Annotated in this window: 45 protein-coding genes; 32 read left to right on the top strand and 13 right to left on the bottom strand. The window is 55.3% G+C overall.

All coding sequences use genetic code 11. From position 1 onward, the window contains the following. Positions 1–658: 658 nt before the first annotated feature. The 4 genes from hemY to hemC are packed head-to-tail and all read right to left on the bottom strand — an operon-like array spanning position 659 to position 4,740. On the bottom strand, positions 659–1,855 hold the full coding sequence (hemY, locus tag HYQ67_RS20535) for a protoheme IX biogenesis protein HemY (protein WP_202307057.1): 1,197 nt from the start codon (positions 1,853–1,855) through the stop codon (positions 659–661). A gap of 2 nt (positions 1,856–1,857) precedes the next feature. Then, positions 1,858–3,039, bottom strand: coding sequence for a uroporphyrinogen-III C-methyltransferase (hemX, locus tag HYQ67_RS20530; RefSeq protein WP_202307055.1), 1,182 nt, complete (start codon positions 3,037–3,039; stop codon positions 1,858–1,860). A 22-nt stretch (positions 3,040–3,061) separates the two neighbouring features. Then, complete coding sequence (gene hemD, locus HYQ67_RS20525) at positions 3,062–3,802, bottom strand: uroporphyrinogen-III synthase (RefSeq protein ID WP_202307053.1); 741 nt, start codon at positions 3,800–3,802, stop codon at positions 3,062–3,064. Continuing rightward, positions 3,799–4,740, bottom strand: a complete 942-nt coding sequence (gene hemC / locus HYQ67_RS20520) for a hydroxymethylbilane synthase (protein ID WP_202307051.1) — start codon at positions 4,738–4,740, stop codon at positions 3,799–3,801. Before hemC ends, hemD begins: the two co-directional genes overlap by 4 nt. Before the next feature lie 285 nt (positions 4,741–5,025). On the opposite strand from hemC, the gene cyaA reads away from it, so the two are divergent. Beyond that, complete coding sequence (gene cyaA / locus HYQ67_RS20515) at positions 5,026–7,569, top strand: class I adenylate cyclase (RefSeq protein ID WP_202307043.1); 2,544 nt, start codon at positions 5,026–5,028, stop codon at positions 7,567–7,569. Here cyaA and cyaY read toward each other — a convergent pair. After that, entirely contained in the window at positions 7,566–7,892 is a 327-nt protein-coding gene (gene cyaY, locus HYQ67_RS20510) for an iron donor protein CyaY (RefSeq protein WP_202307041.1), read from the bottom strand. The genes cyaA and cyaY overlap by 4 nt on opposite strands. Positions 7,893–8,020: 128 nt before the next feature. On the opposite strand from cyaY, the gene lptM reads away from it, so the two are divergent. From lptM to corA, 8 genes are all read left to right on the top strand, one after another. Then, positions 8,021–8,230 (top strand): LPS translocon maturation chaperone LptM, encoded by a 210-nt coding sequence (gene lptM / locus HYQ67_RS20505; RefSeq protein ID WP_202307033.1) that lies wholly within the window; start codon positions 8,021–8,023, stop codon positions 8,228–8,230. A 38-nt stretch (positions 8,231–8,268) separates the two neighbouring features. Continuing rightward, complete coding sequence (gene dapF, locus HYQ67_RS20500; protein ID WP_202307031.1) at positions 8,269–9,093, top strand: diaminopimelate epimerase; 825 nt, start codon at positions 8,269–8,271, stop codon at positions 9,091–9,093. After that, positions 9,090–9,794 (top strand): DUF484 domain-containing protein, encoded by a 705-nt coding sequence (locus HYQ67_RS20495; protein WP_202307029.1) that lies wholly within the window; start codon positions 9,090–9,092, stop codon positions 9,792–9,794. Before dapF ends, HYQ67_RS20495 begins: the two co-directional genes overlap by 4 nt. After that, positions 9,791–10,696 carry a tyrosine recombinase XerC gene (gene xerC, locus HYQ67_RS20490; RefSeq protein ID WP_202307027.1) on the top strand — a complete coding sequence of 302 codons (906 nt, stop codon included), beginning with the start codon at positions 9,791–9,793 and terminating at the stop codon, positions 10,694–10,696. The genes HYQ67_RS20495 and xerC overlap by 4 nt, the downstream gene beginning before the upstream one ends. After that, positions 10,696–11,412 (top strand): 5-amino-6-(5-phospho-D-ribitylamino)uracil phosphatase YigB, encoded by a 717-nt coding sequence (gene yigB / locus HYQ67_RS20485; RefSeq protein WP_202307025.1) that lies wholly within the window; start codon positions 10,696–10,698, stop codon positions 11,410–11,412. Before xerC ends, yigB begins: the two co-directional genes overlap by 1 nt. A 64-nt stretch (positions 11,413–11,476) precedes the next feature. Continuing rightward, positions 11,477–13,639, top strand: a complete 2,163-nt coding sequence (uvrD, locus tag HYQ67_RS20480) for a DNA helicase II (protein WP_202307021.1) — start codon at positions 11,477–11,479, stop codon at positions 13,637–13,639. Positions 13,640–13,753: 114 nt separating this feature from the next. Continuing rightward, complete coding sequence (gene ysgD / locus HYQ67_RS24425) at positions 13,754–13,846, top strand: YsgD/CorL family protein (RefSeq protein ID WP_408626186.1); 93 nt, start codon at positions 13,754–13,756, stop codon at positions 13,844–13,846. Positions 13,847–14,008: 162 nt separating this feature from the next. Next, positions 14,009–14,959 (top strand): magnesium/cobalt transporter CorA, encoded by a 951-nt coding sequence (gene corA, locus HYQ67_RS20475; protein WP_202307020.1) that lies wholly within the window; start codon positions 14,009–14,011, stop codon positions 14,957–14,959. A 51-nt stretch (positions 14,960–15,010) separates the two neighbouring features. Here corA and rarD read toward each other — a convergent pair whose 3' ends face one another. Together rarD and yigI are read right to left on the bottom strand one after the other, a co-directional pair. Then, the gene (gene rarD, locus HYQ67_RS20470; protein WP_202307019.1) at positions 15,011–15,907 is read right to left on the bottom strand and encodes an EamA family transporter RarD; all 897 of its coding nucleotides are present in this window, start codon (positions 15,905–15,907) and stop codon (positions 15,011–15,013) included. 199 nt (positions 15,908–16,106) lie between these two features. After that, positions 16,107–16,577: an acyl-CoA thioesterase YigI gene (gene yigI / locus HYQ67_RS20465; RefSeq protein ID WP_202307017.1), complete on the bottom strand. Its 471-nt coding sequence runs from the start codon at positions 16,575–16,577 to the stop codon at positions 16,107–16,109. 174 nt (positions 16,578–16,751) lie between these two features. Here yigI and pldA point away from each other — a divergent pair, with 174 nt between their 5' ends. From pldA to rhtC, 3 genes are all read left to right on the top strand, one after another. Continuing rightward, positions 16,752–17,621: a phospholipase A gene (gene pldA / locus HYQ67_RS20460; protein WP_202307015.1), complete on the top strand. Its 870-nt coding sequence runs from the start codon at positions 16,752–16,754 to the stop codon at positions 17,619–17,621. Positions 17,622–17,684: 63 nt separating this feature from the next. Beyond that, a complete protein-coding gene (recQ, locus tag HYQ67_RS20455) occupies positions 17,685–19,511 on the top strand; it encodes an ATP-dependent DNA helicase RecQ (protein ID WP_202307013.1) in 1,827 nt (608 codons plus the stop codon). A 67-nt stretch (positions 19,512–19,578) separates the two neighbouring features. Beyond that, positions 19,579–20,199, top strand: coding sequence for a threonine export protein RhtC (gene rhtC / locus HYQ67_RS20450; RefSeq protein ID WP_202307012.1), 621 nt, complete (start codon positions 19,579–19,581; stop codon positions 20,197–20,199). A 4-nt stretch (positions 20,200–20,203) separates the two neighbouring features. Here rhtC and rhtB read toward each other — a convergent pair whose 3' ends face one another. Next, a complete protein-coding gene (rhtB, locus tag HYQ67_RS20445; RefSeq protein ID WP_202307010.1) occupies positions 20,204–20,824 on the bottom strand; it encodes a homoserine/homoserine lactone efflux protein in 621 nt (206 codons plus the stop codon). Positions 20,825–20,923: 99 nt separating this feature from the next. Here rhtB and pldB point away from each other — a divergent pair, with 99 nt between their 5' ends. The 3 genes from pldB (at position 20,924) to HYQ67_RS20430 (ending at position 23,759) form a co-directional block, all read left to right on the top strand. Further along, the gene (gene pldB / locus HYQ67_RS20440) at positions 20,924–21,916 is read left to right on the top strand and encodes a lysophospholipase L2 (RefSeq protein WP_202307008.1); all 993 of its coding nucleotides are present in this window, start codon (positions 20,924–20,926) and stop codon (positions 21,914–21,916) included. A 28-nt stretch (positions 21,917–21,944) separates the two neighbouring features. After that, positions 21,945–22,751: a sugar/pyridoxal phosphate phosphatase YigL gene (gene yigL / locus HYQ67_RS20435; protein WP_202307006.1), complete on the top strand. Its 807-nt coding sequence runs from the start codon at positions 21,945–21,947 to the stop codon at positions 22,749–22,751. 108 nt (positions 22,752–22,859) lie between these two features. Beyond that, positions 22,860–23,759 carry a carboxylate/amino acid/amine transporter gene (locus HYQ67_RS20430; RefSeq protein WP_202307004.1) on the top strand — a complete coding sequence of 300 codons (900 nt, stop codon included), beginning with the start codon at positions 22,860–22,862 and terminating at the stop codon, positions 23,757–23,759. On the opposite strand, the gene metR is transcribed toward HYQ67_RS20430, so the two are convergent. After that, the gene (gene metR, locus HYQ67_RS20425) at positions 23,647–24,600 is read right to left on the bottom strand and encodes an HTH-type transcriptional regulator MetR (protein ID WP_202307002.1); all 954 of its coding nucleotides are present in this window, start codon (positions 24,598–24,600) and stop codon (positions 23,647–23,649) included. The genes HYQ67_RS20430 and metR overlap by 113 nt on opposite strands. A gap of 124 nt (positions 24,601–24,724) precedes the next feature. On the opposite strand from metR, the gene metE reads away from it, so the two are divergent. After that, complete coding sequence (gene metE, locus HYQ67_RS20420) at positions 24,725–26,986, top strand: 5-methyltetrahydropteroyltriglutamate--homocysteine S-methyltransferase (RefSeq protein ID WP_202307000.1); 2,262 nt, start codon at positions 24,725–24,727, stop codon at positions 26,984–26,986. Positions 26,987–27,067: 81 nt separating this feature from the next. Here the strand turns inward: metE and HYQ67_RS20415 are convergent, their stop codons facing one another. Next, complete coding sequence (locus HYQ67_RS20415; protein ID WP_202307059.1) at positions 27,068–27,895, bottom strand: dienelactone hydrolase family protein; 828 nt, start codon at positions 27,893–27,895, stop codon at positions 27,068–27,070. A 251-nt stretch (positions 27,896–28,146) separates the two neighbouring features. On the opposite strand from HYQ67_RS20415, the gene udp reads away from it, so the two are divergent. The 10 genes from udp (at position 28,147) to hemB (ending at position 37,215) form a co-directional block, all read left to right on the top strand. After that, positions 28,147–28,908, top strand: a complete 762-nt coding sequence (udp, locus tag HYQ67_RS20410) for a uridine phosphorylase (RefSeq protein WP_202306998.1) — start codon at positions 28,147–28,149, stop codon at positions 28,906–28,908. A gap of 207 nt (positions 28,909–29,115) precedes the next feature. Then, positions 29,116–30,543, top strand: a complete 1,428-nt coding sequence (rmuC, locus tag HYQ67_RS20405; RefSeq protein ID WP_202306996.1) for a DNA recombination protein RmuC — start codon at positions 29,116–29,118, stop codon at positions 30,541–30,543. 97 nt (positions 30,544–30,640) lie between these two features. Beyond that, positions 30,641–31,396 (top strand): bifunctional demethylmenaquinone methyltransferase/2-methoxy-6-polyprenyl-1,4-benzoquinol methylase UbiE, encoded by a 756-nt coding sequence (ubiE, locus tag HYQ67_RS20400; protein WP_202306986.1) that lies wholly within the window; start codon positions 30,641–30,643, stop codon positions 31,394–31,396. Positions 31,397–31,409: 13 nt separating this feature from the next. Further along, positions 31,410–32,015 carry a ubiquinone biosynthesis protein UbiJ gene (gene ubiJ / locus HYQ67_RS20395; RefSeq protein WP_202306984.1) on the top strand — a complete coding sequence of 202 codons (606 nt, stop codon included), beginning with the start codon at positions 31,410–31,412 and terminating at the stop codon, positions 32,013–32,015. Next, the gene (gene ubiB, locus HYQ67_RS20390) at positions 32,012–33,652 is read left to right on the top strand and encodes a ubiquinone biosynthesis regulatory protein kinase UbiB (RefSeq protein ID WP_202306982.1); all 1,641 of its coding nucleotides are present in this window, start codon (positions 32,012–32,014) and stop codon (positions 33,650–33,652) included. The genes ubiJ and ubiB overlap by 4 nt, the downstream gene beginning before the upstream one ends. A gap of 79 nt (positions 33,653–33,731) precedes the next feature. Continuing rightward, complete coding sequence (gene tatA, locus HYQ67_RS20385; protein WP_202306974.1) at positions 33,732–33,992, top strand: Sec-independent protein translocase subunit TatA; 261 nt, start codon at positions 33,732–33,734, stop codon at positions 33,990–33,992. Between the two features lie 3 nt (positions 33,993–33,995). Beyond that, a complete protein-coding gene (tatB, locus tag HYQ67_RS20380; RefSeq protein ID WP_202306973.1) occupies positions 33,996–34,550 on the top strand; it encodes a Sec-independent protein translocase protein TatB in 555 nt (184 codons plus the stop codon). 2 nt (positions 34,551–34,552) lie between these two features. Further along, the gene (gene tatC / locus HYQ67_RS20375) at positions 34,553–35,350 is read left to right on the top strand and encodes a Sec-independent protein translocase subunit TatC (protein WP_202306971.1); all 798 of its coding nucleotides are present in this window, start codon (positions 34,553–34,555) and stop codon (positions 35,348–35,350) included. A 47-nt stretch (positions 35,351–35,397) separates the two neighbouring features. Continuing rightward, on the top strand, positions 35,398–36,177 hold the full coding sequence (tatD, locus tag HYQ67_RS20370) for a 3'-5' ssDNA/RNA exonuclease TatD (protein ID WP_202306969.1): 780 nt from the start codon (positions 35,398–35,400) through the stop codon (positions 36,175–36,177). A gap of 15 nt (positions 36,178–36,192) precedes the next feature. Continuing rightward, positions 36,193–37,215, top strand: a complete 1,023-nt coding sequence (hemB, locus tag HYQ67_RS20365) for a porphobilinogen synthase (RefSeq protein WP_202306967.1) — start codon at positions 36,193–36,195, stop codon at positions 37,213–37,215. Positions 37,216–37,275: 60 nt separating this feature from the next. On the opposite strand, the gene rfaH is transcribed toward hemB, so the two are convergent. Next, positions 37,276–37,764: a transcription/translation regulatory transformer protein RfaH gene (gene rfaH, locus HYQ67_RS20360; protein ID WP_202306966.1), complete on the bottom strand. Its 489-nt coding sequence runs from the start codon at positions 37,762–37,764 to the stop codon at positions 37,276–37,278. A 178-nt stretch (positions 37,765–37,942) separates the two neighbouring features. Here rfaH and ubiD point away from each other — a divergent pair, with 178 nt between their 5' ends. Together ubiD and fre are read left to right on the top strand one after the other, a co-directional pair. Further along, positions 37,943–39,436, top strand: a complete 1,494-nt coding sequence (gene ubiD, locus HYQ67_RS20355) for a 4-hydroxy-3-polyprenylbenzoate decarboxylase (protein ID WP_202306958.1) — start codon at positions 37,943–37,945, stop codon at positions 39,434–39,436. A gap of 44 nt (positions 39,437–39,480) precedes the next feature. Further along, positions 39,481–40,182: an NAD(P)H-flavin reductase gene (gene fre / locus HYQ67_RS20350; RefSeq protein WP_202306956.1), complete on the top strand. Its 702-nt coding sequence runs from the start codon at positions 39,481–39,483 to the stop codon at positions 40,180–40,182. A gap of 107 nt (positions 40,183–40,289) precedes the next feature. Here the strand turns inward: fre and fadA are convergent, their stop codons facing one another. Continuing rightward, entirely contained in the window at positions 40,290–41,453 is a 1,164-nt protein-coding gene (gene fadA, locus HYQ67_RS20345; RefSeq protein WP_202306954.1) for an acetyl-CoA C-acyltransferase FadA, read from the bottom strand. A gap of 9 nt (positions 41,454–41,462) precedes the next feature. Further along, complete coding sequence (gene fadB, locus HYQ67_RS20340; RefSeq protein ID WP_202306952.1) at positions 41,463–43,652, bottom strand: fatty acid oxidation complex subunit alpha FadB; 2,190 nt, start codon at positions 43,650–43,652, stop codon at positions 41,463–41,465. Positions 43,653–43,842: 190 nt separating this feature from the next. On the opposite strand from fadB, the gene pepQ reads away from it, so the two are divergent. Genes pepQ through hemG form a run of 4 tightly spaced genes read left to right on the top strand, consistent with a single transcriptional unit; the run spans position 43,843 to position 47,828 of the window. Next, the gene (pepQ, locus tag HYQ67_RS20335) at positions 43,843–45,174 is read left to right on the top strand and encodes a Xaa-Pro dipeptidase (RefSeq protein ID WP_202306950.1); all 1,332 of its coding nucleotides are present in this window, start codon (positions 43,843–43,845) and stop codon (positions 45,172–45,174) included. Then, the gene (locus HYQ67_RS20330) at positions 45,174–45,788 is read left to right on the top strand and encodes an IMPACT family protein (protein WP_202306948.1); all 615 of its coding nucleotides are present in this window, start codon (positions 45,174–45,176) and stop codon (positions 45,786–45,788) included. The genes pepQ and HYQ67_RS20330 overlap by 1 nt, the downstream gene beginning before the upstream one ends. A 42-nt stretch (positions 45,789–45,830) precedes the next feature. Then, positions 45,831–47,282: a Trk system potassium transporter TrkH gene (gene trkH, locus HYQ67_RS20325; RefSeq protein WP_202306946.1), complete on the top strand. Its 1,452-nt coding sequence runs from the start codon at positions 45,831–45,833 to the stop codon at positions 47,280–47,282. A gap of 12 nt (positions 47,283–47,294) precedes the next feature. Then, a complete protein-coding gene (hemG, locus tag HYQ67_RS20320; RefSeq protein WP_202306944.1) occupies positions 47,295–47,828 on the top strand; it encodes a menaquinone-dependent protoporphyrinogen IX dehydrogenase in 534 nt (177 codons plus the stop codon). The last annotated feature ends 335 nt before the right edge of the window (positions 47,829–48,163 follow it).

Below are 48,163 nucleotides of genomic sequence, written 5' to 3'. Positions count from 1 at the left end.
GGCGGCGCTGGGTGCAGTAATGCGCAAGCTGGTGCACATGTGCTTCGGGGTGCTTAAAACACGCCTGCCATGGGATGAAAATTATGCAGCTACCGCTTGACGTTCAAGACGGTAGCTACGCTAATCGTGAAATAGCCTTCAACTCTGTCTTACGCATCTCTGCGTCGCTTATCAACAACAACCCTGTAAACCCTGTCTCTGTTTGGCGACGCATAATGTACTGATAATTATGAATAAATAATTTAACGGCATTTACTGTCTCCAGCTGGAGACAGATGAGGCGGGGCGGAAAGCGTGCAGGAAATGCAGAAGTGCGGGTATAAAAAGCCTGATAACTATCTGAATTAGCAGGTAACGCACGAATAAGCCAATTCTTGTTTAAAACCTGGCATGCATCGTGCAATAATAATTGTGTAGATGCTCATTCCACTTCTTATGTTCGCTAAGGCTTCATAAACCCAGGAATGACGCAGAGCCAATTACGGTGCTTATCGTCCACCGACAGATGTCGCCTCTGGCCTCATCCGACACCATGGACATAACGTTGAGTGAAGCACCACTTAGTTGTCAAAAGACCTGTTTTAACACCTGCCATTCGGCAGGTGTTTTTTTTGTGTCAGCAGAGGGAGAAGGGCGAAAGAACTTCGCCCTGGGTAGTTTAAGCGTTGGGATTATTTTGCAGGGTCAACAGCAGGCCGTCACGGCGCATCAGAGCGGCCTCCTCCGGCTGATGGAGTCTGTCCAGCGAGTCGGCAAGCCACGCGTAATCAAAGGCATCCGGACGCTGTTTAATCGCCTCACGGAAGGCTTCACTTGCCTGCTGCCACTCACCGTGCTTCATCAAAAGCTGACCAAGCGTGCTGTGCAATAACGGACGGTCACCCTGAGTCTTGATATGCTGGCGCAGTGCTTTTTCAAGCTGCTCCGGATTGCCCGACTTCAGGCGCGGCATTAACAGAACCAGACGTTCATCGTATTGACGTTTCAGACCGTCCAGCACAATTTCCTGCGCCGCGTCGTGATCGTCACATTCAATCAGATGCTCCGCCATCGCCACCTGTAGCGTGGTTTCCTGACGTGTTTTACGGCTCTGGTTACGCCACCAGGCTTTCAGACCATCGTTGCCCTGATCTGCCATTGCCCCATCCATCAGACCAATCCACGCTTGTTCCTGAAGCGCTGCACGGTGGGCCGGATCAGCCACCTGCACTTTTTCCATGGCGGGCAGGATATCAATGACAGAACCCCAGGCACCGGTACGGACGTAGGCTTGCTCTGCCAGACGGAGTACTTCCGGGTGACGAGGGGCGATCTCCAGCAGTTTATCCACACCATGACGCGCGGCGTGATTTTCATTACGGGCAAGCTGTAAACGAACGCGTGTGATTTCAACCGGCAGCTGATCCCTGTCCGCAAGTTCAGCGGCGCGTTCCAGGTGCTGGTTGGCACGGATCTCATCACCACGCTGCTGCGCTGCTTCCGCTGCAAGGAGATAGTTTACCACCGGCTGTTCTGCGTGATCGGCATTCTTTGCCATCAGCTTCTCAACCTGCTGGTAATCCCCTTCCGCCAGTTTCAACAGTGCGGCTTTAGTTTGCTTACGGGCGCGGCTACTTTTGCGTCCTACGAACCAGCCGCGGGTGCGAGCTCCGGTGTGGAAGACACGACGCAGGATCCATTCGATGGCGAATAACACGACCATCGTCAGGATCAAAATGATCACAAGGCCTGTGACGCTTGTTTCCACGTTATAGTTATCGGTCTGGATCAGGACGTAGCCCTGATGACCTGCAAGCATCGGACCAAGAACGATCCCGGCGATCAGCAGCAGGAAAAGCAATAAGACTTTAATCATGCCTATTCTCCCTGGCTTTCAGCTGGAGCCGCAGCCGGTGCAGGCGCAGTTGCAGCAGGTGCCGAATTATTGTCGGCTGGCTGGCTAAGTAGATTGCGTACTCGGGTCTGCATCAGTTTTTCCAGCAGCGGCTGGCTTTGCAGATTTTCCGGAATATCCATATTGATACTTTGCTGGCTCAGGGAATCCAGCTGATCCAAAAACGCTTTCGTGTTTGCGTCTTCCGTATCGTAATAGGCGCGAACCCACGTGGATACGCTTTCCAGGGACTGTTTATAAGTCTCTTCCTGGTGACGAGGTACCGCCTGTGCGGCAATCAACAGGCGTGAGCGAATGTTCTCACGCAGATAGATGTCCTGATTCGGCGCCAGCAGTGGGACCGCTGTTTCATCACGGCGACGGATAGTAATAAAGCTATCCATAAAGCTGTGCCAGCTCTTCACCAGATTCTGACGCCATTCGGTCACGGTGCTCGACAGTTCGCTACCGTCGGAATCCATAGGGGTGTCATCATTGTCGTTATCCGCCAGTCGCAGGTTATCCACCTGGTTTGCCAGCTGATTCACCTTCAGGATAATACCGTCGTAATCGACCTGTGAAACACCGGACAGCGTGCTGATATCATCGGTAATGGCGCGGCGAGCGGTGATAAGACTCGAGTCGTTCATATCAGCAAGGCTTGCGTCCGCGCTTTTAAGCAGCGCAGCGGCGGTCGTCACGTCCTGATCGCTCCACAGTTTACGTGCGGCAAGCTTGACCAGAAAATCAGCTTGGGCCAGCAGCCACGTTTTGGCATCGCTGCCGGAAATCGTCGCGACTTTCTGCTGCACTTCATCCAGCTGGCGAGCCAGGCTCGCCTGCTGGCGATTAGCCTCATCGAGCGCCGTCGCCTGTTGTTTGATGGTGTTTTCCAGCTCGGTTTTCTGCTGATCCTGCTGCTTTTGTAACGCGGTGAGCTGCGTGACCAACGCGTCGTTAGTCGCGTTTTGTGTCGAAGCCTGATGCTTGCCATAGCTGTAAAGTCCGCCACCCAGAGCCAGAGCAATGGCGATGGCGATAGCGCCCAGCGCAATACCTGCCACGCCACTACGGTTCTTCTGTGGCGGCTGCTCTGGAAGCGGCGTGTTTTCTACCGCGGGTTTGGTCTCTTCAACCATGGCGGAGGAAGTATTTTGTTCCGTCATTGTGGCGTCCCATTTTGTAGGTTTATTGTAACGCGCGGAGCAGCGCGTCATTGTCTGCGTTGTCGGCGATCCGAATATCCTGCCAGCCCAATTCCCGGGCAACGATCGCCAAACGCTCACTGACAACCACCAGTCGACAGTGGAGTAACCAGTCAGTGCGATACCACTCTGGTATCAATGTGTATAGTTGCTTGAGCATTTCGCCGCTGGTGACAACCAGTGTGTTGACGCCACGTTCACGCCAGCGAAATGCTTCTTCCGTACCATCATAAATTTTGGCGCAGCGTTGATAGCATTCGCAAAAATCTACTTTAGCACCACGAGATGCAAGATTGTTCCCTAACAGTTCACGGCCACCGTTACCCCGTAGAATCAAGACACGCTTACCGGCAACATTTTGTAATTCAGGTAATTGTAGCAAGACTTCACTGGTTTCCCGATCCAGCGGATAGCGAACCGGGAGATGGCTGACGGTGTGTAACGCCAGCGCCGTTGTGCGTCCAATGGCAAACCATGAAAGATTTTCAGGCCATTTCAATTGATTACGACGTAACAGTGGCTGAGCGTAATGCACTACATGCTGGGAGAGCACAAAGACGAGATCGCCCGGTGAAAGTGCTGCAAGGCGCTCAGGCAGCTGCGCTAGCTCCCGGCCTGGGGAGAATTCGATGAGCGGAAAACTGTACGCCACCTGCCCAAGTGTGCGCAGACGGCTCACTAACTCTTCCCCGGCGGGAGAGGGGCGGGTGACAAGAATTGTCATGCGGGTGCATCCCCATCATAAATAGCGGCCAGCACCTCACGGGCACCCTTATCAAGAAGCTCCTCGGCAAGATCGATGCCCATGGGAACCGAGTCCTCTGGTTTGCCGCGACGTTCACCGCGCACCATAAAGGAACCGTCCGGTGCGCCGACCAGCGCACGCAGCCACAGCTCACCGTCTTTTAACTCAGCGTAGCTACCGATTGGCACCTGGCAACCCCCTTCCAGACGCATATTCATTGCGCGTTCAGCACTGACGCGAATCGCTGTCTCTATGTGATTGAGCGGAGCAAGCAACGCGCGGGTTTGTTCGTCATCCAGACGGCATTCAATGCCGACGGCACCCTGGCCAACGGCCGGCAATGAGACTTCGGCAGGCAGCGCTGAACGTATACGAGATTGCAGCCCCAGGCGATTCAACCCGGCTACGGCAAGGATAATCGCATCGTATTCACCGGCATCAAGCTTGCCCAGGCGCGTGCCAACGTTGCCACGTAAAGACCGGATAATCAGGTCCGGGCGACGTTCGGCGAGCTGGCACTGACGACGCAGGCTGGATGTCCCTACAATACTGCCCTGAGGCAGCTCGTCGAGGCTGGCATACTGGTTCGAAACGAAGGCATCACGGGGATCGTCACGCTCGCAAATCGTCACCAGCCCCAGCCCGTCCGGGAACTCCACCGGTACGTCTTTCATTGAGTGCACGGCAATATCCGCACGGCCTTCCAGCAGCGCAAGCTCCAGCTCTTTGACGAACAGGCCTTTACCACCAACTTTGGCAAGCGGTGTATCGAGTATCACATCGCCTCGGGTTACCATCGGTACCAGCTCAACGGTGAGCTGAGGATGATTCGCCTCCAGGCGCTGTTTAACATATTGTGCTTGCCAAAGGGCTAATGGACTTTGGCGAGTGGCAATTCTTAATACATTGTCTAACATGCTTGTTACCGTAATTGTCGTCCTGCTGCCATCCTACCACTCTTCACGGAAGGCTGTCAGTTTCAACGGTTTTTGCGGAAAAGAGGGACGTGACTCGTATTATGGAATATAAAACGGCTTCCTGGCGTGGAACGTTGCGCGTAGTGCAACTTTCTTTACGGTCAACCAGCAAGGTGTTAAATTGATCACGTTTCCAGCAATTGTCTGCCCGTTCGTTTATAATCATCAGGGCAACAATCAGGAAACGGGTTTTTTCAAAATACTGAAACCATCAGGCGATATGTCTTGTACCTCTATATTGAGACGCTTAAACAGAGACTGGATGCCATCAACCAACTGCGTGTAGATCGCGCGCTTGCTGCCATGGGCCCTGCTTTCCAGCAGGTCTACAGTCTTCTGCCAACATTGTTACATTATCATCACCCGCTGATGCCGGGTTACCTTGACGGTAACGTTCCACATGGCATATGCATTTACACGCCTGATGAAACCCAACGCCACTACCTGAACGAGCTGGAATTGATGCGCGGCATGCCACCGCAGGCAACCGCCAAAGGCGAGCTGCCGATCACCGGCCTCTACACCATGGGCAGTACCTCCTCCGTCGGCCAGAGCTGTTCTTCAGACCTGGATATCTGGGTGTGTCACCAGGCATGGCTCGATAACGACGAACGCCAACTGTTACAACGAAAATGCAGCCTGCTGGAAAGCTGGGCGGCGTCGCTGGGCGTGGAGGTCAGTTTCTTCCTGATCGATGAAAACCGTTTCCGTCATAACGAAAGCGGCAGCCTCGGCGGCGAAGACTGCGGCTCAACGCAACACATCCTGCTGTTAGACGAGTTCTATCGCACCGCCGTGCGCCTCGCGGGTAAACGTATTCTTTGGAATATGGTGCCGGGCGATGAAGAAGAGCACTACGATGATTACGTCATGTCGCTCTATGCGCAGGGCGTACTGACGCCAAACGAATGGCTGGATCTCGGTGGATTGAGCTCGCTCTCCGCCGAAGAGTACTTCGGTGCCAGCCTGTGGCAGCTCTATAAAAGTATCGACTCCCCTTATAAGGCCGTGTTGAAAACGCTGCTGCTGGAAGCCTATTCCTGGGAGTATCCGAACGCCCGCCTGCTGGCGAAAGATATTAAACAGCGCCTGCACGACGGCGAGATCGTTTCGTTTGGTCTCGATCCTTACTGCATGATGCTGGAACGCGTCACCCATTACCTGACGCAAATCGAAGACACCGCACGTCTGGACCTGGTGCGCCGTTGTTTCTATTTGAAAGTGTGCGAAAAGCTCTCACGCGAACGCGCCTGTGTAGGCTGGCGTCGTGAAGTCCTCAGCCAGCTGGTGAAAGAGTGGGGTTGGGGCGAAGAGCGTCTGGCGATGCTGGACAATCGTGCGAACTGGAAAATTGATCAGGTTCGTGATGCCCACAACGAACTGCTGGATGCGATGATGCAGAGCTATCGCAACCTGATTCGCTTTGCGCGCCGCAACAATCTCAGCGTCTCGGCAAGCCCGCAGGATATCGGTGTTCTGACCCGTAAACTCTACGCGGCGTTTGAAGCGTTGCCTGGTAAAGTCACGCTGGTTAACCCGCAGATTTCACCTGATTTATCTGAATCACACCTGACCTTTATTCATGTGCCGCCAGGCCGCGCTAACCGCTCAGGCTGGTATCTCTACAATCGCGCGCCAAACATGAATTCCATCATCAGTCATCAACCGCTGGAATATAACCGTTATCTTAATAAGCTGGTGGCATGGGCCTACTTCAACGGCCTGCTGACCTCACGCACCCGCCTGTTTATTAAGGGCAACGGCATTTGCGATCTGCCTAAGCTGCAGGAAATGGTTGCCGATGTTTCGCACCACTTCCCGCTGCGCCTGCCTGCGCCAACGCCGAAGGCGCTTTACAGCCCGTGCGAAATCCGCCATCTGGCGATTATCGTCAATCTGGAATATGACCCGACGGCGGCCTTCCGCAATCAGGTCGTGCATTTCGATTTCCGTAAGCTGGATGTCTTCAGCTTCGGCGAGCAGCAGCAGTGCCTGGTGGGGAGTGTCGATCTGCTGTATCGCAACTCGTGGAACGAAGTGCGTACCCTCCATTTCAACGGCGAACAGGCCATGATCGAGGCGCTGAAAACCATTCTGGGCAAAATGCACCAGGATGCCGCGCCGCCGGACAGCGTTGAGGTTTTCTGCTACAGCCAGCACCTGCGTGGTCTTATTCGCACCCGCGTGCAGCAGCTGGTTTCCGAATGTATAGATTTCCGCTTATCCAGCACGCGCCAGGAGCCTGGCCGCTTTAAAGCGCTGCGCGTCTCCGGTCAGACCTGGGGATTGTTCTTCGAGCGTCTGAGCGTGTCAGTACAAAAACTGGAAAATGCGGTGGAGTTCTATGGGGCGATTTCCCATAACAAACTGCATGGCCTGTCGGTGCAGGTCGAAACCAACCACGTCCAGCTGCCGCCAGTGGTAGATGGCTTTGCCAGTGAAGGGATTATCCAGTTCTTCTTTGAGGAAACAAAAGAGGAGCAGGGCTTTAACATCTATATCCTGGATGAGAGCAACCGGGCAGAGGTGTATCACCACTGTGAAGGCAGCAAAGAAGATCTGGTTCGTGACGTCAGCCGGTTCTACTCGTCATCGCACGACCGCTTTACCTACGGCTCAAGCTTCATCAACTTCAACCTGCCGCAGTTCTACCAGATTGTGAAGGTCGACGGGCGCACGCAGGTCATTCCGTTCCGTACCCAGGTTATCGTCCCAGCGGCGCCTGCGAACCAGGACGATGGCTCCACGCCGCTGTTACAGCAGTATTAGGCCTGGCGGAAGCTGACCGGCTCGCCAGCCTGCGCCGTGCAGGCCTCTTCCAGCAGCTGCCAGAACTCCGCGCCGCTACGGTCGCAGATCCACTTTTCGCCTTTCAAATTAAAGTGATAGCCACCGCTTTTGGTTGCCAGCCACACCTGATGTAATGGCTCCTGGCGGTTGATAATGATTTTGCTGCCGTTCTCAAAACTCAGCGTCAGCACGCCACCGTTTATCTCACAGTCAATGTCACTGTCGCCGTCCCAGTCATCCAGGCTCTCTTCAATCGTCATCCACAGGCCGTCGGCCAGTTGATGAAATTCGCTGTCGTTCATCTCTTCTTCTCGGTTGTTCGGGTTCAGGGCAGTATAAAAGCAACCCTCATGAATAGAAAAGAGTATTGCTTTTCGGGGTTCACCTGCGATGATAGACAACAGCATAATGAATCACAGGCAACTCAATAATGAAGAAAATTTTCTGCCCGCTGGCCGTCGCCCTTGCGCTGTTTAGCCTGACAGGCTGTGGCCTGAAAGGGCCTCTCTATTTTCCACCGGCTGATGGTAAAACCAAACCGGCGACACAGAACACTGCGCCTGCTCCGCAAACGCAATCCACTACCCCGGTTCGTAACGATCGCGGTACGGATGATATGCCGACCCAGACTGTCTACTAGTCACCAAGAGATAAGCAACCGCGGAAATGGAGCAGAAGATGCAGTTCTCAAAAATGCATGGCCTCGGTAATGACTTTATGGTCGTCGACGCGGTGACACAAAACGTTTATTTCTCGCCTGAGCTGATCCGCCGCTTGTCGGATCGTCATCTCGGCGTCGGCTTCGACCAGCTGCTGGTGGTTGAACCGCCATACGATCCCGATCTCGATTTCCATTATCGAATCTTCAACGCCGACGGCAGCGAAGTCTCGCAGTGTGGCAATGGCGCACGCTGTTTTGCTCGCTTTGTGCGCCTGAAAGGGCTGACCAACAAGCGCGATATCCGCGTCAGTACCGCGAATGGCCGTATGGTGCTTAGCGTGACGGATGACGAACTGGTACGCGTTAATATGGGTGAGCCGAACTTCGAACCTTCCGAAGTGCCGTTTCGCGCAAACAAAGCGGAAAAGACCTATATTATGCGTGCCGCGGAACAGACCATCATGTGTGGCGTAGTGTCGATGGGTAACCCGCATTGCGTGATTCAGGTCGATGATGTCGTGGCTGCCGCCGTGGAAACCTTAGGCCCAGTAATGGAGAGCCACGAACGCTTCCCGGAGCGGGCAAACATCGGTTTCATGCAGGTCGTCACTCGTGAACACATCCGCCTGCGCGTTTTTGAGCGCGGAGCCGGGGAAACACAAGCTTGTGGCAGCGGTGCCTGTGGTGCCGTCGCCGTGGGTATTCAGCAAGGTTTGCTGGCCGAACAGGTACGCGTTGAGCTGCCCGGCGGTCGCCTTGATATCGCCTGGAAAGGGCCGGGTTCTCCGCTGTATATGACCGGTCCGGCGGCCCATGTCTATGATGGATTCATACATCTATGAAGAACGTCGAGGAACAGCAAGAAGCCGTACTGGAGCTCGATGATAACGCAGTGGCGGAGTACCTGCTGCGCAATCCCGACTTCTTTATCCGCAACGCCCTACAGGTAGAACAGATGCAGGTGCCGCACCCCATTCGCGGCACCGTGTCGCTGGTGGAATGGCATATGGCTCGCAGCCGTAACCACATTAACCGCCTCGAGGAGAACATGAACCTGCTGATGGAGCAGGCGAATGCTAACGAAGGGTTGTTCTACCGTTTACTCAAGCTCCAGGGCCGCCTTGCCGCGGCAACAAGTTTGCAGGATATGCTCAACCGCCTGCACCGCTGGGCGCGTGAGATGGGGCTGGCGGGGGCGAACGTCCGCCTTTTTGCTGACCGCTGGCGCATCGGTGCGCCTTCTGATTTTGTGCAGCTATCCCTGAGCCGCCAGGCTTTTGAACCGCTGCGTATTCAGCGGCTGGGCGATAACCAACATTATCTTGGCCCGTTGAACGGACCGGAGCTGCTGGTGATCCTCCCGCAGGCGAAAGCGATTGGTTCGGTGGCGATGTCGCTGATGGGCAGCGATGCCGATCTCGGCGTGCTGCTGTTCAGCAGCCGTGACGCCCAGCACTATCACGAAGGCCAGGGAACACAGCTGCTGCATGAATTAGCATTAATGCTACCTGACCTGCTGGAGCGCTGGATTGAGCGCGTATGACCGCCTCGCCGCTTCAGCCAGCCGTTGACGGCTTCCTGCGTTATCTGAAGGTTGAGCGCCAGCTCAGCCCGCTTACCCTGTTAAACTATGGCCGCCAGCTTGAGACCATCATCCACCTGCTGGGTGAGATGGGGATGAAAACCTGGCAGCAGTGTGATGCCGCAGGTGTGCGATCCCTCGCTGTCCGCAGCCGCAGAGCAGGCCTCGGGCCTTCCAGCCTCGCGCTGCGCCTCTCCGCGCTGCGCAGCTTCTTCGACTGGCAGGTTAGCCAGGGAGAGCTTAAAGCCAATCCCGCAAAAGGGATCTCCGCGCCGAAGTCAGGCCGCCATCTGCCGAAAAATATTGAAGTGGATGATATCGATCGGCTGCTGAATATCGATCTTAACGATCCGCTCGCCGTGCGCGATCGCGCCATGCTGGAAGTGATGTACGGCGCGGGCCTGCGTCTTTCCGAACTGGTCAACATGGATTGCGGCCATATCGATCTGGACACCGGCGAAGTCTGGGTGATGGGGAAAGGCAGCAAGGAGCGTCGCGTACCGGTGGGAAAATCTGCTGTGAACTGGGTTGAGCACTGGCTCGATCTGCGCGAGCTGTTTGGCCCGGACGACGACGCGCTGTTTCTCTCGAAGCAGGGGAAACGTATTTCCGCCCGCAACGTCCAGAAACGCTTTAGCGAGTGGGGCATCAAGCAGGGGCTGAACAGCCATGTCCATCCCCACAAGCTGCGTCACTCCTTTGCCACGCATATGCTGGAGTCGAGCGGCGATTTACGCGGTGTGCAGGAACTGTTGGGCCACGCGAACCTGTCCACCACGCAAATCTATACCCACTTAGATTTTCAACATTTAGCCACGGTGTATGATGCCGCGCATCCACGCGCCAAAAGGGGGAAATCATAATGCATTTTTACCGCCCGCTTGGGCCTGTAGCCGCGCTCACCTTCGATCTGGACGATACCCTGTATGACAACCGTCCGGTGATTGAACGCACTGAGCTTGAGTCGTTAAGCTTTGTGCAGAACTACCATCCGAGCCTGAGCGCGCTAAAAAAGCCTGATTTCATGCGGCTGCGTCAGGCAATTCGCCTCGCTGAGCCGGATATCTATCACGACGTGAGCGAATGGCGTCGCCGTGCCGTTGAGCAGGCGATGCTGGATGCGGGTTTGAGCGCTGAAGAAGCTGCGGCGGGCGCGACGGCTGCTATGGCAAATTTTGCCGAGTGGCGCAGCCGTATTGACGTGCCGGAAGAAACCCACGACACGCTCGCGAAGCTCGCTGAAAAATGGCCGCTGGTGGCGATCACCAACGGTAACGCGGAGCCTCATCTGTTCGGGCTGGATAAATACTTTAAGTTTGTTCTGCGGGCTGGCCCGCACGGTCGTTCAAAACCGTTCAACGACATGTACCATCTTGCGGCGCAGAAGCTCGACGTGCCGCTGGCGCATATCCTTCACGTGGGTGATGACCTCACCACGGACGTTGCCGGAGCCGTGCGCTGCGGCATGCAGGCCTGCTGGGTAAACCTGCGCGACGGCGATCTGATGCAGATCGACGACAGCCGCCTGTTACCTCATCTCGAAATTTCGCGGTTGGCATCCCTGACTGCGCTGATATAATCATCAGAACTCTGTATAAAATTCCAGGGGTGGCACGCTGCCCCTGCCTCACGCGGCGGTGCCAATGGACGTTTCTTACCTGCTAGACAGCCTGAATGATAAACAACGTGAAGCCGTAGCGGCCTCGCGCAGCAATATGCTGGTGCTGGCTGGGGCGGGCAGTGGTAAGACACGTGTGCTGGTTCACCGCATCGCCTGGCTGATAACCGTCGAGCACTGCTCGCCGTACTCCATCATGGCGGTGACCTTTACCAACAAAGCAGCGGCGGAGATGCGTCACCGTATCGGCCAGCTGATGGGCACCAGCCAAGGCGGCATGTGGGTTGGTACTTTCCACGGTCTGGCCCACCGCCTGCTGCGGGCACATCATATGGACGCTAACCTGCCGCAGGATTTCCAGATTCTGGACAGCGAAGATCAGCTGCGCCTGCTAAAGCGCCTGGTGAAAGCGCTGAATCTTGATGACAAGCAGTGGCCGGCACGTCAGGCCATGTGGTACATCAACGGCAAAAAAGATGAAGGTCTGCGCCCGCATCACATAGAAAGCTACGGCAACCCGGTTGAGCAGACCTGGCAGAAGGTTTATCAGGCCTATCAGGAAGCCTGTGACCGTGCAGGCCTGGTGGATTTCGCCGAACTGCTGCTGCGCGCGCACGAACTCTGGCTGAACAAGCCGCACATTCTTAACCACTACCGCGAACGCTTCACCAATATTCTGGTGGATGAGTTCCAGGATACCAACAGCATCCAGTACGCGTGGATCCGCATGCTCGCAGGCGACACCGGCAAAGTGATGATTGTCGGCGATGACGATCAGTCAATTTACGGCTGGCGCGGCGCGCAGGTGGAAAACATCCAGCGCTTCCTGAAGGATTTCCCCGGTGCCGAAACCATTCGTCTGGAGCAGAACTACCGCTCGACGAATAACATTCTGAACGCCGCCAACGCCCTGATCGCCAATAACTCTGGTCGTCTGGGCAAAGAGCTGTGGACAGACGGCAGCGACGGCGAGCCTATTTCTCTCTATTGCGCCTTCAACGAGCTGGATGAAGCCCGCTTCGTGGTTAACCGCATCAAAACCTGGCAGGAGAGCGGCGGAGCGCTTGAGCAGTGCGCCATTCTTTATCGCAGCAACGCCCAGTCGCGCGTGCTGGAAGAGGCTTTATTGCAGGTCAGCATGCCGTACCGTATCTACGGCGGCATGCGCTTCTTCGAACGTCAGGAAATCAAAGATGCGCTGTCATATCTGCGCCTGATCGCCAACCGTAACGATGACGCCGCCTTTGAGCGAGTGGTCAACACCCCAACGCGTGGGATTGGCGATCGTACGCTGGACGTGGTGCGCCAGACTTCTCGTGATAAACAGCTTACGCTCTGGCAGTCCTGCCGCCTGTTATTACAGGAAAAGGCGCTTGCTGGCCGTGCCGCCTCTGCCCTGCAACGCTTTATGGAGCTTATCGACGCGCTGGCTCATGAAACCATCGACATGCCCCTGCACGTCCAGACCGACCGCGTGATTAAAGACTCCGGCCTGATGATGATGTACGAGCAGGAGAAGGGCGAGAAAGGCCAGACACGCATCGAAAACTTAGAGGAGCTGGTGACAGCAACGCGCCAGTTCAGCTATCAGGATGAAGACGAAGATCTGATGCCGCTTCAGGCCTTCCTGTCCCACGCCGCACTGGAAGCGGGGGAAGGTCAGGCGGACACGTGGCAGGATGCGGTTCAGCTGATGACGCTGCACTCCGCCAAAGGCCTGGAGTTCCCGCAGGTCTTTATCGTCGGCATGGAAGAGGGCATGTTCCCAAGCCAGATGTCGCTGGATGAAGGCGGGCGTCTGGAAGAGGAGCGCCGCCTGGCCTACGTCGGCGTGACGCGAGCGATGCAGAAGCTAACGCTGACCTATGCGGAAACTCGCCGTTTGTATGGCAAAGAGGTTTATCATCGCCCGTCGCGTTTCGTGGGTGAGCTGCCGGAAAATACGGTGGAAGAGGTTCGTTTACGCGCCAGTATCAGCCGTCCGGTCAGCCATCAACGTATGGGCACACCGATATCCGAGAATGATACGGGCTACAAGCTGGGGCAACGCGTACGCCACACCAAGTTTGGGGAAGGCACCATCGTCAATCTGGAAGGCAGCGGCGAACATAGCCGCGTGCAGGTCGCTTTCCCGGGTCAGGGAATTAAGTGGCTGGTGGCTGCGTATGCCCGGCTGGAAACGGTGTAACCTACAGAAATATCTGGCAATTTATGGGAATGCCGCTACCCTTTAAATATCGCGGGTATTTATTCGCCAGCGGTATCCCGTTGCGTGTTGACGCCATATTTTTGGTGGCGTAACATGCGCGCACGAATACGACTTAAGAGGACACTCGCCTTGGACACACCCAGTAGATACTGGCTCAATTACCTGTTTTGCAGGTACAACTTCTAAGGCTATCCTCGAATGCTGATAGCCTTAGTGGTTGTCGGCGACTGCTCGTCTACCGTTCCCGTCGCAATGAGTCAGACTGTTTAATGGTCTGAAACCTCAAGAGTTTCTGTCTGTGTGCCAACCGAACTGTCCCTGATATTTTTTGCATTGGGAGTCCCGGTCATGCTGAGCGCATTTCAACTGGAAAACAATCGTCTGTCCCGCCTTGAAGGGGATGAAACCGACGACCTGACAAACTCCGTCTGGGTCGATCTGGTGGAACCTGAAGAGAGTGAGCGGCAGCGTGTGCAAACGGAACTTGGTCAGAGCCTGGCAACCCGCCCTGAGCTTGAAGACATCGAAGCATCCGCACGTTTTTTTGAAGACGAAGATGGTTTGCACATCCACTCATTTTTCTTTTTCGAAGATGCGGACGATCACGCGGGCAACAGCACCGTGGCATTCACCATTCGTGAAGGTCGCCTGTATACCCTGCGCGAACGTGAACTGCCTGCGTTTCGCCTGTACCGTATGCGCGCCCGTAGCCAGGCCATGGTGGACGGTAACGCCTACGAACTGCTGCTGGATCTGTTCGAAACCAAAATTGAACAGCTGGCGGATGAGATCGAAAACATTTACAGCGATCTGGAAAAGCTCAGCCGTGTGATCATGGAAGGGCATCAGGGCGATGAGTATGACGCCGCGCTGTCAACGCTCGCAGAGCTGGAAGATATCGGCTGGAAGGTTCGCCTGTGTCTGATGGATACCCAGCGAGCGCTGAACTTCCTGGTGCGCAAGGCGCGCTTGCCGGGCGGTCAGCTGGAGCAGGCCCGTGAGATCCTGCGAGATATCGAATCCCTGCTGCCGCACAACGAATCCCTGTTCCAGAAGGTCAACTTCCTGATGCAGGCGGCGATGGGCTTTATTAACATCGAGCAGAACCGCATCATCAAGATCTTCTCGGTGGTATCGGTCGTGTTCCTGCCGCCAACGCTTGTGGCATCCAGCTACGGGATGAACTTCGAGTTTATGCCCGAGCTGAAGCTAAGCTTCGGCTATCCGGCGGCGATTATCGTGATGATCCTCGCCGGGCTTGCACCTTATCTCTACTTCAAACGTAAGAACTGGCTGTAACGTTTTTCTCCCCCCGCCCCTTTGGGGTGAGGGAGATAATAGCGGCTGTCGTTAAGCGATCTTACGCAGCCGGCGCTGCGTATACACCGCATCCAGAATAAACAGCGCCAGTGCAGCCCAGATAAAGCCAAAGGTTACCATCTTGTCCTTACCCACCACTTCTCCGTAGAAGGTGACCGCCAGCAGGAACATCAGCGTCGGGCCAAGATACTGGAAGAACCCCAACGTTGAGAGGCGCAGGCGCGTTGCGGCGGCGGTAAAGCACAGTAGCGGAATGGTGGTCACTACGCCTGCGGCAATCAGCAGAAGATTCAGCGACCACGGGTTCTGCCCCATATGGCTGGTTGCGCTGTCAGCAATACCAAACAGGTAAATAGCCGCAATCGGCAGCAGCCAGAGCGTCTCGACTAACATCCCGGTTTGCGCATCGACGGCGATTTTCTTGCGCACCAGCCCGTAGAAAGCGAAGCTGAAGGCCAGACCGAGCGCAATGACCGGCAGCGAGCCAAACGTCCACAGCTGCACCAGCACCCCACAGCAGGCCAGCGCCACGGCCAGCCATTGCATGCGACGGAAGCGTTCGCCCAGGAAAACCATCCCCAGCACGACGTTAACCAGCGGATTAATAAAGTATCCCAGGCTGGCTTCGAGCATATGGTTATTATTCACCGCCCAGATAAACAGCAGCCAGTTCCCGCCAATAAGCACCGCGGAGCCCGCCATCGCCAGCACCTTCTTACGGTTACGGCAGGCTTTTTTCACCTGTGGCCACTGACGGCTCAGGCTAATCAGTGCGATCATAAAGAAGAATGACCAGATAACCCGGTGGGTCAGGATCTCATCTGCCGGAACGTAGTTGATCAGTTTGAAATAAGCAGGCGCGATGCCCCACATTAAATACGCCGCGAGGGCAAACAATACGCCCTGGCGGGTCTGTTTCGCATCCATGAATAAAGCTCGTCGAAGAATAGTGCGCAAATAGTAACAGGATTTACAGATTGGTGACAAAATTCACACGCCTGAGCGGTGGAAAAATTAAGCAGAAAATATTAAGGAAAATCAATTTATTGATTTTCGCCAAAGCAACCAAAGATAAGGAAAAACCACGCTTTTTCCTTATCTTTTAGTCGTCTCAGGATTTATCTTCTTACCCCACCATATAGGTAGCCGTGGCGCTGGCAATATGCACCTGCTCTTCGTTATGTAATTCAACGCGTGCAACCGCGACCTTATTACCTGCTCGCAACAAGCTGCTGCTGGCCGTAAAGCGCTGACCTCGCCCCGGACGCAGATAATCGACGCGCAGATCGATAGTCCCCATTTTCGATAATCGCTGGCGCAGCTCCTCTTCGCTGATGGTCTCGTGACGCGTCAGCGTGCTGCCGACGCAAACCAGACCCGCGGCCACATCCAGCGCGGAAGCAATCACTCCGCCGTGCAAAATGCTCTGCGCCCAGTTACCTACCATCATCGGCTGATTGTTAAATCCGAGCTGGGCGAAGGCTTTTTCATAGCGCTCAAGCTCAAGACCCAGCGCACGATTAAAAGGCATGTGATAGACAAAAATTTCGCCAACCAGCTGCAGCGCCGCTTCGGTAGTTAATACATTGCCGGACATGGATCGTTCCTCGATCGGAAAGTCTGAATAAGTTACTTGAATGTGTATTTTATGCTTCTCATTTGTTGCTTTCCACTTTCGGATAGAGGGACGAGCGGTATGAATAAGAACTCTGTAGAATGTCGACCGGCTAACAATTCGAAACTAAATATTACATTCAGGAGAACGTCGTCGATGCGCAAGTTTTTGGGGTGCTTAATGGCAGCAAGCTTGCTGCCTCTTACCGCTTATGCACAGGAAGCTACGATTAAAGAAGTTCATGACAAACCAGCCGTTCGCGGCAGCATCATTGCAAACATGCTGCAGGAACATGACAACCCCTTCACTCTTTACCCTTATGAATCCAACTATGTGATTTATACGGTGACTGATGACCTGAACAAAGAAGCTATCAGCTCCTACAACTGGTCTGATAACGCCCGTAAAGATGAAGTGAAGTTCCAGCTGAGCCTCGCCTTCCCGCTATGGCGCGGTATTCTTGGTGAGAACTCGGTGCTTGGCGCATCCTATACTCAGAAATCATGGTGGCAGCTCTCTAACAGCAGTGAATCTTCACCGTTCCGTGAAACGAACTATGAGCCGCAGGTGTTCCTGGGCTTTGCTACGGATGAGACGTTTGCCGGCTGGACGCTGCGCGACGTGGAGTTTGGCTACAACCACCAGTCTAACGGCCGCTCCGACCCGACCTCCCGCAGCTGGAACCGCATGTATGCACGTCTGATGGCCGAGAACGGTAACTGGCTGGTGGAAGTGAAGCCGTGGTATGTCATTGGCTCAACCGACGATAACCCTGATATCGCTAAATATATGGGCTATTACCAGCTGAAAGTCGGTTATGAGCTTGGCGACGCGATTCTGAGCATGAAGGGCCAGTACAACTGGAACACCGGCTACGGCGGTGCGGAGCTTGGCTTCAGCTATCCGGTCGGTAAGCACGTTCGTCTGTACACCCAGCTCTACAGCGGCTACGGCGAGTCGTTAATTGATTACAACTTTAACCAGACGCGCTTCGGCGTAGGGGTTATGCTTAACGACCTGTTCTAAAAAGTTGCAGTTTTTCATTCAGGCGCTGAAAATGGCGCCTGTTTTATTTGTGGTGGAGAGAGCGTGACAGAGGCGGAAGTAATAAATCAGACAGCGGTGGCAAGACAGGTTCTGCAAGAGACCTTCGGCTACCAGCAATTCCGTCCGGGTCAGGAATCCATTATTGAAACGGTGCTTGCTGGTCGCGACTGCCTGGTCGTGATGCCAACGGGCGGCGGTAAATCCCTCTGCTACCAAATCCCTGCGCTGGTCTTCGGTGGGCTGACGGTGGTTGTGTCACCGCTTATCTCGCTGATGAAAGATCAGGTGGATCAGCTGCTGGCCAACGGCGTTTCTGCGGCCTGTCTGAACTCCACCCAGAGCCGGGACCAGCAGCAGGAAGTGATGGCGGGCTGCCGCAGCGGGCAAATCCGTCTGCTGTATATCGCGCCTGAACGGCTGATGATGGATAATTTCATCGACCAGATTAGCCAGTGGCATCTGTCGATGGTTGCCGTCGACGAAGCGCACTGTATCTCCCAGTGGGGGCACGATTTCCGCCCGGAGTATGCCGCCCTGGGTCAGCTGCGCCAGCGCCTGCCTGAAGTCCCGTTTATTGCTCTTACCGCCACCGCTGATGACACCACCAGGCTGGATATCGTCCGCCTGCTTGGCCTGCAGGATCCGCTGATCCAGATCAGCAGCTTCGACCGCCCGAATATTCGCTACATGCTGATGGAGAAATTTAAGCCGCTCGATCAGCTGATGCGCTATGTCCAGGAGCAGAAGGGCAAATCCGGTATTATTTACTGCGGCAGCCGTGCGAAAGTTGAAGACACCGCTGCCCGACTGCAAAGCAAAGGTATTTCCGCCGGGGCTTATCACGCCGGGCTTGAGCATGACGTTCGGGCTGATGTGCAGGAGAAATTCCAGCGCGACGACCTGCAAATCGTCGTCGCCACCGTCGCCTTCGGCATGGGCATCAACAAGCCTAACGTCCGCTTCGTGGCGCACTTTGATATCCCGCGTAACATCGAGTCTTATTACCAGGAAACGGGCCGCGCCGGGCGCGATGGCCTGCCAGCGGAAGCCATGCTGTTTTACGACCCGGCAGATATGGCCTGGCTACGAAAATGTCTCGAAGAGAAGCCCGTGGGGGCGTTGCAGGACATCGAACGCCATAAGCTCAACGCGATGGGTGCCTTTGCGGAAGCGCAAACCTGCCGCCGTCTGGTGCTGCTGAACTACTTCGGGGAAGGCCGACAGCAGCCTTGCGGTAACTGCGACGTTTGTCTCGACCCACCGCGCAAGTATGACGGGCTGATGGACGCGCAAAAAGCGCTGTCCTGTATTTATCGCGTCGGCCAGCGTTTCGGTATGGGCTACGTTGTGGAAGTGCTGCGTGGCTCAAACAACCAGCGTATTCGCGAGTTCGGCCACGACAAACTGAAGGTTTATGGGGAAGGGCGTGAGCACACCACCGAACATTGGGTGAGCGTGATCCGCCAGCTCATTCACCTTGGCGTGGTGACGCAAAATATCGCCCAGCATTCAGCCTTGCAGCTTACTGAAGCCGCCCGTCCTTATCTGCGCGCTGAAGTCCCGCTGATGCTCGCCGTTCCCCGGGTTGTGGCGATTAAATCTAAAGCGAGCCAGAAGTTTGCCTCCGGCAACTACGACCGCAAGCTGTTTGCCAAGCTCCGTAAACTTCGCAAAGCTATCGCTGACGAAGAGAACATCCCGCCTTACGTGGTGTTCAACGACGCGACGCTTATCGAAATGGCAGAGCAGATGCCGTTATCCCCTGGAGAAATGCTGGGTGTGAACGGCGTGGGAACCCGCAAGCTGGAGCGTTTTGGCCGAGAATTCATGTCACTCATTCGCAGCCACGTCGACGGCGAAGATGAGTAGTAGCCAGTCCTGCCCGAACGTGGCAGGATGGCTGTTCATCGACTGATTATCCCGCGAGTAACTTCCTATGCTGATGCTTTTTCTGACCGTAGCGGTATTGCATATCGTTGCCCTGGTCACCCCTGGCCCTGATTTTTTCTTCGTTTCCCAGACAGCCGTTAGCCGCTCCCGCAAAGAGGCGATGATGGGCGTGCTGGGGATTACCGGCGGCGTCATGGTGTGGTCCGGCGTGGCGTTACTGGGTCTTAACCTGATCCTCGAAAAAATGGCGTGGCTGCACAGCATTATTATGGTCGGCGGTGGCCTCTACCTGTGCTGGATGGGTTATCAGATGCTGCGCGGCGCGTTTAAGAAAGAAGTGGCAACGGAAGAAGCCCCGGCGGTAGAGCTGGCTCACGGCGGACGTAGCTTCCTGAAAGGGCTGCTTACCAACCTGTCTAACCCGAAAGCGATTATCTATTTCGGCAGCGTCTTCTCCCTGTTCGTTGGCGACAACGTGGGTGGCGCGGAGCGCTGGGGCTTATTTGTAATGATTGCCCTGGAAACTTTTGCCTGGTTTACCATTGTGGCCAGCCTGTTTGCCCTGCCGAAAATGCGTCGCGGCTATCAGCGCCTTGCCAAATGGATTGACGGTATGGCGGGCGCGCTGTTTACCGGTTTCGGTATTCACCTGATCATTTCCCGCTAAACGATCAGGCCTGGCGTGCTCCGGCAAGGAGCGCGCCGACGAGCATGAACAGCGAACCAAACACCCGGTTCAACGCTTTCATCTGACGTGGCCCTTTTATCCACCCCGCAATGCGTTTGGCTAACGTTGCGTAGCCAATCATCACAATGATATCCACTACCACTGTTGTCACGCCCAGGATCGCGTACTGAATCGCCTGAGGCTGATGCGGGGCGATAAACTGCGGGAACAGTGCGGCCAGAAACACAATGCTTTTGGGGTTAGTGAGATTCACAAACACCGCGCGTTTAAACAGGCGGCTGCGCGGCTGACTGGCTGCCAGCGTATTGAGATCGATTGCCCCTGCGGCACGCCATTGTTGAATGCCAAGCCAAATGAGATAAGCAACACCTGCCCATTTCAGCACTTCGAATGCCATTAATGAACGTGAAAACAGCGCGCCCAGCCCGACACCAACCAGCACAATATGAATCGCCAGCCCGGTTTGTAATCCTGCAATAGATGCCGCTGCTCCTCGGTAGCCGTGGCTCATCGCGGTGGACATCGTATTGATCGCGCCAGAGCCTGGAGAGAGGCTTAAAATGATTGTCGTTAGAAGATAGGTAAACCACCATTCGAAAGTCATGCGAAATTCCCGAGCGAACACTTTTGTGCCACAATACGCTATTGTTTATGGGCGTGCTACGGGTCACAAATAATCAATTTATACGGTGTAAAACAGCATATGGCTCAGGATAAAAATGGATGGTTATCACGTGAAAAGGCGTTTTCTGCTTTCACGATGGGTCCATTAACAGACTTCTGGCGTGGGCGGGAAGAGCGTGAATTCCTGGGCGTCGATGACGTGCCCGTGCGTTATGTCCGCTTTTGCGATGACAGCCATGACAGGGTGATTGTCGTCTGTCCTGGTCGTATCGAAAGCTACGTGAAATATGCTGAACTTGCCTACGATTTATTCTACAGCGGCTTCGACGTATTGATTATTGACCACCGGGGGCAGGGCCGTTCAGGCCGTTTGCTCTCTGATACACACCGTGGGCATGTCGTGAAATTTAGCGACTATGTCGAAGATTTTGACCGATTTTACCAGCAGGAAGTTGCTACCGGGACGTGGCGAAAGCGCTACGTACTGGCCCACTCAATGGGCGGAGCAATCACCACGTTGTGGCTGACAAAGCATTCGCAGGCGTTCGATGCTGTTGCGCTTTGTGCGCCGATGTTCGGTATTACGCTGCGATGGCCAGAATGGATGGTGCGCCACTTGCTTGACTGGGCCGAGGGTCACCAGCGAATTCGTGAAGGTTATGCAATAGGAACTGGCCGGTGGCGCGCTTTACCGTTTAGCGTTAATGTCCTGACCCATAGCCGTGAGCGTTACCGCCGCAGCCTGCGTTTTTATGCTGATGAGCCAGCATTGCGGGTCGGTGGGCCAACATGGCACTGGGTACGCGAAGGGATCCTGGCAGGAGAAGAAGTTTTGGCGGGAGCCACCGCCATCACGACGCCGATATTTTTACTCCAGGCAGAAGAGGAGCGGGTGGTGGATAACCGTGCGCACCAACGATTCTGCGAAATTCGTGCCGCGGCGGGCCATCCCTGTGAGGGGGAAGCACCTTACGTCATAAACGGCGCGTATCATGAGATCCTGTTTGAAAAGGACGATATGCGAGCCGAAGCGTTGCATGCCATCCTCGAGTTTTTCGAGCGGCATCGTTAATTTTCTTCACCAGAGGTTTACTAATCCTATGTACCAAGTCGTTGCGTCTGACTTAGATGGCACGTTGCTGTCCCCCGATCATCTGCTCTCCCCGTATGCGAAAGAAACGCTGAAGCTGCTAACCGCGCAGGGTGTTCACTTCGTGTTTGCAACGGGGCGTCACCATATCGACGTTGCGCAGATCCGCGACAACCTCGAAATCAAAGCCTACATGATCACTTCCAACGGCGCCCGCGTGCATGACACCGACGGCAACCTGGTGTTCACGCACGATCTGGATCGTGATATTGCAGGCGATCTGTTTGGTGTGATTCAAGCCAACCCGGATATCGTGACTAACGTCTATCGCGGCGATGAATGGTTCATGAACCGCCACCGCCCGGAAGAGATGAAATATTTTAAAGAAGCCGTTTTCAAGTACTCGCTGTTCGAACCGGGCCTGCTGGAAACGGACGGCGTCAGCAAAGTGTTCTTCACCTGCGACGATCATGAAAAACTGCTGCCGCTCGAGCAGGCCATCAACGCCCGCTGGGGTGATCGCGTTAACGTTAGCTTCTCCACGTTAACCTGCCTGGAAGTGATGGCGGGCGGCGTATCTAAGGGGCACGCGCTGGAAGCCGTAGCGAAAGCGATGGGCTACAGCTTAAAAGAGTGCATCTCCTTTGGCGACGGCATGAACGACGCTGAAATGCTCTCTATGGCAGGGAAAGGCTGCATCATGGGCAACGCCCACCAGCGCCTGAAAGACCTGCTGCCGGAGCTGGAAGTAATCGGCACCAACGCCGAGAACGCCGTCCCGCACTATCTGCGCAGGATGTTCCTCGGCGCGGAGTAATCATACAAACGAGTGGTGAATCAATCACCACTCGTCAACCAAATAATTCCCCTCCCGGCAACAAGCTTCGCTACAATGCGGTAAATTTCCTGCTGCGAAGACGCCACCGTGCCGTTACTGATCATCACCACTATCCTGTGGGCCTTCTCTTTTAGCCTGATTGGCGAATACCTTGCCGGGAATGTCGACAGCTATTTCTCCGTGCTGATGCGCGTAGGGCTGGCGGCAGTTGTGTTCCTGCCATTCCTGCGATTTAAAGGCTACAGCGCGAAAACGCTCCTGCTGTATATGCTGGTGGGCGCGCTGCAGCTCGGCGTGATGTACCTGTTCAGCTTCCAGGCCTATCTCTATCTCACCGTGTCGGAATTCCTGCTGTTCACGGTGCTGACGCCGCTCTACATCACGTTTATTTATGATTTGCTCAGCCGCAGGCCGCTGCGCTGGGGCTATGCGCTAAGCGCCGGGCTGGCCGTTGTCGGCGCGGCCATCATCCGCTATGACAAAGTGAGCGATCACTTCTGGACTGGCTTACTGCTGGTACAGGCGGCGAACATCTGCTTTGCCATCGGGATGGTGGGCTACAAACGACTGATGGAAACGCGGCCTATGCCGCAAAGATGCGCTTTTTCCTGGTTCTATCTCGGGGCAGCCGTGGTGGCGGTAAGCGCCTGGTTTGTGATGGGCAATCCACAGAAGCTGCCAACCACTAACCTGCAATGGGGCATTCTGGTCTGGCTGGGCGTGGTCGCTTCCGGACTGGGCTATTTCATGTGGAACTACGGTGCGACGCAGGTCGATGCGGGGACGCTCGGCATCATGAACAACGTGCATGTGCCCGCAGGGCTGCTGGTTAACCTCGCCATCTGGCAGGAGCAGCCCCACTGGCCGAGCTTTATTATTGGGGGGACGGTGATAATGGCTTCGCTATGGGTGCATCGCCATTGGGTCGCTCCGCGTTCCGCACAAACGGAAGATGCTCACAGGCGTGCGAGCGCGTCGAGCGAATAAACGCTTCTGTGACCGGCTGACGCTGTTCGCCATCGCGAACCGCAGCGTACAGTCGGCTCCACAATCCTTCGCCCAGGGTCCTGGTCACCACCAGCCCCTGGCGCTCAAAACTCTCCACCACCCAGTGCGGCAGCGCGGCTATCCCCATGCGGGCCGACACCATCTGAATCAGCAGCAAGGTGTTATCGACGCTTTTCAGTGACGGGCTGACGCCTGCCGGTTGCAGAAAATGACGCCAGATATCCAGCCGCTGACGCTGCACCGGGTAAATCATCAGCGTTTCGCTGCTCAAATCTTCCGGCTCGATGCGCGCCTTGCCCGCCAGCGGGTGATCCGTCGCCAGCACCAGGCGCACTTCATAATCAAACATGGGCGAATAGTGCAGGCCGCTGCGTGGCAGGATGTCGGACGTCAGAACGATATCCAGCTCGCTTTGCTGCAGCGCGGGCTGCGGGTCGAACGTCACGCCTGATTTAAAATCCAGATCCACCTGCGGCCACTGTTTGTGGAAATTCTCCAGCGCCGGAGTCAGCCACTGGATGCAGCTGTGGCATTCAATAGCAATGCGCAGCGTGGTCTGATGCGGTTCATTGCAGGCCTGAAGCGCGCGGCCGATCTGCGGCAGCACCTGTTCGGCAAGCTGAAGCAGAATTTCACCCTGCGGCGTAAAGCGCAGCGGCTGACTTTTACGAACAAACAGGCGGAACCCGAGCCGCTGCTCCAGATCGCTGAACTGGTGGGAGAGGGCTGACTGGGTCTGATGCAGCGAGGCGCTCGCGGCGGCCAGCGAGCCGCAGTTTCGTAACGCCTGGAGCGTCCGCAGATGTTTAATTTCGATCATGAAAGTCCTTCACTTCGCGATGAAGATTTTGCGCTTGAGGAAGATACAGTACCTGCGGATTATAGATGTGTAAACATCTGGACGTCTAAATGCGTCAAATTCGAGATATAATGAGGAAAGAAAAATGACAATCCATAATCACACCCTCGGTTTTCCTCGTGTCGGCCTGCGTCGCGAACTGAAAAAAGCACAAGAGAGCTACTGGGCTGGCAGCTCCACCCAGCAAGAGTTACTGGCGGTGGGCCGCGAGCTGCGCGCCCGTCACTGGGATCAGCAAAAACAGGCGGGCGTTGAGCTGCTGCCGGTGGGCGACTTCGCATGGTACGACCACGTTCTGACCACCAGCCTGCTGCTCGGTAACGTGCCGGCTCGTCATCAGAATGCGGACGGCAGCGTCGACCTGGACACCTTATTCCGCATTGGCCGTGGCCGTGCCCCAACCGGCGAGCCAGCCGCCGCCGCTGAAATGACCAAATGGTTTAACACCAACTATCACTACATGGTGCCGGAATTCACCAAAGGGCAGCAGTTCAGACTGACGTGGACGCAGCTGCTGGATGAAGTGGATGAAGCGCTGGCCCTGGGCCACAACGTGAAGCCCGTGTTGCTTGGGCCGGTCACTTACCTGTGGCTGGGCAAAGTGAAAGGCGAACAGTTTGACCGCCTGAGCCTGCTGAAAGATATTTTGCCGGTATACCAGCAGGTGCTGGCCGAGCTGGCAAAACGCGGTATTGAGTGGGTGCAAATCGATGAGCCCGCGCTGGTGCTGGAGCTGCCGCAGGCATGGCTGGACGCCTTCAAACCGGCTTACGACGCGCTGGCTGGCAAAACTAAACTCCTGCTGACCACCTATTTCGAAGGCGTGACGCCGAACCTGAACACCATTACCGCGCTGCCGGTACAGGGTCTGCACGTTGATTTCGTTCACGGTAAAGACGATATCAACGAGATCCATCAGCAGCTGCCTGTCGACTGGCTGCTGTCTGCGGGTGTCATCAACGGTCGTAACGTCTGGCGTGCCGATCTGACTGAGAAATACGCGCAGCTGAAAGAGCTGGTCGGCAAACGAGACCTGTGGGTAGCTTCTTCCTGCTCCCTGCTGCACAGCCCAATCGATCTGAGCGTGGAAACCCGTCTGGATGAAGAGGTGAAAAGCTGGTTTGCTTTTGCCCTGCAAAAATGCGCCGAACTGTCACTGCTGACCGAAGCCCTGAACAGCGGCAACACGGACAAAATCGCCGAGTGGAGCGCGCCGATTCAGGCTCGCCGTAACTCCAGCCGGGTGCATAACGCGGCGGTAGAAAAACGCCTGGCGGCCATTACCGCTCAGGACAGCCAGCGCCAGAGCGACTATGTTTCCCGTGCTCAGGCGCAGCGCCAGCGCTTTAACCTGCCGGCATGGCCAACAACAACTATCGGATCGTTCCCGCAAACCACTGAAATTCGCGGTCTGCGTCTGGATTTCAAAAAAGGCAATCTGGACGCGGGCAACTACCGCACCGGTATCGCTGAACACATTAAGCAGGCGATTGTTGAGCAGGAGCGCCTGGAGCTGGACGTGCTGGTACACGGCGAAGCCGAGCGTAACGACATGGTGGAGTATTTCGGTGAAAACCTCGACGGCTTCGTGTTTACCCAGAACGGCTGGGTGCAGAGCTACGGTTCCCGCTGCGTGAAGCCTCCGGTAGTCATTGGTGACATCAGCCGTCCGAAGGCCATCACCGTTGAGTGGGCGAAGTACGCGCAGTCCCTGACCGACAAACCGGTGAAAGGCATGCTGACCGGGCCGGTGACCATCCTCTGCTGGTCATTCCCACGCGAGGATGTGAGCCGCGAAACCATCGCGAAGCAAATCGCTCTGGCGCTGCGTGATGAAGTGGCGGACCTGGAAGATGCGGGCATTGGCATCATCCAGATTGATGAGCCAGCGCTGCGCGAAGGCTTACCGCTGCGCCAGTCCGACTGGCAGGCCTATTTAGAGTGGGGCGTGGAAGCCTTCCGCCTGAACGCCGCCGTCGTGCGCGATGACACGCAGATCCACACTCACATGTGTTACTGCGAGTTCAACGACATCATGGATTCCATCGCGGCGCTGGATGCGGACGTGATCACCATCGAAACGTCCCGTTCCGATATGGATCTGCTGGAGTCGTTCAAAGAGTTCGAATACCCGAACGAAATCGGGCCGGGCGTCTACGATATTCACTCTCCGAACGTGCCAAGCGTGGAATGGATCGAGGCCCTGCTGAAGAAAGCCGCAGAGTCCGTCCCGGCAGAGCGCCTGTGGGTGAACCCGGACTGCGGCCTGAAAACCCGCGGCTGGCCTGAAACCCGCCAGGCGCTGGCAAATATGGTGAAGGCTGCTCAGAACCTGCGTAGCGCTTAAGACCTGACCCTCACGCCATGCCTTCTCCCTCGTCCCTTTGGGGAGAGGGCTGGGTGAGGGGAACTTCTTACTCAGATTCTCTTATTTCTTGCCGTCAAAACGAGCAAACCACGCCAGCATCCTTTCCCAGCCGTCTTTCGCCGACTCTTCATGGTAGCTCGGGCGATAGTCCGCGTTGAACGCGTGGCCCGCATCGGGATAAACGATAATCTCCGAGTTTGCATTAGCGGCACGTAGCACCTGACGCATCGTTTCCACCGTATCCTGCGGGATCCCCGTATCCTGGCCGCCATACAGGCCCAGCACCGGAGCGTTAAGGTTGATGGCAACATCCACCGGATGATTCGGTGAATTCAGCGTTTTCTCACCGGTCAGTTTGCCATACCAGGCCACCGCTGCTTTGAGCTGCGGGTTATGCGCGGCGTACAGCCAGGCAATACGTCCACCCCAGCAAAATCCTGTCGCCATAAGGCGATGGGCATCACCCCCATTGCGGGCAGCCCAGCTGGCGACGTGATCAAGATCGGCAAGCACCTGGGCATCCGGCACTCTGGAAACCAACCCGCTGAACAGGGTAGGAATGTCCGCATAGTCACAAGGATCGCCCTGGCGGAAGTAGAGTTCAGGCGCGACCGCCAGATAACCCTCAAGCGCCAGGCGGCGGCAGACGTCACGAATATGTTCATGCACCCCGAAAATTTCCTGTACCACAATGACCACGGGTAAAGGTTCGTCGGCGTTTTTAGGCCGGGCATGGTAAGCAGGCATGTTCTCGCCCTGAGACGGGACCGACGTTTCGCCGGCCAGAATGGCATCCTCCGGGGTGGTTACAACGGTTGTCGCGAGGGGTTCTGCCGCAGGTGCGAATTTACCGCCCGACGTGTTCTGTGTTGTGTGCTCTTCTTTCATTGGTGGCATTCTCCGTACCAGCATTAGCGCAGTGAGGTAACTATAGCTAACATCTCTGGTTTAAAAAAAACGCTCTCACCGACGGATAAGCGCACAAATTGCTCGCAAGGCGTGATCTGTGTCACCAAATGAATTGTAAATGATGTAATTTGTTTCATTCAAAGTGAAATGCGTCACGAAATTCTCCGGGCAGGTTCTGTAAAGTACTGCTTTGTGGCACAAGCCAACCCTACTCAACAGAGGAGTCTGTTATGTCCAAGTCTGATGTTTTTCACCTCGGCCTCACGAAGAGCGACCTGCAAGGGGCAACGCTTGCTATCGTCCCGGGCGACCCGGAGCGAGTTGAAAAAATCGCCGCGCTGATGGACAAGCCGGTCAAACTGGCCGCCCATCGCGAATTTACTACCTGGCGTGCTGAAATCGACGGCAAGGCCGTGATCGTCTGCTCCACCGGTATTGGCGGTCCGTCTACTTCTATCGCTGTAGAAGAACTGGCACAGCTGGGCATTCGCACTTTCCTGCGTATCGGCACCACCGGTGCGATTCAGCCACATATCAACGTCGGCGATGTACTGGTTACCACCGCGTCCGTGCGTCTTGACGGAGCCAGCCTGCACTTTGCGCCTATGGAGTTCCCGGCGGTTGCTGACTTCGCCTGTACGACGGCGCTGGTTGAAGCAGCTAAATCCATTGGTGCGACGACTCACGTTGGCGTGACAGCATCCTCCGACACCTTCTACCCGGGTCAGGAGCGTTACGACACCTTCTCCGGTCGCGTCGTCAGCCGCTTCAAAGGCTCCATGGAAGAGTGGCAGCAGATGGGCGTGATGAACTACGAAATGGAATCGGCCACGCTGCTGACCATGTGCGCAAGCCAGGGCCTGCGCGCCGGGATGGTTGCTGGTGTTATCGTTAACCGTACCCAGCAAGAAATTCCAAACGCCGAGACGATGAAGAAAACTGAAAGCCACGCGGTGAAAATCGTGGTTGAAGCGGCTCGCCGCCTGATCTAGTTCAGTTAAACGTCCGGTGGAAAAGCGAGAGCGGAATCCACACTAACCAGTCAGGCGGGTGAAAACATTTCATCCGCCTTTTTTATCGCCAGACGTTCTATAAATTTACGCTTTGCGTAATGCCTCGCAGTAAACTCCTTTTCATCTGGACATTTATACAGCACAATTTTAGCTTGCTGGTGTTTGGCGTGGATTGCGGGAGGTGCAGTGGATATTTCAGTTCTCTTCGGGCTTGGTATTGCTCTGGTAGGGGTATTAACAGGATGGCTTATTGCGAGCCTGCGGGCGGCGCAAAAGCAGTCGCTCCTGCATGAAGAGCAGCGGGAAGTGTATGGTGAGCTCAAGGCCACCCGACAGGAACTCATTCAGAACCAACACTGGAAAGAAGAGTGTGAACAGCTAAACCGCGAACTGCGAACCCAGCTTGAAATTAACAGCACACAGGAAGCCGATCTGCGTGAGCTTACCACGCTGCTGGAGCAAACTCGCCTGAGTGCCGAAGACAAACATCGCCAGATGATCAACAGCGAACAGCGGCTGAGCGAGCAGTTTGAAAACCTCGCCAACCGTATTTTTGAGCAAAGCGGTCGCAAGGTTGAAGAGCAGAACCGCCAGAGTCTGAATGGCCTGTTAACGCCGCTGCGTGAACAGCTGGATGGCTTCCGTCGTCAGGTGCAGGACAGCTTCGGGCAGGAAGCTCGCGAACGTCATACCCTGACTCACGAAATCCGCAGTCTCCAGCAGCTCAATGCGCAAATGGCGCAGGAAGCCCTCAATCTCACTAAGGCGCTGAAAGGCGATAACAAAACCCAGGGGAACTGGGGTGAGGTGGTGCTGACTCGCGTGCTGGAAGCCTCTGGCCTGCGGGAAGGCCATGAATACCAGACTCAGGTAAATATCCAGCTGGAAAACAACAGCCGTATGCAGCCGGATGTTATCGTTCGTCTGCCGCAGGGCAAAGATGTGGTTATCGATGCGAAAATGACGCTGGTAGCCTACGAGCGCTACTTTAACGGCGACGATGAATTTACGCGGGAAGGGGCTCTGAACGAGCATATCGCTGCCGTCCGCAACCATATCCGTCTGCTCAGCCGCAAAGACTACCAGCAGCTACCCGGCCTGCGCTCCCTCGATTACGTGCTGATGTTTATTCCGGTAGAGCCTGCCTTCCTGCTCGCCATAGACCGCCAGCCGGAATTAATTAGCGAAGCGCTGAAGAACAACATCATGCTGGTCAGCCCGACAACGCTGCTGGTGGCGCTGCGCACCATTACCAATTTGTGGCGTTATGAGCACCAGAGCCGTAATGCGCAGCAAATTGCAGAACGCGCGGGGCGACTGTATGACAAAATGCGCCTGTTCGTTGATGACATGTCCGCCATCGGCCAGAGCCTGGATAAGGCGCAGGACAATTACCGCCAGGCGATGAAAAAGCTTGCCTCCGGGCGCGGAAATATCCTGGTACAGGCCGATGCGTTCCGCGGGCTGGGCGTCGAAGTTAAACGCGAGATTAATCCGGATTTAGTCGATCGGGCGCGGCAGGAAGATGAAGACAACGCGACGCGAATCGGTCATGGGCACGACGAAGAGACAGACCAGGACAGGAGCTTAGAAGACCGACAAAGCGTCGGGTAAAGCTGAGCAAAGGTTCATCCAGCAGGCTTGAACCATAGGGCTTTAGCGGCCATTCTGTTACACTTCACGAACCTTTTTTTGATAAGCAGGCATTGAGATGGTCGACGAATCCCAGGAAACAACACACTTTGGCTTCCGCACCGTAGCGAAAGAGCAGAAGGCCGATATGGTGGCGCATGTATTCCACTCTGTGGCCGCCAAATACGACGTGATGAATGACCTGATGTCGTTCGGCGTGCATCGTATCTGGAAGCGCTTCACCATTGACTGCAGCGGCGTGCGTCGCGGGCAGCGGGTGCTGGATCTTGCTGGCGGAACGGGCGATTTGACCGCGAAGTTTTCTCGTCTGGTGGGTGAAACGGGTGAAGTGGTTCTGGCAGATATCAACGACTCGATGCTGAAAATGGGCCGTGAGAAGCTGCGCAATATCGGTATCGTGGGTAACGTGAACTACGTGCAGGCAAATGCGGAAGCGCTGCCGTTCCCGGACAATTTCTTTGATTGCATCACCATCTCTTTCGGCCTGCGTAACGTTACCGATAAAGAAAAAGCGCTGCGCTCTATGTATCGCGTGCTCAAGCCGGGCGGTCGCCTGCTGGTGCTGGAATTCTCCAAACCAATCATTGAACCGCTGAGCAAAGCCTACGACGCGTATTCCTTCCACATTCTGCCGCGCATTGGCGAAGTCGTTGCGCAGGACGCAGAGAGCTACCGCTATCTGGCCGAGTCTATCCGCATGCATCCCGACCAGGACACTCTGAAGGCGATGATGGAAGACGCTGGTTTTGAAAACACCACCTACTACAACCTGACCGCCGGGATCGTTGCCCTGCATCGTGGCTACAAATTCTGATCGGGGGTTGCTGATGCCATTTACACCGCTTGTCACCGCCGGGCTGGAAACCGTCCTCAACACCTTTCTGTGGCGCGACCGTGGCCTGAAGGCCGCCCGTCAGCGTTTACTGGGGAAAGTGCTGCGCGTTGAGCTCAAGGAGTTTTCCGCGCCGCTGGTTCTCTCATTCAGTGAACAGCAGATTGACGTGCTGGGAGAGTGGGAAGGCGAAGCTGACTGCGTTGTTATCACGCGCATGGCGGTACTGCCGAAACTGCGCGACAGGCAGCAGCTGACGGCGCTTATCCGCAGCGGTGAGCTTGAAGTGCAGGGCGATCTCCAGGTTGTGCAAAATTGGGTGGCGTTAATGGATCTGGCGGAGTTCGATCCCGCAGAGCTATTCGCACCTTATATCGGCGACGTGGCCGCTGAAGGCATCAGCAAATTTTTCCGCGGCGGCAGCAAGCTGCTGAAAAAAGGCTTTTCCCGCAATCAACAGTATCTGGCTGAGGCAATAACCGAAGAGTGGCGTATGGCCCCTGGCCCGCTGGAAGTGGCGTGGTTTGCCGAGGAAACGGCAGCCGTTGAGCGTGCGGTCGACGCATTAAGCGCGCGGCTGGACAGGCTGGAGGGCAAATGACGCCAGGAGAAATTCGTCGTCTCTACTTCATCATTCGTACCTTCCTCAGCTATGGTCTGGATGAGCTAATCCCTAAGCTTCGTATCACGCTGCCGTTGCGTATCGGGCGGCGTATGCTTTTCTGGATGCCAAATCGTCATAAAGATAAAGCTCTCGGTGAGCGCCTGCGCCTTGCATTGCAGGAGCTTGGCCCGGTCTGGATCAAGTTTGGTCAGATGCTCTCTACGCGCCGGGATCTGTTCCCGCCGATGATTGCCGATCAGCTGGCGATGCTCCAGGACAGAGTCGCGCCCTTTGATGGAGAGCTGGCTAAGCAACAGATCGAACAGGCAATGGGCGGCATACCCGTTGAAACCTGGTTTGATGAATTTGAAATAAAGCCGCTGGCTTCGGCTTCTATTGCGCAGGTACATACTGCCCGGCTGAAAGAGAACGGCCGTGAAGTCGTGATTAAAGTTATCCGCCCGGATATTCTTCCCATCATCAAAGCCGACATGAAGCTGATATATCGCTTAGCGCGCTGGGTGCCTCGTTTACTGCCGGATGGCCGCCGTTTGCGTCCGCTGGAAGTCGTGCGTGAGTACGAGAAAACGCTGATAGATGAGCTGAATTTATTGCGTGAATCGGCAAATGCCATCCAGCTACGCCGCAATTTCGATGGCAGTCCGTTGCTCTACATCCCGGAAGTGTTTTCTGATTATTGCAGCGAAGACATGATGGTCATGGAGCGCATCTACGGCATACCTGTTTCGGATATCCCAACGCTTGAAAGCCAGGGCACCAATATGAAACTGTTGGCTGAACGCGGCGTGCAGGTCTTCTTCACACAGGTATTCCGCGACAGCTTCTTCCACGCCGACATGCATCCGGGCAATATTTTTGTCAGCTATGACCACCCGGAAGATCCGCAGTATATCGGCATTGACTGCGGTATTGTCGGCTCGCTGAACAAAGAAGATAAACGCTACCTGGCAGAGAACTTCATCGCCTTTTTCAACCGCGACTACCGTAAAGTTGCCGAACTACACGTAGATTCTGGCTGGGTACCGCCAGATACCAACGTGGAAGAGTTCGAGTTTGCCATTCGTACCGTTTGTGAGCCAATTTTTGAAAAGCCGCTGGCGGAAATCTCCTTTGGCCATGTTCTGCTGAATCTGTTTAATACGGCGCGCCGCTTTAATATGGAAGTGCAACCACAGCTGGTTTTACTGCAAAAAACGCTTTTATATGTTGAAGGTGTCGGAAGGCAGCTTTATCCCCAGCTGGATCTGTGGAAAACAGCCAAGCCATTCCTGGAGAGCTGGATTAAAGATCAGGTCGGCATTCCTGCTCTGGTTCGTGCTTTTAAAGAAAAAGCCCCGTTCTGGATCGAAAAAATGCCCGAACTGCCAGAACTGGTGTACGACAGTTTGCGCCAGGGCAAGCATTTACAGCACAGCATTGATAAAATCCAACGCGAACTACATCAACATCATGTACGGCAAGGACAGTCGCGTTATCTGTTCGGCATTGGAGCCACATTGATTTTAAGTGGGACTATGCTGCTGATAAACAAACCGGAGTGGGAACTTATGCCCGCCTGGTTGATGGCTGGGGGCATTGTGGTCTGGCTGATAGGCTGGCGCCGCTCTGCCTGAATTTTAATCGTCATTAACAGGCAACGTGCCGTATAATATCGGCCGTTACATATACATCTGAGTGATTTGAGGCAATATTATGGGTGGTATCAGTATCTGGCAATTAGTGATCATTGCCGTCATCGTTGTTCTGCTGTTCGGCACGAAGAAGCTGGGCTCTATTGGTTCAGACCTGGGCGCTTCTATCAAAGGCTTCAAGAAAGCCATGAACGATGATGAACCTAAAGAGAAAGACACTTCTGTTCAGGACGCTGACTTCACTGCGAAGAACCTGGCGGAAAAACCTGCGGGCGACGTGAAAAAAGACGAAGCAAAGAGCAACGATAAAGAGCAGGTGTAAACCGTGTTCGATATTGGTTTTAGCGAGCTGTTATTAGTCTTCGTGATTGGCCTTGTTGTTCTGGGGCCACAACGTCTGCCGTTGGCGGTCAAAACGGTGGTTGGCTGGATACGTGCGCTGCGCTCGCTGGCCTCAACCGTGCAGAACGAGCTGGCTCAGGAACTGAAAATTCAGGAATTGCAGGACAGCCTGAAAAAGGTTGAAAAAGCGAGCCTGGATCACCTGACGCCGGAGCTCAAAGCCTCAATGGATGAACTGCGTCAGGCAGCTGAATCTATGAAACGCTCCTATACCCAGGATGCCGAGCAGGGCAGTGATGAAGCGCACACCATCCATAATCCGTTGGTGAAAGATGCGCAGGACAGTCACGACGGCGTGACGCCTGCTACGGCAGCGCATCAGGCCAGCGCGCCAGATCAGGCTCCTGAGGTTGAAGCCAGCGCGGCAACCGACCCCTCTGCTGCACCGTCAGAAGAACACGCCCAGACTCAGGTTAAACCTGTGCCGGAGCCTGTAGCCGCCTCAGTTTCATCTCAACCTTCGAGTGATAAAAAGTAGCCATGGCCGTTGAAGATACCCAACCGCTCATTACCCATCTGATTGAGCTGCGCAAGCGACTGTTAAACAGCATTATCGCTGTGCTGGTGATTTTTCTGGCGCTGGTTTATTTCGCTAATGACATTTATCAAATCGTCTCTGCGCCGCTGATAAGTCAGATGCCTGTCGGCTCCACGATGATCGCAACAGACGTTGCATCGCCGTTCTTTACGCCGATTAAACTGACGATCTATGTTTCGTTAATCCTCTCGGCACCGGTCATTCTCTACCAGCTCTGGGCCTTTATTGCTCCAGCGTTGTATAAACATGAACGTAAGATGGTGATGCCGCTGCTTTTTTCCAGCTCATTGCTGTTCTATATCGGCATCGCTTTTGCCTACTTCGTCGTCTTCCCGCTGGCGTTTGGTTTTTTAACCAAAACCGCACCGGTCGGCGTAGTGGTCTCAACGGACATCAGCAAATACCTCGACTTTGTCATGACGCTGTTTATGGCATTCGGCGCGGCGTTTGAAGTGCCGGTTGCCATTGTGTTGCTCTGCTGGATGGGTGTAACTACGCCGGAAGCGCTTAAGAAGAAACGTCCCTATATCTTCGTGGGGGCGTTTATTGTTGGCATGCTGCTGACACCGCCGGACATTTTCTCCCAGACGTTACTGGCAATACCGATGTACTGCCTGTTTGAGGTAGGCGTATTCTGTTCTCGTTATTATGTCGGCAAAGGTCGCCGGGATGGTGCCGAGGGTGAAGATGCCGAAGCGGAAGCCGAAGCACAAGACAAACACTCAGAAAAAGAGTCCTGATTGTAAAACAGACCGCCCGGCAGGGCGGTCGTCGTTTGGAACGCGCTATGTTTGATATCGGTGTAAACCTAACCAGTTCTCAGTTTGCTAAAGATCATGCGGATGTCGTGCAGCGAGCCCATCAGTGTGGCGTCAGCGGGATGTTGCTGACGGGCACTAACCTGCACGAGAGCCAGCAGGCTTTAGCTATGGCTCAGCAGTATGAAGGCTGTTGGTCTACCGCAGGCGTGCATCCGCATGATGCCAGCCAGTGGGAAGATGCCACGGCAGAGGCTATCTACCAGCTGGCCGGGGCGCCGGAAGTGGTCGCTATCGGTGAATGTGGCTTAGATTTCAACCGTAACTTCTCGACGCCGGCTGAACAGGAGCGTGCCTTTACCGCTCAACTGGCGCTGGCGGCAGACCTGGTAATGCCAGTATTTCTTCATTGTCGTGAAGCTCATGAGCGTTTTATTGCGCTGCTGGACCCGTGGCTGGATAAGCTCCCGGGCGTGGTGCTGCACTGTTTTACCGGCACGCAGGACGAAGCGCGTGAATGTCTGGCCCGCGGCCTGTTTATCGGCATCACCGGCTGGGTCTGCGACGAGCGCCGTGGGCTTGAGCTGCGTGAGTTGCTGCCCTGCATTCCAGCCCAGCAGCTTTTGCTGGAAACCGACGCCCCTTATTTGTTGCCCCGGGATCTAAAACCAAAACCTGCTTCCCGACGCAACGAACCCTGTTACTTGCCCCATATCCTTAATCAGGTTGCCCTGTGGCGAGGAGAAGATCCCGCCTGGCTCGCGCAAGTCACAGATGACAATGCCCGCCGCTTATTCCGGCTGGCTTAAATCAGGAGAAAGTAAATGAGCTATGCATTTCCCGGTACGTTTCCCGGCCGCCGTATGCGCCGCGTACGCCGCCACGACTTCAGCCGTCGTCTGGTTGCTGAAAACCAGCTTACGGTAAACGATCTCATCTATCCGGTCTTCGTGATGGAAGGGCAGAATCGTCAGGAAGAAGTGGCGTCGATGCCGGGCGTTTACCGCATGACTATCGACCTGCTGCTTAAAGAGGCCGAAGCCGTTGCGAAATTGGGTGTCCCGGTACTGTCTCTGTTCCCGGTTATCGAAAGCGCGGGTAAATCGTTACATGCCGAAGAAGCCTATAACCCGGATGGTCTGGTGCAGCGTGCAGTACGCGCGCTGAAGGATGCGGTGCCGGAGCTGGGCCTGCTGACGGATGTGGCGCTTGACCCCTATACCACCCACGGTCAGGACGGCGTTATCGATGCGGACGGCTACGTCATTAACGACATCACCCGCGAGATTCTGGTGCGTCAGGCGTTATCCCATGCGGAAGCCGGTGCGGAAATCATCGCGCCAAGCGACATGATGGACGGCCGTATTGGCGCTATTCGCGACCAGCTGGAAGCCGACGGTCTGGTGAACACGCAGATCATGTCCTATGCGGCGAAATACGCCTCCTGCTATTACGGCCCGTTCCGCGATGCAATTGGCTCTTCCGGTAACCTGAAGGGCGGCAACAAAAAAACCTATCAGATGGACCCGGCCAACACTGACGAGGCCCTGCAGGAAGTGGCGCAGGATCTCCAGGAAGGCGCGGACATGGTGATGGTCAAACCGGGTATGCCGTATCTGGATGTGGTCAGCCGCGTGAAGCAAACCTTTGGTGTGCCGACCTTCGCCTATCAGGTGTCTGGTGAATACGCGATGCATATGGCCGCGATCCAGAATGGCTGGCTGGCAGAGAAACCTGCGATTATGGAGTCGCTACTGTGCTTCAAACGTGCGGGTGCCGACGGCGTGCTGACGTATTTCTCTAAGCGTGTCGCACAGTGGCTGCACGACGAGCAGATGCAGCGCTAGGTTTTATTTTGTAGCGGCGGATGACGCTTACGCTTATCTGCCCTACAGCTGGCCTTTCGTTTAAACCTTCCTGAAATCCGTATTCTTCACGCTCTGTCGTACCTGCTTGTTCAGCAGATTGAGCAGCAGCATAGATCGCGCCTCGCCGTCCGGCTCGCTGAAAATCGCTTCCAGCCCTTCAAACGCCCCTTCGGTAATCACCACGCTATCGCCAGGATACGGCGTATCCGGGTCGGTAACATTTTCAGGATGATAGTTAATCAGCTGCTCGATGACTTCATCAGGCACGTTGGCAGGCTGGGCGCCAAAACGAACGAAATGGCTGACGCCACGGGTTGAGTTCACCGTGGTGGTGTGGATGTTTTCCGGATCAAATTTGACGAACATGTAGTTCGGAAACAGGGGCTCGCTGACTGCAGTTCGTTTGCCACGCACGAGTTTTTCCAGCGTGATCATTGGGGTAAGGCAGCTCACCGTCTGGCGCTCAAGATGCTCTTGCGCCCGCAGTTGCTGTCCTCGTTTGCAGTACAGAAGATACCAGGATTCCATAATTTCTCATCTCACCTCATTGAGGGCGCAAGAATAGCAAAAGCCCGTACCGAGAGATAGCCAACACCAGTATAACCAATAGCTATTCGCTCAGCGCCCACACTGTTACTCGTTTTTAACAAAAATACAGCATGCTCCGGATGAAGTCCGTATAATGGCGGGCATTCTCAGGGCCAGGATGAATTGCATGAAATACCACGACCTGCGCGACTTTATGACGCTGCTTGAACAGCGCGGTGAGCTGAAACGTATCGCGATGCCAGTCGATCCGTATCTGGAAATGACGGAAATTGCCGACCGTACGCTGAGAGCAAACGGCCCGGCGCTGCTCTTTGAGAACCCCAAGGGGTACAGCATGCCGGTGCTATGCAATCTGTTTGGCACACCGAAGCGAGTTGCAATGGGCATGGGTCAGGAGGATGTCTCCTCCCTGCGTGAAGTGGGTAAACTGCTGGCTTTCCTGAAAGAGCCGGAGCCGCCAAAAGGCTTCCGCGATCTGTTCGATAAACTCCCCCAGTTCAAACAAGTGCTCAACATGCCGACCAAACGGCTGCGCGGCGCGCCCTGTCAAGAGCGAGTCTGGGAAGGCGACGAGGTCGATCTCTCCCGCATCCCCATCATGCAGTGCTGGCCCGAAGATGCCGCTCCACTTATTACGTGGGGGTTAACGGTCACGCGCGGCCCGCACAAAGAGCGGCAAAACCTGGGGATTTACCGCCAGCAGCTCATCGGCAAGAACAAGCTGATTATGCGCTGGCTGTCCCATCGTGGTGGCGCGCTGGATTTCCAGGAGTGGTGTGCTGAACATCCAGGCGAACGTTTCCCAGTTTCTGTTGCACTGGGCGCAGACCCGGCTACCATTCTTGGCGCAGTGACGCCGGTGCCGGATACGCTCTCTGAATATGCTTTTGCCGGGCTTTTGCGCGGCACAAAAACCGAAGTGGTGAAGTGCCTTTCCAACGATCTCGAAGTCCCTGCCAGCGCTGAAATCGTGCTGGAAGGCTACATCGAACCGGGTGAAATGGCACCGGAAGGCCCGTATGGCGACCACACGGGCTACTACAATGAAATAGACAGCTTCCCGGTATTTACCGTTACGCATATTACCCAGCGGGAGGATGCAATTTATCACTCCACTTACACTGGCCGCCCACCGGATGAGCCAGCGGTACTGGGCGTGGCGCTAAACGAAGTCTTCGTGCCGATTCTGCAAAAGCAGTTCCCGGAAATTGTCGATTTCTATCTGCCGCCGGAAGGGTGTTCCTATCGCCTTGCGGTCGTGACCATCAAAAAACAGTACGCTGGCCACGCGAAGCGCGTGATGATGGGCGTCTGGTCATTCCTGCGGCAGTTTATGTACACCAAGTTTGTCATCGTATGCGATGACGATGTGAACGCGCGTGACTGGAACGATGTTATCTGGGCCATCACTACGCGTATGGATCCGGCGCGTGATACCGTACTGGTCGAGAACACGCCGATCGATTATCTGGATTTTGCCTCGCCGGTCTCCGGCCTTGGTTCAAAAATGGGACTGGATGCCACCAATAAATGGCCAGGAGAGACCCAGCGTGAGTGGGGGCGTCCTATCAAAAAAGATGCGGAAGTCTGCGCGCGGATAGATGCAATCTGGGATGAACTGGCTATTTTCGATAACGATAAAGACGCCTGAGGGCGGCTTACCGTTTAGCATTATTGACCCGACAGAGGGGAAGCATGACAACCTTAAGCTGTAAAGTGACCTCGGTAGAAGCGATAACGGACACGGTTTACCGCGTTCGATTACTGCCGGAAGCGGATTTTTCCTTTCAGGCAGGTCAGTATCTGATGGTGGTGATGGATGAACGTGACAAACGTCCGTTCTCTATGGCCTCTACGCCGAGCGAGCACGAGTTTATCGAGCTGCACATTGGTGCTTCGGAGTTAAATCTGTATGCCATGGCCGTTATGGACCGCATCCTGAAAGATAAAGAGATTGTGGTGGATATTCCCCACGGCGACGCCTGGCTGCGTGACGAAGAAGAGCGTCCACTGATCCTGATCGCGGGCGGCACCGGCTTCTCTTATGTACGCTCCATCCTGTTAACGGCGCTGGCACGTAACCCTCAGCGTGAAATCGCCATCTACTGGGGTGGCCGTGAAGAGAAGCATCTTTACGATCTCGCCGAGCTGGAGGCGCTTTCGGTTCAGCATGAAAATCTGCGTGTTGAAGCGGTAGTTGAGCAGCCTGAAGGTGAGTGGCGCGGACGTAACGGCACCGTGTTGACGGCGGTCATGCAGGATTACGATACGCTGGGCGGGCACGATATCTATATCGCAGGCCGTTTTGAAATGGCGAAAATTGCCCGTGAGCTGTTCTGCAATGAGCGTGGTGCCAATCCCGAGCGTATGTTTGGCGATGCTTTTGCGTTTATCTGATGCCATAAAAAACCCGCCCCTGACAGGCGGGAAGAACGGCAACTAAACTCTGCGAAGTTGTTTCCATAGGGCGGATAAGCGAAAGCGCTATCCGCCGCAATCTATCTTTAAATCCTTTCAATAACCGTTGCGATCCCCTGACCCAACCCGATGCACATGGTAGCGAGGCCGAACTGCGCATCCCGACGTTCCATCAGGTTAAGCAGCGTGGTGCTGATACGCGCGCCGGAGCAGCCGAGCGGGTGGCCCAGTGAAATGGCACCGCCGTTCAGGTTGATCTTCTGGTCGATCTGCTCCATCAGCCCCAGATCCTTAATGCACGGCAGGATCTGCGCCGCAAAGGCTTCATTCATTTCGAACAGGTCGATATCTGAAGCTGTCAGGCCTGCCTTCTTCAGCGCCATTTTCGACGCCGGTACCGGGCCGTAGCCCATGATTGACGGATCGCAGCCGACCACCGCCATCGAACGGATACGGGCGCGAATTTTCAGGCCCAAATCTCTGGCGCGTGATTCGCTCATCAGCAGCATGGCTGCGGCACCGTCAGACAGGGCAGAAGATGTGCCCGCCGTGACCGTCCCGTTGACCGGATCGAACGCTGGCCTAAGCTGCGACAGCCCTTCAACGGTTGTTTCCGGGCGAATAACTTCGTCGTAATCAAAGCGCTTTAGCACGCCGTCAGCATCGTGGCCGCTGGTGGCAACAATTTCATTTTTGAAATGGCCCGCTTCCGTTGCGGCCCAGGCGCGCTGGTGGGAGCGGGCGGCAAACTGATCCTGCATCTCGCGGCTGATGCCGTGCATGCGGGCGAGCATTTCTGCGGTTAACCCCATCATGCCCGCCGCCTTCGCGACGTTGCGGCTAAGGCCTGGATGGAAGTCAACGCCATGGCTCATCGGCACGTGGCCCATGTGTTCCACGCCGCCAATCAGGCAGGCATGGGCATCACCGGTCTGAATCATACGGGCTGCATCGTGCAGCGCCTGCATGGAAGAGCCGCACAGGCGGTTCACGGTGACTGCCGGAACCGAATGCGGAATCTCTGCCAGCAGGGCGGCGTTACGCCCGATGTTAAAACCCTGCTCCAGGGTCTGCTGCACGCAGCCCCAGTAAATATCATCCAGCGCGGCGGCTTCCAGAGCCGGGTTACGGGACAGAATGCTGCGCATCAGGTGGGCAGAAAGATCTTCCGCACGGACGTTACGGAACGCCCCGCCCTTAGAGCGGCCCATCGGGGTGCGGATGGCATCAACAATTACAACCTTTTCCATGATCACTCCTCAGGCGCTTTGCAGGTCGGTGGCCGGGCGTGCGGGCTCAACCGGTGGATAATAAGGCTCGTTACGGGACGCTTTTGCACGCAGACCGTCCGGCACCTGGTAGAGCGGGCCAAGATGCTCATACTGCTGCGCCATGTCGAAATACTTCGCGCTGCCAATCGTGTCCAGCCAGCGGAACGCGCCGCCGTGGAACGGAGGGAAGCCCAGGCCGTAAACCAGCGCCATGTCCGCTTCTGCGGGGCTGGCAATAATGCCTTCTTCCAGACAGCGCACGACTTCGTTGACCATCGGGATCATCATACGGGCGATAACCTCTTCATCGCTGAAGCCGTGGCGCGGCTTGCTGACGTCCGCCAGCAGCGCGTCCGTGGATTCATCCTGCTCTTTGCGCGGCTTGCCCTTGCTGTCTTCTTTATATCGATAGAAGCCCTGTTGCGTTTTCTGGCCGTAGCGGCCCGCGTCGAACATGGCATCAATCGCATCGCGATAATCTTTCTGCATCCGCTGTGGGAAGCCAGCGGCCATCACGGCCTGCGCGTGGTGCGCGGTATCGATACCCACAACGTCCAGCAGATAAGCCGGGCCCATCGGCCAGCCAAACTGTTTTTCCATCACTTTGTCGATCTGGCGGAAGTCCGCGCCGTCGCGCATCAGCTGGCTGAAACCTGCAAAGTACGGGAACAGCACGCGGTTAACAAAGAAGCCAGGGCAGTCGTTAACCACGATTGGCGTTTTGCCCATCTTGCTGGCCCATGCCACGACGGTCGCTACGGTTTGCTCAGACGTTTTCTCGCCGCGAATCACTTCGACCAGCGGCATACGGTGCACCGGATTAAAGAAGTGCATGCCGCAGAAGTTTTCCGGCCGCTTCAGGCTGCTGGCCAGCTCGCTGATTGGAATGGTGGACGTATTGGAAGCCAGCACTGTATCCGGGCGAACTTTATCTTCCACTTCCGCCAGCACGGCTTTTTTCACCTTCGGGTTTTCGACAACGGCTTCCACCACCACATCAACCCGCTCGAAACCTGCGTAATCAAGCGTTGGATGAATGGTGGCAATCACGCCCGCCAGCTTCATGCCGTCGATTTTGCCGCGTTCCAGCTGTTTATTAAGCAGCTTGCTGGCTTCGTTAATGCCCAGCGTCAGCGACCTGTCGTTAATATCCTTCATTAATACCGGTACGCCCTTCCAGGCGGACTGGTAAGCAATGCCGCCACCCATGATCCCGGCGCCCAGTACGGCAGCCTGTTTCGGGGTTTCGGTATTTTTGGTCAGTTTCTTAGCCTGACCTTTGACGTACTGGTCATTAAGGAAAATCCCAACCAGCGCACGGGCTTCATCAGAGCGGGCCAGAGGCACAAAGCTTTGCGTCTCCAGCTGTAGCGCTTCGTCGCGGCCCAGCTTTGCGGCAGCTTCGATAGTTTTCACGGCGGTCATCGGGGCAGGGTAGTGCTTGCCCGCAATCTGCATCACCATGCTTTTGGCGATGGTGAAGCTCATGGTCGCTTCGATTTTGCTGAGCTTCAGCGGCTGAAGCTTGGGCGCGCGTTTTGCTTTCCAGTCCAGATCGCCGTTAATCGCCTGGCGCAGGACGGCAATCGCGCCGTCACGCAGTTTCTCCGCTTTTACTACGCCGTCGACCAGACCTATTTTCAGTGCTTCATTGGCGCTGACGTCTTTGCCAGCGGTGATAATTTCCAGCGCGCTGTCTGCGCCCAGTAAACGCGGCAGGCGAACGGAGCCGCCAAAGCCCGGCATAATGCCCAGCTTGGTTTCCGGCAGGCCAATGCGCGCGTCCGGCGTTGCCAGGCGATAATCGGTTGCAAGCACACACTCACATCCACCGCCCAGCGCGTAGCCGTTAACGGCGGCGATTGTCGGGACCGGCAGATCTTCCAGGCGGTTGAAAACGCCGTTGGCAAACTGCAGCCAGTGGGTCAGCTGTTCGGCAGGAACCTGGAACAGCGACAGGAATTCGGTAATGTCTGCGCCAACGATAAACGCGGCTTTGCTGGAACTTAGCAGCAGGCCTTTAAGCCCGCTCTGCTTTTCCAGCACGTCGAGCGCGTGGCCGAGGCTGGCGACGGTCGCGGTGTCGAGTTTGTTAACCGAGCCGGGCGCATCAAACACCAGTTCTGCGATGCCATCTTCCAGCCAGTCGAGATGTAGGGTTTCACCTTGGTAGAGCATGTCAGTCTCCTGAATCCTGCAATGGGATCTGGTCGTACCAGATGAAGGGGAGTGTGGAATTGATGTTAATGAAATGCAAATAAGTCTTTAAATATTTGCAGCGGTGATCACAGGCCCCGGAAATAAGTCGGCTGAGTTCTGGTGTGCTAAGATGCGTGGCGAACACATCATAAAAACAGAAGGGTAAATCATGGATTCACTGGCCTCGCTTTATAAAGATCATGTGGCAACCTTGCAGGAGCGCACCCGCAACGTTCTGGCACGTTTTAACCTTGATGCGCTGTTAATTCACTCCGGAGAGCTGTTCAACGTCTTCCTTGACGACCATGCATATCCGTTCAAAGTGAACCCGCAGTTCAAGGCCTGGGTACCGGTGACTCAGGTGCCAAACTGCTGGCTGCTGGTGGATGGCGTTAACAAACCGAAATTATGGTTCTACCTGCCGGTGGACTACTGGCATAACGTAGAGCCGCTGCCTGAGTCCTTCTGGACAGAAGATATTGACGTGGTCGCGCTGCCGAAAGCGGACGGCATTGGTAGCCAGCTTCCCGCCGCCCGCGGCAATATCGGCTATATTGGCCCAGTGCCGGAGCGCGCTTTGCAACTTGATATTCAGGCGGCGAACATCAACCCGAAAGGGGTTATCGACTACCTGCACTACCATCGTGCTTATAAGACTGACTACGAGCTGGCGTGTATGCGTGAAGCCCAGAAGACTGCCGTAGTGGGTCATCAGGCTGCCCATGAAGCGTTCCTGTCCGGCATGAGCGAGTTCGACATTAACCAGGCTTATCTGACTGCAACCGGTCATCGTGATACCGATGTGCCTTACGGCAACATTGTGGCGCTGAACGAACACGCTTCGGTACTGCATTACACTAAGCTTGATCATCGCGCACCGACTGAAATGCGCAGCTTCCTGCTGGACGCTGGTGCGGAATACAACGGTTATGCCGCTGACCTCACCCGTACCTGGGCAGCCAACGGTGACAGCGACTACGCCCAGCTCATTAAAGATATGAACGCCGAAGAGCTGGCGTTGATCGATACGCTGAAAGCTGGCGTGCGCTATACCGACTATCACGTCCAGTTTCATCAGCGCCTTGCTAAGCTGTTGCGTCGCCATCAGCTGGTTAACGACATCAGCGAAGAAGCGATGGTCGAAACCGGGATCACCGGACCATTTATGCCGCACGGTATTGGTCACCCGCTCGGGTTACAGGTACATGACGTTGCAGGCTTTATGCAGGACGATACCGGCACGCATCTGGCGGCCCCGTCCCAGTATCCGTACCTGCGCTGCACTCGCATGCTTGAACCGCGCATGGTGTTAACCATCGAGCCGGGGATCTACTTTATTGAATCCCTGCTTGCGCCGTGGCGTGAAGGGCTGTACAGCAAGCATTTTAACTGGCAGAAAATCGAAGCGATGAAGCCGTTCGGCGGCATTCGTATCGAAGACAACGTGGTTATCCACGAAAACAATGTCGAAAACATGACACGCGACCAGAAACTGGCGTAATGGACAGCTGGCCGATCCCCGCAGAATCCGTCTCCGTCAGCGAGGAAATCAAGAAGAGCCGTTTCATCACTCTGATAGCCCATACTGATGGGGTTGAGGCGGCGAAAGCTTTTGTGGAAAGCGTAAGGTCTCAGCATCCCGACGCCCGGCACCACTGCTGGGCCTGGGTTGCCGGTGCACCGGATGATTCGCAAAAGCTCGGGTTTTCAGATGACGGAGAACCTGCCGGAACGGCCGGTAAACCGATGCTCGCGCAGCTGATGGGCAGCGGTATTGGTGAATTGAGCGCCGTAGTCGTGCGCTACTCCGGCGGTATTAAGCTTGGCACGGGTGGCCTGGTCAAAGCCTACGGCGGCGGCGTGCAGCAGGCGCTTAATGGGCTGCCTACCGTCCTCAAAGTGCCATTAACAGAATATACTTTGCAGTGTGATTACGCTCAGCTGGCGGGAATAGAAGCTTTGCTTAAGCAGTATGATGGGCTAATCGTAGAAAGTGACTTTCAGGCATCGGTGTTATTAAAAGTGGCATTGCCCTGCAACCAGCAGGCTGGGTTTTCAGTCAGGCTGGCGGATATTAGCCGCGGCGCATTGCATTTACTGCCGATTGAAGAATAATCCCCACCTCGCAATTATTTGATATTTAAGGAAGCGGCTGAAATGCATTTTCGTGCCATAACCCGAATCGTTGGACTGCTGGTTATCCTGTTCTCCGGGACGATGATAATCCCGGGGTTGGTTGCCTTGATTTACCGCGATGGGGCTGGCCGCGCCTTTACACAGACTTTCTTTGTCGCGCTGGTGATTGGCTCGCTGCTGTGGTGGCCAAACCGCCGCGAGAAAAATGAGTTGAAGCCACGAGAAGGGTTTCTGATCGTCGTGCTTTTCTGGACCGTGCTGGGTAGCGTGGGGGCTTTGCCGTTTATCTTCTCCGAGCAGCCAAATCTCACGGTCACTGATGCCTTCTTTGAATCCTTCTCTGGTTTAACGACGACGGGTGCCACCACGCTGGTGGGGCTGGATTCGCTTCCTCACGCCATCCTCTTTTACCGACAGATGCTGCAATGGTTTGGCGGCATGGGGATCATCGTGCTGGCCGTTGCTATCCTGCCGATTCTGGGCGTCGGGGGAATGCAGCTTTACCGCGCTGAAATGCCAGGGCCGCTGAAAGATAATAAAATGCGCCCGCGTATTGCGGATACGGCGAAAACCTTATGGCTTATTTATGTATTGCTGACGGTCGCCTGTGCGGCAGCGCTGTGGTTTGCGGGCATGCCGATGTTCGATGCGATAGGGCACAGCTTCTCGACCATCTCCATCGGCGGCTTTTCAACGCACGATGCCAGCGTGGGCTATTTTAATAACCCAACAATCAATTCCATTATTGCGGTCTTCCTGCTGATCTCGGGCTGTAACTACGGCCTGCATTTCTCGCTGTTAAGCGGGAGAAACCTTAAGGTCTACTGGCGCGATCCGGAATTCCGTATGTTTATAGGTGTGCAGCTCACGTTGGTAATTATCTGCACCCTTGTCCTGTTCCTGCATAATACCTACGGTTCCGTGCTGCAAACGCTGAACCAGGCGTTCTTCCAGGTTGTCTCGATGGCCACCACGGCGGGCTTCACGACAGACAGTATTGCCCGCTGGCCGCTATTCCTGCCGGTGCTGCTGCTTTGTTCTGCTTTTATCGGCGGCTGTGCGGGTTCTACCGGCGGTGGCCTGAAGGTGATTCGTATCCTTCTGCTGTTCAAACAGGGAAATCGTGAACTGAAAAGACTGGTCCACCCGAATGCGGTATATAGCATCAAGTTGGGTAACCGGGCGCTGCCGGAGCGTATCCTCGAAGCGGTATGGGGTTTCTTCTCGGCGTATGCGCTGGTGTTCATCCTCAGTATGCTGGCGATTATCGCAACGGGGGTTGATGACTTCTCTGCATTCGCCTCGGTTGCGGCAACGCTCAATAACCTTGGGCCTGGGCTGGGTGTGGTGGCGGACAACTTCGCCAGCATGAACCCGGTAGCAAAATGGATCCTGATCGGCAACATGCTGTTTGGTCGTCTGGAAGTGTTTACTTTATTAGTCTTATTCACGCCAACCTTCTGGCGAGAGTAACCGGAGCCTGTAGTGAAAACTTTAATTCTGTTTTCGACCCGTGATGGTCAAACCCGTGAAATCGCTTCTTATATAAGTTCCGAGCTTAAAGAGCTGGGCGTTGAGAGTGATGTGATGAACCTGCATCGCTGTGAAGAGATCGCGTGGAGTAATTACGACCGTGTGATTATCGGTGCATCTATTCGTTATGGTCACTTCCACTCATGCGTAGAAGCTTTCGTGAAAAAGCACCAGCAGGCGTTGCAGGCTATCCCAAGTGCTTTCTTCTCGGTTAACCTGGTAGCGCGTAAGCCTGAGAAGCGTTCTCCACAAACCAACTCTTATACGCGCAAGTTTCTTCTTAACTCTCCCTGGCAGCCAGATCACTGCGCTGTGTTCGCTGGAGCCCTGCGTTACCCGCGTTATGGTTGGCTGGACCGCTTCATGATTCGCTTAATTATGAAAATGACCGGCGGCGAAACGGATACCCGAAAAGAAGTGGTTTATACCGACTGGCAGCAGGTAGCGCGTTTTGCCCATGAAACAGCACATTTATCCGCCAAATAGCGTTCAAAATACGCGGTTTGATGAAAAAAAATGCGGTCAGTAATTATTTTGAAATAAACCCTTGTCACATTCCTAAAAATCCCTATACTGCGCCTCCACTGACACGGCACAACGGCTTACAAACCGGCCCGTCAGGCGGAGTGAAGTAAGAAATAAATACTTGACTACGTAGCGGGAAAGCGTAATATGCACAGCCCGCGCCACCGAAGATTGTGGCACTGCTCTTTAACAATTTATCAGACAATCTGTGTGGGCACTCGCAGGATTGATATCTCAAGCATCTTCGGATGCAAAAAAATATCAAGTCTTGAAGAGTGACCAGGCAGTAATTCATT

Source organism: Dryocola clanedunensis subsp. sulfonylureivorans, from assembly GCF_016756775.1.
Lineage (GTDB): Bacteria > Pseudomonadota > Gammaproteobacteria > Enterobacterales > Enterobacteriaceae > Dryocola > Dryocola clanedunensis.
The sequence above is the reverse complement of the archived record's forward strand: the minus strand, read 5'-3'. Positions and strand labels throughout refer to the sequence as shown.

Bases quoted from the DNA above. Each gene is read 5' to 3' on its own strand.
- pepQ (WP_202306950.1), top strand. From the start codon at position 43,843: ATGGATTCACTGGCCTCGCTTTATAAAGATCATGTGGCAACCTTGCAG.
- xerC (WP_202307027.1), top strand. From the start codon at position 9,791: ATGACCGCCTCGCCGCTTCAGCCAGCCGTTGACGGCTTCCTGCGTTAT.
- rfaH (WP_202306966.1), bottom strand. From the start codon at position 37,764: ATGGAATCCTGGTATCTTCTGTACTGCAAACGAGGACAGCAACTGCGG.
- uvrD (WP_202307021.1), top strand. From the start codon at position 11,477: ATGGACGTTTCTTACCTGCTAGACAGCCTGAATGATAAACAACGTGAA.
- yigI (WP_202307017.1), bottom strand. From the start codon at position 16,577: ATGTCCGGCAATGTATTAACTACCGAAGCGGCGCTGCAGCTGGTTGGC.
- ubiD (WP_202306958.1), top strand. From the start codon at position 37,943: ATGAATTGCATGAAATACCACGACCTGCGCGACTTTATGACGCTGCTT.
- lptM (WP_202307033.1), top strand. From the start codon at position 8,021: ATGAAGAAAATTTTCTGCCCGCTGGCCGTCGCCCTTGCGCTGTTTAGC.
- trkH (WP_202306946.1), top strand. From the start codon at position 45,831: ATGCATTTTCGTGCCATAACCCGAATCGTTGGACTGCTGGTTATCCTG.
- fre (WP_202306956.1), top strand. From the start codon at position 39,481: ATGACAACCTTAAGCTGTAAAGTGACCTCGGTAGAAGCGATAACGGAC.
- HYQ67_RS20330 (WP_202306948.1), top strand. From the start codon at position 45,174: ATGGACAGCTGGCCGATCCCCGCAGAATCCGTCTCCGTCAGCGAGGAA.
- udp (WP_202306998.1), top strand. From the start codon at position 28,147: ATGTCCAAGTCTGATGTTTTTCACCTCGGCCTCACGAAGAGCGACCTG.
- rarD (WP_202307019.1), bottom strand. From the start codon at position 15,907: ATGGATGCGAAACAGACCCGCCAGGGCGTATTGTTTGCCCTCGCGGCG.
- cyaY (WP_202307041.1), bottom strand. From the start codon at position 7,892: ATGAACGACAGCGAATTTCATCAACTGGCCGACGGCCTGTGGATGACG.
- dapF (WP_202307031.1), top strand. From the start codon at position 8,269: ATGCAGTTCTCAAAAATGCATGGCCTCGGTAATGACTTTATGGTCGTC.
- rhtC (WP_202307012.1), top strand. From the start codon at position 19,579: ATGCTGATGCTTTTTCTGACCGTAGCGGTATTGCATATCGTTGCCCTG.
- ubiJ (WP_202306984.1), top strand. From the start codon at position 31,410: ATGCCATTTACACCGCTTGTCACCGCCGGGCTGGAAACCGTCCTCAAC.
- HYQ67_RS20415 (WP_202307059.1), bottom strand. From the start codon at position 27,895: ATGAAAGAAGAGCACACAACACAGAACACGTCGGGCGGTAAATTCGCA.
- HYQ67_RS20495 (WP_202307029.1), top strand. From the start codon at position 9,090: ATGAAGAACGTCGAGGAACAGCAAGAAGCCGTACTGGAGCTCGATGAT.
- ysgD (WP_408626186.1), top strand. From the start codon at position 13,754: ATGCGCGCACGAATACGACTTAAGAGGACACTCGCCTTGGACACACCC.
- tatA (WP_202306974.1), top strand. From the start codon at position 33,732: ATGGGTGGTATCAGTATCTGGCAATTAGTGATCATTGCCGTCATCGTT.
- metR (WP_202307002.1), bottom strand. From the start codon at position 24,600: ATGATCGAAATTAAACATCTGCGGACGCTCCAGGCGTTACGAAACTGC.
- hemY (WP_202307057.1), bottom strand. From the start codon at position 1,855: ATGATTAAAGTCTTATTGCTTTTCCTGCTGCTGATCGCCGGGATCGTT.
- hemX (WP_202307055.1), bottom strand. From the start codon at position 3,039: ATGACGGAACAAAATACTTCCTCCGCCATGGTTGAAGAGACCAAACCC.
- ubiE (WP_202306986.1), top strand. From the start codon at position 30,641: ATGGTCGACGAATCCCAGGAAACAACACACTTTGGCTTCCGCACCGTA.
- pldA (WP_202307015.1), top strand. From the start codon at position 16,752: ATGCGCAAGTTTTTGGGGTGCTTAATGGCAGCAAGCTTGCTGCCTCTT.
- fadB (WP_202306952.1), bottom strand. From the start codon at position 43,652: ATGCTCTACCAAGGTGAAACCCTACATCTCGACTGGCTGGAAGATGGC.
- ubiB (WP_202306982.1), top strand. From the start codon at position 32,012: ATGACGCCAGGAGAAATTCGTCGTCTCTACTTCATCATTCGTACCTTC.
- corA (WP_202307020.1), top strand. From the start codon at position 14,009: ATGCTGAGCGCATTTCAACTGGAAAACAATCGTCTGTCCCGCCTTGAA.
- hemC (WP_202307051.1), bottom strand. From the start codon at position 4,740: ATGTTAGACAATGTATTAAGAATTGCCACTCGCCAAAGTCCATTAGCC.
- pldB (WP_202307008.1), top strand. From the start codon at position 20,924: ATGGCTCAGGATAAAAATGGATGGTTATCACGTGAAAAGGCGTTTTCT.
- hemD (WP_202307053.1), bottom strand. From the start codon at position 3,802: ATGACAATTCTTGTCACCCGCCCCTCTCCCGCCGGGGAAGAGTTAGTG.
- yigL (WP_202307006.1), top strand. From the start codon at position 21,945: ATGTACCAAGTCGTTGCGTCTGACTTAGATGGCACGTTGCTGTCCCCC.
- rhtB (WP_202307010.1), bottom strand. From the start codon at position 20,824: ATGACTTTCGAATGGTGGTTTACCTATCTTCTAACGACAATCATTTTA.
- yigB (WP_202307025.1), top strand. From the start codon at position 10,696: ATGCATTTTTACCGCCCGCTTGGGCCTGTAGCCGCGCTCACCTTCGAT.
- metE (WP_202307000.1), top strand. From the start codon at position 24,725: ATGACAATCCATAATCACACCCTCGGTTTTCCTCGTGTCGGCCTGCGT.
- tatC (WP_202306971.1), top strand. From the start codon at position 34,553: ATGGCCGTTGAAGATACCCAACCGCTCATTACCCATCTGATTGAGCTG.
- fadA (WP_202306954.1), bottom strand. From the start codon at position 41,453: ATGGAAAAGGTTGTAATTGTTGATGCCATCCGCACCCCGATGGGCCGC.
- tatD (WP_202306969.1), top strand. From the start codon at position 35,398: ATGTTTGATATCGGTGTAAACCTAACCAGTTCTCAGTTTGCTAAAGAT.
- hemB (WP_202306967.1), top strand. From the start codon at position 36,193: ATGAGCTATGCATTTCCCGGTACGTTTCCCGGCCGCCGTATGCGCCGC.